At 55.7% G+C, this 57,671-nt stretch carries 49 protein-coding genes and 7 tRNA genes (2 of these 56 only partly in view); 20 read left to right on the forward strand and 36 right to left on the reverse strand.

Annotated elements, in window-relative coordinates; genetic code table 11:
- The 10 genes from rihA to miaB form a co-directional block, all read right to left on the reverse strand.
- On the reverse strand, positions 1 to 567 hold the 5' portion of the coding sequence (gene rihA, locus P346_RS06915) for a pyrimidine-specific ribonucleoside hydrolase RihA (RefSeq protein WP_032661104.1). It extends 375 nt beyond the left edge of the window; the window shows 567 of its 942 coding nt (coding positions 1–567); its start codon is at positions 565 to 567; its stop codon lies beyond the left edge, outside the window.
- A gap of 120 nt (positions 568 to 687) precedes the next feature.
- Positions 688 to 1,413 carry an amino acid ABC transporter ATP-binding protein gene (locus P346_RS06910; protein ID WP_029740140.1) on the reverse strand — a complete coding sequence of 242 codons (726 nt, stop codon included), beginning with the start codon at positions 1,411 to 1,413 and terminating at the stop codon, positions 688 to 690.
- A complete protein-coding gene (gene gltK / locus P346_RS06905) occupies positions 1,413 to 2,087 on the reverse strand; it encodes a glutamate/aspartate ABC transporter permease GltK (protein ID WP_023334900.1) in 675 nt (224 codons plus the stop codon). Before gltK ends, P346_RS06910 begins: the two co-directional genes overlap by 1 nt.
- The gene (locus P346_RS06900) at positions 2,087 to 2,827 is read right to left on the reverse strand and encodes an amino acid ABC transporter permease (RefSeq protein ID WP_023310756.1); all 741 of its coding nucleotides are present in this window, start codon (positions 2,825 to 2,827) and stop codon (positions 2,087 to 2,089) included. The genes gltK and P346_RS06900 overlap by 1 nt, the downstream gene beginning before the upstream one ends.
- Positions 2,828 to 2,982: 155 nt before the next feature.
- Entirely contained in the window at positions 2,983 to 3,888 is a 906-nt protein-coding gene (locus tag P346_RS06895) for an amino acid ABC transporter substrate-binding protein (protein ID WP_023334902.1), read from the reverse strand.
- A 409-nt stretch (positions 3,889 to 4,297) separates the two neighbouring features.
- Positions 4,298 to 5,836 (reverse strand): apolipoprotein N-acyltransferase, encoded by a 1,539-nt coding sequence (lnt, locus tag P346_RS06890; RefSeq protein WP_032661107.1) that lies wholly within the window; start codon positions 5,834 to 5,836, stop codon positions 4,298 to 4,300.
- Between the two features lie 5 nt (positions 5,837 to 5,841).
- Positions 5,842 to 6,720, reverse strand: coding sequence for a CNNM family magnesium/cobalt transport protein CorC (corC, locus tag P346_RS06885; RefSeq protein ID WP_021242574.1), 879 nt, complete (start codon positions 6,718 to 6,720; stop codon positions 5,842 to 5,844).
- Positions 6,721 to 6,809: 89 nt separating this feature from the next.
- Entirely contained in the window at positions 6,810 to 7,277 is a 468-nt protein-coding gene (gene ybeY, locus P346_RS06880) for an rRNA maturation RNase YbeY (protein ID WP_032661108.1), read from the reverse strand.
- On the reverse strand, positions 7,274 to 8,320 hold the full coding sequence (locus tag P346_RS06875; protein ID WP_008501053.1) for a PhoH family protein: 1,047 nt from the start codon (positions 8,318 to 8,320) through the stop codon (positions 7,274 to 7,276). The genes ybeY and P346_RS06875 overlap by 4 nt, the downstream gene beginning before the upstream one ends.
- Before the next feature lie 163 nt (positions 8,321 to 8,483).
- On the reverse strand, positions 8,484 to 9,908 hold the full coding sequence (miaB, locus tag P346_RS06870; RefSeq protein WP_032641703.1) for a tRNA (N6-isopentenyl adenosine(37)-C2)-methylthiotransferase MiaB: 1,425 nt from the start codon (positions 9,906 to 9,908) through the stop codon (positions 8,484 to 8,486).
- 135 nt (positions 9,909 to 10,043) lie between these two features.
- On the opposite strand from miaB, the gene ubiF reads away from it, so the two are divergent.
- A complete protein-coding gene (ubiF, locus tag P346_RS06865) occupies positions 10,044 to 11,219 on the forward strand; it encodes a 3-demethoxyubiquinol 3-hydroxylase (protein WP_032661111.1) in 1,176 nt (391 codons plus the stop codon).
- 109 nt (positions 11,220 to 11,328) lie between these two features.
- Here the strand turns inward: ubiF and P346_RS06860 are convergent.
- From P346_RS06860 to nagB, 12 genes are all read right to left on the reverse strand, one after another.
- Positions 11,329 to 11,403 (reverse strand) — tRNA-Gln (locus P346_RS06860).
- Between the two features lie 36 nt (positions 11,404 to 11,439).
- Positions 11,440 to 11,514, reverse strand: a tRNA-Gln gene (locus P346_RS06855).
- A gap of 40 nt (positions 11,515 to 11,554) precedes the next feature.
- A tRNA-Met gene (locus P346_RS06850) sits at positions 11,555 to 11,631 on the reverse strand.
- Between the two features lie 17 nt (positions 11,632 to 11,648).
- Positions 11,649 to 11,723: transfer RNA gene (locus tag P346_RS06845), tRNA-Gln, on the reverse strand.
- A gap of 32 nt (positions 11,724 to 11,755) precedes the next feature.
- A tRNA-Gln gene (locus P346_RS06840) sits at positions 11,756 to 11,830 on the reverse strand.
- A gap of 23 nt (positions 11,831 to 11,853) precedes the next feature.
- Positions 11,854 to 11,938: transfer RNA gene (locus P346_RS06835), tRNA-Leu, on the reverse strand.
- Between the two features lie 8 nt (positions 11,939 to 11,946).
- Positions 11,947 to 12,023, reverse strand: a tRNA-Met gene (locus P346_RS06830).
- A 226-nt stretch (positions 12,024 to 12,249) separates the two neighbouring features.
- Positions 12,250 to 13,914 carry an asparagine synthase B gene (asnB, locus tag P346_RS06825; protein WP_032661112.1) on the reverse strand — a complete coding sequence of 555 codons (1,665 nt, stop codon included), beginning with the start codon at positions 13,912 to 13,914 and terminating at the stop codon, positions 12,250 to 12,252.
- 249 nt (positions 13,915 to 14,163) lie between these two features.
- Positions 14,164 to 14,916, reverse strand: coding sequence for a ribonucleotide monophosphatase NagD (gene nagD, locus P346_RS06820; protein ID WP_023310763.1), 753 nt, complete (start codon positions 14,914 to 14,916; stop codon positions 14,164 to 14,166).
- A gap of 45 nt (positions 14,917 to 14,961) precedes the next feature.
- Positions 14,962 to 16,182 carry a DNA-binding transcriptional regulator NagC gene (gene nagC, locus P346_RS06815; RefSeq protein ID WP_021242995.1) on the reverse strand — a complete coding sequence of 407 codons (1,221 nt, stop codon included), beginning with the start codon at positions 16,180 to 16,182 and terminating at the stop codon, positions 14,962 to 14,964.
- Between the two features lie 8 nt (positions 16,183 to 16,190).
- Positions 16,191 to 17,339, reverse strand: a complete 1,149-nt coding sequence (nagA, locus tag P346_RS06810) for an N-acetylglucosamine-6-phosphate deacetylase (protein ID WP_032661114.1) — start codon at positions 17,337 to 17,339, stop codon at positions 16,191 to 16,193.
- A gap of 55 nt (positions 17,340 to 17,394) precedes the next feature.
- The gene (gene nagB / locus P346_RS06805) at positions 17,395 to 18,195 is read right to left on the reverse strand and encodes a glucosamine-6-phosphate deaminase (protein ID WP_023310765.1); all 801 of its coding nucleotides are present in this window, start codon (positions 18,193 to 18,195) and stop codon (positions 17,395 to 17,397) included.
- Between the two features lie 328 nt (positions 18,196 to 18,523).
- On the opposite strand from nagB, the gene nagE reads away from it, so the two are divergent.
- The 4 genes from nagE (at position 18,524) to chiQ (ending at position 24,612) form a co-directional block, all read left to right on the forward strand.
- Positions 18,524 to 20,545 (forward strand): N-acetylglucosamine-specific PTS transporter subunit IIBC, encoded by a 2,022-nt coding sequence (nagE, locus tag P346_RS06800; RefSeq protein WP_024907027.1) that lies wholly within the window; start codon positions 18,524 to 18,526, stop codon positions 20,543 to 20,545.
- 180 nt (positions 20,546 to 20,725) lie between these two features.
- Positions 20,726 to 22,393, forward strand: a complete 1,668-nt coding sequence (glnS, locus tag P346_RS06795) for a glutamine--tRNA ligase (protein ID WP_032661116.1) — start codon at positions 20,726 to 20,728, stop codon at positions 22,391 to 22,393.
- Positions 22,394 to 22,839: 446 nt separating this feature from the next.
- A complete protein-coding gene (gene chiP / locus P346_RS06790) occupies positions 22,840 to 24,237 on the forward strand; it encodes a chitoporin ChiP (protein ID WP_032661118.1) in 1,398 nt (465 codons plus the stop codon).
- 48 nt (positions 24,238 to 24,285) lie between these two features.
- Entirely contained in the window at positions 24,286 to 24,612 is a 327-nt protein-coding gene (gene chiQ / locus P346_RS06785) for a ChiQ/YbfN family lipoprotein (protein ID WP_032661388.1), read from the forward strand.
- A gap of 140 nt (positions 24,613 to 24,752) precedes the next feature.
- Here the strand turns inward: chiQ and fur are convergent, their stop codons facing one another.
- From fur to ybfF, 4 genes are all read right to left on the reverse strand, one after another.
- The gene (gene fur, locus P346_RS06780; protein ID WP_023310771.1) at positions 24,753 to 25,199 is read right to left on the reverse strand and encodes a ferric iron uptake transcriptional regulator; all 447 of its coding nucleotides are present in this window, start codon (positions 25,197 to 25,199) and stop codon (positions 24,753 to 24,755) included.
- Positions 25,200 to 25,489: 290 nt separating this feature from the next.
- Positions 25,490 to 26,020, reverse strand: a complete 531-nt coding sequence (gene fldA / locus P346_RS06775) for a flavodoxin FldA (RefSeq protein ID WP_008501067.1) — start codon at positions 26,018 to 26,020, stop codon at positions 25,490 to 25,492.
- 155 nt (positions 26,021 to 26,175) lie between these two features.
- Entirely contained in the window at positions 26,176 to 26,463 is a 288-nt protein-coding gene (gene ybfE, locus P346_RS06770; RefSeq protein WP_023334913.1) for a LexA regulated protein, read from the reverse strand.
- A 128-nt stretch (positions 26,464 to 26,591) separates the two neighbouring features.
- Positions 26,592 to 27,365, reverse strand: coding sequence for an esterase (gene ybfF / locus P346_RS06765; RefSeq protein WP_032661120.1), 774 nt, complete (start codon positions 27,363 to 27,365; stop codon positions 26,592 to 26,594).
- Positions 27,366 to 27,548: 183 nt separating this feature from the next.
- On the opposite strand from ybfF, the gene seqA reads away from it, so the two are divergent.
- Together seqA and pgm are read left to right on the forward strand one after the other, a co-directional pair.
- The gene (gene seqA / locus P346_RS06760) at positions 27,549 to 28,097 is read left to right on the forward strand and encodes a replication initiation negative regulator SeqA (protein ID WP_008501070.1); all 549 of its coding nucleotides are present in this window, start codon (positions 27,549 to 27,551) and stop codon (positions 28,095 to 28,097) included.
- 24 nt (positions 28,098 to 28,121) lie between these two features.
- Positions 28,122 to 29,762 (forward strand): phosphoglucomutase (alpha-D-glucose-1,6-bisphosphate-dependent), encoded by a 1,641-nt coding sequence (gene pgm, locus P346_RS06755; protein WP_032661122.1) that lies wholly within the window; start codon positions 28,122 to 28,124, stop codon positions 29,760 to 29,762.
- A 145-nt stretch (positions 29,763 to 29,907) separates the two neighbouring features.
- Here the strand turns inward: pgm and potE are convergent, their stop codons facing one another.
- From potE to kdpF, 9 genes are all read right to left on the reverse strand, one after another.
- Complete coding sequence (gene potE / locus P346_RS06750) at positions 29,908 to 31,221, reverse strand: putrescine-ornithine antiporter (protein WP_014831099.1); 1,314 nt, start codon at positions 31,219 to 31,221, stop codon at positions 29,908 to 29,910.
- On the reverse strand, positions 31,218 to 33,416 hold the full coding sequence (gene speF, locus P346_RS06745; protein WP_032661123.1) for an ornithine decarboxylase SpeF: 2,199 nt from the start codon (positions 33,414 to 33,416) through the stop codon (positions 31,218 to 31,220). Before speF ends, potE begins: the two co-directional genes overlap by 4 nt.
- A gap of 254 nt (positions 33,417 to 33,670) precedes the next feature.
- Entirely contained in the window at positions 33,671 to 33,775 is a 105-nt protein-coding gene (gene speFL / locus P346_RS22975; RefSeq protein ID WP_003858645.1) for a leader peptide SpeFL, read from the reverse strand.
- Positions 33,776 to 34,053: 278 nt separating this feature from the next.
- Positions 34,054 to 34,731 carry a two-component system response regulator KdpE gene (kdpE, locus tag P346_RS06740; protein WP_024908812.1) on the reverse strand — a complete coding sequence of 226 codons (678 nt, stop codon included), beginning with the start codon at positions 34,729 to 34,731 and terminating at the stop codon, positions 34,054 to 34,056.
- Positions 34,728 to 37,415 carry a two-component system sensor histidine kinase KdpD gene (gene kdpD / locus P346_RS06735; RefSeq protein WP_032661125.1) on the reverse strand — a complete coding sequence of 896 codons (2,688 nt, stop codon included), beginning with the start codon at positions 37,413 to 37,415 and terminating at the stop codon, positions 34,728 to 34,730. The genes kdpE and kdpD overlap by 4 nt, the downstream gene beginning before the upstream one ends.
- Complete coding sequence (gene kdpC, locus P346_RS06730; protein WP_032661126.1) at positions 37,416 to 37,991, reverse strand: potassium-transporting ATPase subunit KdpC; 576 nt, start codon at positions 37,989 to 37,991, stop codon at positions 37,416 to 37,418.
- A gap of 12 nt (positions 37,992 to 38,003) precedes the next feature.
- Complete coding sequence (gene kdpB / locus P346_RS06725) at positions 38,004 to 40,052, reverse strand: potassium-transporting ATPase subunit KdpB (protein WP_023310779.1); 2,049 nt, start codon at positions 40,050 to 40,052, stop codon at positions 38,004 to 38,006.
- A gap of 18 nt (positions 40,053 to 40,070) precedes the next feature.
- The gene (gene kdpA, locus P346_RS06720; RefSeq protein ID WP_032661128.1) at positions 40,071 to 41,750 is read right to left on the reverse strand and encodes a potassium-transporting ATPase subunit KdpA; all 1,680 of its coding nucleotides are present in this window, start codon (positions 41,748 to 41,750) and stop codon (positions 40,071 to 40,073) included.
- On the reverse strand, positions 41,750 to 41,839 hold the full coding sequence (gene kdpF, locus P346_RS22665; protein WP_014069365.1) for a K(+)-transporting ATPase subunit F: 90 nt from the start codon (positions 41,837 to 41,839) through the stop codon (positions 41,750 to 41,752). The genes kdpA and kdpF overlap by 1 nt, the downstream gene beginning before the upstream one ends.
- 308 nt (positions 41,840 to 42,147) lie before the next feature.
- Between kdpF and P346_RS06715 the strand changes: the two genes are divergently transcribed.
- The 7 genes from P346_RS06715 (at position 42,148) to nei (ending at position 48,253) form a co-directional block, all read left to right on the forward strand.
- Positions 42,148 to 42,354, forward strand: coding sequence for a YbfA family protein (locus tag P346_RS06715; RefSeq protein WP_023310781.1), 207 nt, complete (start codon positions 42,148 to 42,150; stop codon positions 42,352 to 42,354).
- 597 nt (positions 42,355 to 42,951) lie between these two features.
- Positions 42,952 to 44,364 (forward strand): deoxyribodipyrimidine photo-lyase, encoded by a 1,413-nt coding sequence (gene phrB, locus P346_RS06710; protein ID WP_032661131.1) that lies wholly within the window; start codon positions 42,952 to 42,954, stop codon positions 44,362 to 44,364.
- Positions 44,365 to 44,374: 10 nt separating this feature from the next.
- Positions 44,375 to 45,118, forward strand: coding sequence for a type 2 GTP cyclohydrolase I (locus tag P346_RS06705; RefSeq protein WP_023310783.1), 744 nt, complete (start codon positions 44,375 to 44,377; stop codon positions 45,116 to 45,118).
- A gap of 14 nt (positions 45,119 to 45,132) precedes the next feature.
- Positions 45,133 to 45,789: a 5-oxoprolinase subunit PxpB gene (pxpB, locus tag P346_RS06700; protein ID WP_032661133.1), complete on the forward strand. Its 657-nt coding sequence runs from the start codon at positions 45,133 to 45,135 to the stop codon at positions 45,787 to 45,789.
- A complete protein-coding gene (gene pxpC, locus P346_RS06695) occupies positions 45,783 to 46,715 on the forward strand; it encodes a 5-oxoprolinase subunit PxpC (protein WP_032661136.1) in 933 nt (310 codons plus the stop codon). Before pxpB ends, pxpC begins: the two co-directional genes overlap by 7 nt.
- Positions 46,702 to 47,442: a 5-oxoprolinase subunit PxpA gene (pxpA, locus tag P346_RS06690; protein ID WP_032661138.1), complete on the forward strand. Its 741-nt coding sequence runs from the start codon at positions 46,702 to 46,704 to the stop codon at positions 47,440 to 47,442. Before pxpC ends, pxpA begins: the two co-directional genes overlap by 14 nt.
- 19 nt (positions 47,443 to 47,461) lie before the next feature.
- A complete protein-coding gene (gene nei / locus P346_RS06685) occupies positions 47,462 to 48,253 on the forward strand; it encodes an endonuclease VIII (RefSeq protein ID WP_032661141.1) in 792 nt (263 codons plus the stop codon).
- Between the two features lie 152 nt (positions 48,254 to 48,405).
- On the opposite strand, the gene P346_RS06680 is transcribed toward nei, so the two are convergent.
- On the reverse strand, positions 48,406 to 49,689 hold the full coding sequence (locus P346_RS06680; RefSeq protein ID WP_023334930.1) for a citrate synthase: 1,284 nt from the start codon (positions 49,687 to 49,689) through the stop codon (positions 48,406 to 48,408).
- A gap of 639 nt (positions 49,690 to 50,328) precedes the next feature.
- Between P346_RS06680 and sdhC the strand changes: the two genes are divergently transcribed.
- The 6 genes from sdhC to odhB form a co-directional block, all read left to right on the forward strand.
- Entirely contained in the window at positions 50,329 to 50,733 is a 405-nt protein-coding gene (sdhC, locus tag P346_RS06675; protein WP_020684965.1) for a succinate dehydrogenase cytochrome b556 subunit, read from the forward strand.
- Positions 50,727 to 51,074, forward strand: coding sequence for a succinate dehydrogenase membrane anchor subunit (gene sdhD / locus P346_RS06670; protein ID WP_008501088.1), 348 nt, complete (start codon positions 50,727 to 50,729; stop codon positions 51,072 to 51,074). The genes sdhC and sdhD overlap by 7 nt, the downstream gene beginning before the upstream one ends.
- Complete coding sequence (gene sdhA, locus P346_RS06665) at positions 51,074 to 52,840, forward strand: succinate dehydrogenase flavoprotein subunit (RefSeq protein WP_023310789.1); 1,767 nt, start codon at positions 51,074 to 51,076, stop codon at positions 52,838 to 52,840. Before sdhD ends, sdhA begins: the two co-directional genes overlap by 1 nt.
- Before the next feature lie 15 nt (positions 52,841 to 52,855).
- Positions 52,856 to 53,572 carry a succinate dehydrogenase iron-sulfur subunit SdhB gene (gene sdhB, locus P346_RS06660; RefSeq protein ID WP_008501090.1) on the forward strand — a complete coding sequence of 239 codons (717 nt, stop codon included), beginning with the start codon at positions 52,856 to 52,858 and terminating at the stop codon, positions 53,570 to 53,572.
- Between the two features lie 238 nt (positions 53,573 to 53,810).
- On the forward strand, positions 53,811 to 56,618 hold the full coding sequence (sucA, locus tag P346_RS06655; protein WP_029741595.1) for a 2-oxoglutarate dehydrogenase E1 component: 2,808 nt from the start codon (positions 53,811 to 53,813) through the stop codon (positions 56,616 to 56,618).
- 14 nt (positions 56,619 to 56,632) lie between these two features.
- Positions 56,633 to 57,671, forward strand: the 5' portion of a protein-coding gene (gene odhB, locus P346_RS06650; RefSeq protein WP_008501093.1) for a 2-oxoglutarate dehydrogenase complex dihydrolipoyllysine-residue succinyltransferase. The gene runs 182 nt beyond the window's last position; only the first 1,039 of its 1,221 coding nucleotides appear in the window; the start codon lies at positions 56,633 to 56,635; its stop codon lies off the right edge, out of view.

Raw genomic sequence — 57,671 nt, forward strand, 5'->3', positions numbered from 1 at the left:
CAGTCCCGCCATTACAATCGGCAAGCCGGACTGGAAGACAATCTCAGCGGCTTCCGGGTCGACAAAGATGTTGAACTCCGCCGCAGGCGTCCAGTTACCGAGCCCCATGGCGCCACCCATAATCACAATAAGCGCAATTTTATTGTGCAGCTCGGGATGGCTGTTCAGCAGCAGCGCAACGTTGGTTTGCGGTCCGGTAGCCACCAGCGTTACCGGTTCTTCGCTTTCGCGCAGCACCTTCGCCATCAGCTCGACGGCGGTACAGTTTTGCGGCGCGAAGCCCGGCTCCGGCAGTGCCGGACCGTCCAGCCCGCTTTCACCATGAACGTTGTCGGCAATAATCAGCTCGCGCATCAGCGGCTTCACGGCCCCGCCGGCGACAGGTATATCGGTGCGTTTGAGCAGCGTGAGCATGCGCAGCACGTTGCGCAGGGTTTTTTCAGGCGTCTGGTTTCCCGCGGACGAGGTGACGGCTTTTACGTCGAGTTCAGGGGAGGCAAGTGCAAGGACGAGCGCGATCGCGTCATCATGACCCGGATCGCAATCGAGAATAATAGGCAGTGCCATAGCGTTCTCCATACGTAGCGTTATTTTGTGACAAGGTTAACGCTGCAATGTGACGCCGACGAGAGGAAGTGAGTGAAAGCGTGAAGCAGTGCGCAATCGACAGATTGCGCACCGAGAAGATTAGTGCAGGATTTTCGCGAGGAAATCCTTCGCACGTTCGGATTTCGGGTTAGCGAAGAACTCTTCTTTCGGTGAGTCTTCGACAATTTTCCCTTCGTCCATAAAGATCACGCGGTTGGCCACTTTACGGGCGAAGCCCATTTCGTGGGTCACCACCATCATGGTCATCCCTTCGTGCGCGAGTTCGACCATCACGTCCAGTACTTCGTTGATCATTTCTGGATCGAGCGCCGACGTTGGCTCATCAAACAGCATTGCCACCGGATCCATACACAGCGCGCGGGCGATCGCCACACGCTGCTGTTGGCCGCCAGAAAGCTGTGCCGGGAACTTATCGGCATGCGCCGAAAGCCCAACGCGTTCCAGGAGTTTAAGACCTTTCTCGCGCGACGCTTTTTTATCACGCTTAAGCACTTTTACCTGAGCCAGCGTCAGGTTCTCAATAATGGAGAGGTGAGGGAACAGCTCAAAGTGCTGGAACACCATGCCAACGTGAGAGCGAAGCTGAGCGAGGTTGGTTTTCTTATCGTTGACCCTGGTGCCGTTGACGACGATCTCACCCTGCTGCACCGGCTCCAGTCCGTTGACGGTTTTGATCAGCGTCGATTTACCGGAGCCGGACGGCCCGCACACCACCACCACGTCGCCTTTTTTGACTTCGGTAGAGCAGTCGGTCAGCACCTGAAAGTGCCCATACCATTTAGAAACATTTTTCAGGGAAATCATTATACCGTCCTTTTCTTCAGCCAGCTGACCAACAGCGACGCGCTTAAACTAATCACAAAATAGACCGCACCCGCGAAGAGCACCATTTCGACCTGCGTACCATCACGTTCACCGATGGTTGACGCGGTACGGAAGAAGTCTGCCAGACTCAGAACGTAGACCAGCGAGGTATCCTGGAACAGCACGATACCCTGGGTCAGCAGGAGCGGAACCATGGCGCGAAACGCCTGCGGCAGAATAATGAGCTGCATGGACTGCCAGTGCGTCATCCCCAGCGCCAGCGCGGCGCTGGATTGCCCGCGGGAGATACTCTGAATGCCCGCGCGGATAATCTCCGAGTAGTAAGCGGCCTCGAACATTGAGAACGCCACCATGGCGGAGATCAGACGGATATCGGTTTTCGGCGACAGCCCCAGCACGTTCTGCAGGAAGCCGGGCACAATCAGGTAAAACCACAGCAGCACCATCACCAGCGGGATGGAGCGGAACACGTTAACGTAGGCGGTCGCAAACCAGGCGAACGGCTTAAAGCTCGACAGGCGCATGACGGCCAGCAGGGTACCCCAGACGATACCAATGATGATGGCAATAACGGTGATTTTTAAGGTAATCACCAGGCCATCAAGCAGGTAAGGCATGGATGGAACGATAGAACTCCAGTCAAATTCGTACATTATTTGCCCCCCAGATTACCCGGCAGGCGGATTTTGCGTTCAACCAGGTTCATCACCAGCATGATGAAAGCGTTAATCAGAACATACGCGAGCGTGATCGCGGTGAAGGATTCCCACGCGTGGGCGGAGTAATCCAGCAGTTTGCCCGCCTGCGCGGCCATATCGACCAGGCCGATGGTTGAGGCGATGGCCGAGTTTTTCACCAGGTTCATCATCTCAGAGGTCATCGGTGGAACGATAACGCGGTAGGCGTTAGGCAGCAGCACGTAGCGGTAGGTTTGGGGCAGCGTCAGGCCCATCGCCAGGCCAGCGTTTTTTTGTCCGCGCGGCAATGACTGAATGGCGGCACGCACCTGCTCGCAAACGCGCGCAGCGGTAAACAGCCCCAGACACATCATGGAGGAGACAAAGAACTGCACGTTCGGATCCAGTTCCGACTTGAACCACATGCCAATATTTTCCGGCAGCAGTTCCGGGATGACCAGATACCAGGTAAAGAATTGCACGATCAGCGGAACGTTACGGAACAGTTCCACATACAGGGTGCCAAGCGTTGAAAGAAAACGGTTTGGGACGGTGCGCAGAATACCGAACAAAGAACCGACAAGAAACGCGATGATCCACGCCGTTATCGATAATGCCACGGTGACCTGAAAGCCGCTCCACAGCCAGCCAAGATAGGTTGTGTTGCCGAACGGGGCTTGTTGCAGGAATATGCCCCAGTTCCAGTCTATTGACATAATAAACTCCAGAAAAAAAAGGGTAGCAGCGCTACCCTCGAAGATTGGTGAGAAGCTCATTTTTCGCGCTGAGTGGGGAACGACCACTCAACGTATAGTCTGTCCATGCTTCCCGACAATCGAGAGGGCAGGAGATCCCGCCCCTGTTGTTCTAATTAGTTAAGAGCCTTGTCATTTGGAGATTTGAACAGCGCTTTCATGTCTTCAGACAGTTCAAAATTCATGTTCAGGTTTTTTGGTGGAATTGGGTTCTTGAACCACTTGTCGAACCATTTTTCGGCTTCGCCGGAGGTCTGCACCTGAGCGATGGTGTCATCGATCAGCTTTTTGAACTGCGGATCGTCTTTACGCAGCATACAGCCGTAGGCTTCTTTGGACTGCGCGGTACCGACGATATCCCAGTTGTCTGGTTTTTTCGCTTTCGCACGTTCGCCCGCCAGCAGGGCGTCATCCATCATAAACGCGACGGCACGACCGCTTTCCAGGGTACGGAAGGAGTCGCCATGGTCTTTCGCGCTGATGATGCGCATATCCATTTTCTTCTCGTCGTTCAGCTTGTGCAGCAGCACTTCTGACGTGGTACCGGAGGTCACAACAACCGCTTTGCCTTTCAGGTCAGCGAAGTCTTTGATCTCACCGCCTTTCTTCGTCAGCAGACGGGTGCCCACGACAAAGATGGTGTCAGAGAAGGCAGCCTGTTTCTGACGCTCGAGGTTGTTGGTGGTGGAGCCACACTCGAAGTCAAAGGTGCCGTTTTGCAGCAGTGGAATACGGTTCTGTGAAGTGATTGGGATCAGCTTCACCTGTAGGTCAGGTTTGTTCAGCTTTTTCTTCACAGCTTCAACGATGGCGTTGGAGTAATCCTGTGAATAGCCCACGACTTTTTGCGTGTTGTCGTAGTAAGAGAACGGGACAGAAGATTCACGGTGGCCGACCACGATCACGCCGTTTTTGGCAATCTTGTCGAGAGTGCTGCCTGCTGCAGGCGCATCTTCAGCGTGAACCACGCCTGCAGACATTCCCATAACCAGCATTGCTGTGGCCAGTTTACGTAATTGCATACCCAACTCCTTTTTTATCAGCGCCAGAGACGCTTTGATACCCATTGTGATGTTGTTATATCTCGCGCAATGCGAGTGCAGTGTTATGCAAGCTTGTTAACATTTAGTCTGGCTTAATGTAAAGATTTTGCTGCGTTATTGTTTATTTTTGCGAAGCGCGCCGCACCATTCAGAGGCAAATATCTCCCGTTGCACCGTTTCGGTGCTACCGACGATCTACGCTGGTGCGACAAAGTTGCACGTTAAGCCAAACTGCGTTTACCTGAATAAACAAAGCAATAGGCGTGCCAGAATGGGAGTCTGGAGAGAATTGTCGGGTGGCGGCTACGCCTTACCCGACCTACGGGAACGGAAATGTAAAATGTAGGCCGGGTAAGGCGTAGCCGCCACCCGGCAGGAAGAGGTGAGATTATCGACGACGCTGACGCAGGCTCATCAGCACCGCGCCAAAGCCGAACAGCGCGGTCAGTATCCACAGCGGCCAGTTGCCGGTGCGCGCGTATGGCGTCAGCCCCGTGGTTGGCGTGACTTTAGTGGTCAGTACCTCACGGGTAAACTGCGGGATCATCGCCTGAATTTCACCCTGCGGACCAATCACGGCGGTAATGCCGTTGTTGGTGCTGCGCAGCAGCGGACGCGCCAGCTCCAGGGAGCGCATACGTGCCATCTGGAAGTGCTGCCACGGGCCGATTGACTTACCAAACCACGCATCGTTGGAGATGGTCAGCAGGTAGTCAGTATCCGGGCGGAAGTTATCGCGTACCTGCTCGCCGAGAATGATTTCGTAGCAGATGGCCGCCGTCAGGGCCAGGCCGTGCGCGTGCAGCTGGGGCTGTACGTACGGGCCGCGGCTGAAAGAGGACATCGGCAGGTCAAAGAACGGGGCCAGCGGGCGCAGAATCGACTCCAGCGGGACAAATTCACCAAACGGCACCAGATGATTCTTGTTGTACCGGTCAGTGGAGTGATAGCTGTACTCGCTATCTTTCCCGAGCGTAATGATGCTGTTGTAGGTGTCGTAGCGGTTCTGCTGATTCAGACGCGCATCGACAATCCCGGTGATCAGCGTGCTGCCGCGCGCCAGCAGCAGGTCGTTCATCATGTTGAGGAACGGCTGCTGGTTAATTTCCAGATCGGGGATTGCAGATTCCGGCCAGATAATCAGCTGGGATTTACCCATCACCTCTTCGGTGGCGTTGGCGTAGATCTTCAGCGTATTCAGCAGCTCTTTCTCATCCCATTTCATAGACTGCGGGATATTCCCCTGCACCATGGAAACCTGCATGGCGCGCTCTGGCTCAGGCGTGAACCACTGGATATAGCGCAGCGGGAAGGGCAGGGCGAACAGCGCCAGCGCCACAGCCAGCGGCTTCCAGCAGCGTGTGACCAGCGCTAATACCAGCAGGCCGCTCACCACCATCAGCAGGAAGTTGATGGCCTCAACGCCCATTACCGGCGCCAGGCCTTTCAGGGGGCCGTCAATCTGGCTGTAGCCGAACTGTAGCCACGGGAAGCCCGTCAGCACCCAGCCGCGCAGGAACTCAGTTACCTGCCAGACCACCGGCGCGGCAATGGCGACGCGCAGCCAGGTGGTTTTTGGCCACAGGCGAGAAAGGATACCGGCGAACAGACCGGTATAGAGCGAGAGATACGCGGCGAGCAATACCACCAGGAAGACGTTTACCGGGCCAGGCATACCGCCAAACTGGGCGATGCTGACATAAACCCAGTTGATGCCTGAGCCAAACAGACCCAGCCCCCAGAAGTAACCGATGGCAGCGGCCTGTACCGGACGACGATTCAGGGTCAGGCCCTGAAGCCCCATCAGGGAGAGAATGGCGGCAGGCAAGATGTCGTAAGGAGAAAAAGCCAGCGTACCGCTGGCTCCAAGTAACAGCGCCAGCAGCAAACGGACGCGCTGGCGTTCAAACAGTGGGGCAAATGCCATTTACATTAATCTTCCAGTTTTGGCACCGGTGAGTCGTCCGGCGTTCTGACGTGAACCTGTATAATACGTCGGCTGTCGGCCATTGCCACTTTGAACTGGTAACCGTCGATGTCAACGGTCTCACCGCGCGCCGGGAGGTGGCCAAAGGCCTGCATCACCAGCCCGCCAATGGTATCGACCTCTTCATCGCTGAAGTGGGTACCGAAGGCGTCGTTAAAGTCCTCAATCGAGGCCAGCGCACGCACGGTCCAGGTGTGGCGGCTAAGCTGACGGAAGTCGATATCTTCTTCTTCGTCGTACTCGTCTTCGATTTCGCCCACGATCAGCTCAAGAATATCCTCGATCGTGACCAGACCGGAAACGCCACCAAATTCATCAATAACAATCGCCATGTGGTAACGCTGAGAGCGAAACTCTTTCAGCATCCGATCCACACGTTTACTTTCCGGCACAACCACGGCCTGGCGTAACACTTTTTCCATGCTGAAGGCTTCGGCATCGCTGCGCATAAACGGCAGCAGATCTTTCGCCATCAAAATCCCTTCGATGTGATCTTTGTCTTCGCTGATGACCGGGAAACGCGAGTGGGCGGATTCGATGATCACATCGAGGCACTCGTCCAGCGTCTGGTTACGTTTCAGGGTGATCATCTGCGAGCGGGGGATCATGATATCGCGAACGCGCTGGTCGGCGATGTCCATAACCCCTTCGAGCATTTCGCGCGTATCTTCGTCGATAAGGTCGTTCTGCCCGGAATCACGAATCAGCTCCAGCAGTTCATCACGGTTTTTGGGTTCGCCGTGGAAAAGCTGGTTCAGAATGAGGGAGAAAAATCCCTTTTTACTGGTTGTCGTGTCGCTACTGTGTGAATTGTCGTCGCTCATGGCGTTTGTTAAGGGTTCTCTTGTTAGTTCAACGTTTACCGCCACGCGATGTCCTTTCGTGGCGGCATGTGAGTCAGTCAGGTGACGGACTATTCTTTCTCGGCAATGTACGGATCCTCATAGCCCAGAGCAAGCATTATCTCTGTCTCGAGGGACTCCATCTCTTCCGCTTCATCATCTTCAATGTGATCGTAGCCGAGCAGATGCAGGCTGCCGTGTACCACCATATGCGCCCAGTGGGCCTCAAGCGGCTTTTGCTGCTCTTTCGCTTCCTGTTCAACCACCTGACGGCAGATGATCAGATCGCCCAGCAGCGGCATCTCAATGCCCGGCGGGGCTTCGAACGGGAAAGAGAGCACGTTGGTCGGCTTATCTTTCCCGCGATAGGTCAGGTTAAGCTCATGGCTTTCTGCTTCATCCACCAGGCGAATCGTGACTTCTGATTCTTCCTGAAACTGAGGAATAACGGCATCCAGCCATTTCTGAAACTGTGCCTCATCTGGCATGCCGGAATTGTCTTCACAGGCCTGCTGTAAATCGAGGATCACCTGACTCATTTCTGTTCTTGCTCCTGCGCTTCGCGCTTACGTTCTGCGGCCAGTTCGGCCTTACGCTTCTGATCCGCCTCTTCCCAGGCTTCATAGGCGTTAACGATACGCGCGACCACCGGGTGGCGTACCACGTCTTCACTGTGGAAGAAGTTAAAGCTGATTTCGTCGACCTCGGCCAGCACCTCAATGGCGTGGCGCAGGCCGGATTTGGTGCTGCGCGGCAGGTCGATCTGGGTGACGTCACCGGTAATGACCGCTTTCGAGTTAAAGCCGATACGCGTCAGGAACATCTTCATCTGTTCGATGGTGGTGTTCTGGCTTTCATCAAGAATGATGAACGCATCGTTCAGCGTACGACCGCGCATGTAGGCGAGCGGGGCAACTTCGATAACGTTACGCTCAATGAGCTTCTCGACCTTCTCAAAGCCCAGCATTTCGAACAGCGCATCGTATAAAGGACGCAGATACGGGTCGACCTTCTGGCTCAGATCGCCCGGCAGGAAGCCCAGCTTTTCGCCCGCTTCAACGGCCGGACGGGTCAGCAGAATTCGACGGATCTCCTGGCGTTCCAGCGCATCTACCGCAGCGGCAACGGCCAGATAGGTTTTACCCGTACCCGCCGGCCCCACCCCGAAGGTGATGTCGTGGTCGAGGATATTGGCGATGTACTGCGCCTGGTTTGGCGTACGCGGCTTAATGACGCCACGTTTGGTCTTGATATTGATTGCCTTACCGTAGTCCGGCACGCTTTCCGCGCTTTGCTCAAGCACGCGTGCCTCTTTAATGGCGAGGTGAATTTGTTCCGGTTCGATATCCTGAATTTCGCCGCGCATGGGGGATGTATCCACATACAGGCTACGCAGAATGTCCGCAGCGGCGTTGACGCAGATAGGGCGCCCGGTAAGTTTGAAATGATTATCGCGACGATTGATTTCGATACCCAGACGTCGCTCCAGTTGTTTGATGTTGTCATCAAACGGCCCGCACAGGCTCAGCAGGCGAGCGTTGTCTGCTGGCTCAAGGCTAATTTCACGCGTATCTATATTCAAACTGTTCCTCTTTAATTGGTTAACTGACCCATTGCGATAGGGCGTAATAAAACGGTCATTACCGAAATTATTCACGCCACAGAATAAAGGCGCAAGCGTTGCGGAAGATATTGGGGACGATGAGAGGAAATACAAGGCCTGCCGGAAAGGCAGGCCAGGAGGATTAAGGCTGGTAAATCCCCACGCCAGAATCGTTTTCTTTACGGGTACGAGAGATCACCGATTCCGGTGACTCGGCAATACGCAGGCCCATTTCGTCCTCGGTGCGTACCAGCTTCGCGCGCAGCGAGTTGGTCAGCACTTCGACGATCTCGACGTCCACGAATTTACCGATCATATCCGGGGTGCCTTCAAAGTTCACCACGCGGTTGTTTTCGGTACGACCGGAGAGTTCCATAATGCTCTTGCGGGAGGTGCCTTCCACCAGAATGCGCTGAACGGTGCCGAGCATACGGCGGCTCCACGCGTTGGCCTGCTGGTTAATACGCTCCTGCAGAATATACAGACGCTGCTTTTTCTCTTCTTCCGGCACATCGTCAACCATATCGGCCGCAGGTGTTCCAGGACGCGCAGAGAAGATGAAGCTGTAGCTGACGTCAAAATTCACTTCACCGATGAGCTTCATGGTGCGCTCGAAGTCATCAGCGGTTTCGCCAGGGAAGCCGACGATAAAGTCGGAGCTGATCTGGATATCCGGACGCGCTTCACGCAGCTTGCGAATGGTGGACTTGTATTCCAGCACCGTATGCGGGCGGCCCATCAGGTTCAGCACGCGGTCAGAGCCACACTGAATCGGCAGGTGCAGGAAGCTCACCAGCTCTGGCGTATCGCGATACACGTCGATGATGTCGTCGGTAAACTCCATCGGATGGCTGGTGGTAAAGCGAATGCGGTCGATACCGTCAATCGCGGCCACCAGACGCAGCAGCTCGGCAAAGCTGCCTGTGGTGCCGTCGTAGTTCTCCCCGCGCCAGGCGTTAACGTTCTGGCCCAGCAGGTTCACTTCGCGAACGCCCTGCGCGGCAAGCTGCGCGATTTCAAACAGAATATCGTCTGCCGGACGGCTGACTTCTTCACCACGGGTGTAAGGCACCACGCAGTAAGTGCAGTATTTGTTGCAGCCTTCCATGATGGAGACGAAGGCGGTCGGGCCATCGGCGCGCGGCTCTGGCAGACGGTCAAACTTTTCGATCTCCGGGAAGCTGACGTCAACGACCGGGCTGCGGTTGCCGCGAACCTGATTGATCATCTCCGGCAGGCGGTGCAGGGTCTGAGGACCAAAGACAATATCCACATACGGGGCTCTCTGGCGGATCAGCTTGCCTTCCTGCGACGCAACGCAGCCACCCACGCCGATGATTAGGTCCGGATTTTTTCGCTTGAGAAGCTTCCAGCGGCCTAACACGTGAAAGACTTTTTCCTGCGCTTTTTCACGAATCGAACAGGTGTTCAGCAGCAGTACGTCCGCTTCTTTCACATTTTCTGTCAGCTGGTATCCGTGGGTTGAATCCAGCAGATCGGCCATCTTGGATGAATCGTATTCGTTCATCTGACAGCCCCAGGTTTTTATATGGAGTTTTTTAGTCATCGACTTGCTCAGCTCAGGATTGCAAGCCGCGTATTGTAATGCTTTGGTGGGGTTGTGACCAGTATGAAGGTTATGTGTCTCAGGACCGCAAAAATCCGGTAAACTTAAGGGATTCTCCAATAAGGAAAATTGACCATGACACTCCTACACACCGAAGTTGCCGTTGTCGGCGGCGGTATGGTCGGCGGCGCGCTGGCGCTGGGGCTGGCGCAGCAGGGATTTGAGGTAACGGTAATTGAACAGGCTGCTCCGCCGGCCTTTGATCCCGCCAGCAAACCGGATGTGCGCATTTCCGCGATCAGCGCGGCGTCCGTCGATCTGCTGCGCGGGCTGGGCGTCTGGGAGGCGGTGCTGGCGATGCGCGCCCATCCTTACAGCCGTCTTGAAACCTGGGAGTGGGAAAACGCCCACGTCGCGTTTGATGCCGCTGAGCTGAAGCTGCCGCGCCTGGGTTATATGGTGGAAAACAACGTGCTTCAGCAGGCGCTCTGGCAGGCGCTGGAGGCGCACCCGAAGGTGACGCTGCGCGTTCCGGCGTCGATTAAGGCTCTACATCCCCAGGAGAGCGGGTATTCGCTGACGCTCGACAGCGGCGATGAACTGGCCGTTAAGCTTGTCGTCGGAGCGGACGGCGCTAACTCGCAGGTCCGACAGATGGCGGGAATTGGCGTTCATGCCTGGCAGTATGAGCAGTCCTGCATGCTGATTACCGTCGAGTGCGATAATGCGCCGGGAGAAAGCACCTGGCAGCACTTTACCCCGAATGGCCCGCATGCGTTTTTACCGCTGTTTGATAACTGGGCATCGCTGGTCTGGTACGACAAACCGGCACGCATTCGCCAGCTGCAGGGGCTTTCAATGGAACAATTGCAGCGGGAAATTCGCCTGCACTTCCCGAGCCGTCTGGGCAACGTTACGCCGGTCGCTGCCGGGGCGTTTCCCCTCACGCGACGTCACGCTTTGCAGTATGCCCGTGAAGGGCTGGCGCTGGTGGGCGATGCAGCACACACCATTCATCCGCTGGCCGGGCAGGGCGTGAACCTGGGGTACCGTGATGTCGATGCGTTACTGGATGTGCTGGGCAGCGCCCGCGGGCACGCGGAAAACTGGGCCAGCCATCAGGTGCTGAAGCGTTATCAGACGCGACGCATGGCGGATAACTTTATTATGCAGTCGGGGATGGATCTGTTCTACGCTGGGTTTAGCAATGACTTAGCCCCGGTGCGCATTCTGCGTAATATTGGATTGATGGCAGCGGAGCGGGCCGGTGGTCTGAAGCGTCAGGCGCTGAAATACGCCTTAGGACTTTAGTTTTCATTCCCTCTCCCCGTGGGAGAGGGGCAGGGTGAGGGCATCAGGCCGCACAATATTAACAACAAAAACAAAAAAGCCCGCAGAGCGGGCTTTTTTGTTACTTAAGTGGCTGGGGTGCAGGGATTCGAACCCCGGAATGCTGGTATCAGAAACCAGAGCCTTACCGCTTGGCGACACCCCAATTGCGTTAAACAAACTGCTTAACGACTTTTTAAATTGGCTGGGGTACGAGGATTCGAACCTCGGAATGCCGGAATCAGAATCCGGTGCCTTACCGCTTGGCGATACCCCAACAATTTGTCTTGATTACCGAAAAATCGACAATCTTAATTTGGTGGCTACGACGGGATTCGAACCTGTGACCCCATCATTATGAGTGATGTGCTCTAACCAACTGAGCTACGTAGCCAGTACTGCAATCTTCGATGGCTGGGGTACCTGGATTCGAACCAGGGAATGCCGGTATCAAAAACCGGTGCCTTACCGCTTGGCGATACCCCAATACCGCGGAGAACCGCAAAATCGAAGAAATATGGCTGGGGTACCTGGATTCGAACCAGGGAATGCCGGTATCAAAAACCGGTGCCTTACCGCTTGGCGATACCCCATCCGTGCAACGCTTACCTGGGAATGGTGCGGGAGGCGAGACTTGAACTCGCACACCTTGCGGCGCCAGAACCTAAATCTGGTGCGTCTACCAATTTCGCCACTCCCGCAAAAAAGATGGTGGCTACGACGGGATTCGAACCTGTGACCCCATCATTATGAGTGATGTGCTCTAACCAACTGAGCTACGTAGCCATCTTTTTTCGCGTTACCTTATCGGCGTTGCGGGGCGCATTATGCGTATAGACCCTTGCAGCGTCAACACCTTTTTCAACGAAAATAGCCGGAATGTGACTGTTTGGTTAGGTTGCGAACAGCGTGACCGAATATTCGGCAATTATTGGTTATTAATCAGATTTAGACGGTGAAATGTGAGGCAAAAAAATCAGGCCCCTGAGGGGCCCGATTGCGATCCGAGTGATTATTTGTAGGCTGACTGGTGAACGCCTACCGCGCGTCCTGATGGATCGTTCATGGATTTGAAAGATTCATCCCATTCAATCGCTTTGGCAGAAGAGCAGGCGACGGACGGGCCACCCGGTACGCACTCCGCGGCGCTCGGTACCGGGAACAACTCTTCAAAAATTTCACGGTACAGATAGGCCTCTTTCGAGCCCGGCGTGTTGTACGGGAAGCGGAAGCTTGCGGTTTCCAGCTGTTGATCAGAAACCTGTTTCGCCGCGACCTCTTTCAGGGTGTCGATCCAGCTATAGCCTACGCCATCAGAGAACTGCTCTTTCTGACGCCATGCCACGCTCGCCGGCAGGTAGGATTCAAAACATTCACGCAGGATATGTTTTTCCATTTTGCCGTTGCCGCACATCTTGTCCTGCGGGTTAATGCGCATCGCCACATCGAGGAATTTCTTATCCAGGAACGGCACGCGCGCTTCCACGCCCCAGGCCGACATCGCTTTGTTGGCACGCGCACAGTCGAACATGTGCAGCGCCTGCAGCTTACGCACGGTCTCTTCGTGCAGCTCTTTGGCGTTCGGCGCTTTGTGGAAGTAAAGGTAGCCGCCAAACACTTCGTCAGAACCTTCGCCGGAGAGCACCATCTTGATGCCCATCGCTTTGATCTTACGCGACATCAGGTACATCGGCGTTGAGGCGCGGATGGTGGTCACGTCATAGGTTTCAATGTGATAGATCACATCGCGGATCGCATCCAGACCTTCCTGCACGGTGAAGTGAATCTCATGGTGCACGGTGCCGAGGTGGTTGGCCACTTCCTGCGCGGCTTTCAGATCCGGTGCGCCTTCCAGGCCAACGGCAAAAGAGTGCAGCTGTGGCCACCAGGCTTCTGAGCGCTCCTGATCTTCCACGCGACGGGCCGCGAATTTCTTGGTGATCGCGGAGATCACGGAGGAGTCCAGACCGCCGGAGAGCAGCACGCCGTACGGCACGTCGGACATCAGGTGGCTTTTCACGGAATCTTCAAGGGCCTGACGCAGCTCGGCTTTATCCGTGACGTTGTCTTTTACCGCATCATAGTCGAACCAGTCACGCTGGTAATAGGAGCGGATCTCGCCGTCTTTGCTCCACAGATAGCTGCCCGCCGGGAACTCTTTAATGGTACGGCAGACCGGTACCAGGGCTTTCATTTCAGAGGCGACGTAGAAGTTGCCGTGCTCATCGTGGCCCATGTACAGCGGGATAATGCCAATGTGGTCACGGCCAATCAGGTAAGCGTCTTTTTCGCTGTCGTACAGGGCGAAGGCAAACATGCCCTGCAGATCGTCCAGGAACTCTGGGCCTTTCTCCTGATACAGTGCCAGGATGACTTCACAGTCAGAACCGGTCTGGAACGTGTAGCGGTCGCCATATTCGGCGCGCAGCGCCTGGTGGTTGTAGATTTCACCGTTGACAGCCAGCGCGTGCGTTTTTTTCTCGTTATACAGCGGCTGTGCACCGGCGTTGACGTCAACAATAGACAGACGTTCGTGAGCCAGAATCGCTTTGTCACTGGCGTATACGCCTGACCAGTCCGGGCCGCGGTGGCGCATCAGGCGGGACAGTTCGAGTGCTTTTTTACGCAGTTCGCCCGCGTCAGTTTTAATATCCAGTACGCCAAAAATTGAACACATAACCTTCTCCGTTAACCCTGTTGCTTTGTAATGTTGCTTGCTTATGAAAATGCCGCAAAGGGGCAGGGCGCGCAAGCGTTTTACGGGTGAAAACGGAAATAGTGCAATGGTGATTGCGGAATAGTGAAAAAAGAGTATGCCATCAATTCTTTTATTGATGATTATGCAATGAAACGTACTTTTTGTTAGATGGATATTTATTTCTGTAGGCCATAAATGAAAAACCACGCCCTGAGGCGTGGTTCGGTATCAGATGATGTCGATTTCATCAACGGAGGGGTAAATCCAGCTTGGCCGGAACGGCATCGAATCAATGTCATCAAGTTGAGAGACGCCGGAGAGGACCAGAATCGTCTCCAGACCCGCCTGGAAACCGGCAAGAATATCGGTGCGCAGGTTGTCGCCGACAATCACGGTTTCTTCAGAGTGGGCCTGCATCTTGTTGAGCGCGGCACGAATGATCCACGGGCTCGGTTTACCGACCACAAACGGCTGACGACCTGAGATTTTTTCGATACCGGCGCACAGCGCGCCGCAGGCCGGATAAAAACCACGGCCGTGCGTATCCGGGTTGGTCGCGATAAAGCGCGCGCCGCTGGCGACAAAGTATGCTGCCTTATGCATCATCTCCCAGTTAAAGGAGCGCGTTTCGCCGACAATCACAAAGTCCGGGTTCACGTCAGTGATGGTAAAGCCAGCTTTATACAGCTCGTGGATCAGCGCACCTTCACCCACCACATAGGCTTTTTTCCCTTCCTGACGCTTAAGAAAATCCGCCGTGGCCATCGCCGAGGTATAAAACACGCTGTCCGGGACGTCGACGCCCGCCGTGGCAAAGCGGTTTGCCAGATCCTGACCTGTTTGGGAAGGGTAGTTCGTGAGCAGAACCAGTGGCATTCCTTTGTCGATGATGCGGTGAAGAAACTCCGCAGCACCCGGCACGGCAACGTTGTCGTGCATCAGCACGCCGTCGATATCACAAATTACATTCTTAATGGTCATGGACAGTCCGACATCAAAAAAAGAAGGCGTTACTATAAGGTCCGATCAGCTTTCCAGCAAATGCTGCAGCAGAATTCCGTTGAGCATGGCGCGTTTGACCAGCGCGAACGCGCCGATCGCCGAGCGATGGTCAAGCTTTGAACGAACCACCGGGAGGTTCTGGCGGAATGCTTTCAGCGCCTGGGTGTTAATACAGCCTTCAATGGCGGGGAGCAGCACCTTTTCCGCTTCCACAATTTCACCGGCGATCACCACTTTTTGTGGGTTAAACAGGTTAATGGCGATGGCGATGGTTTTCCCCAGGTGACGTCCTACCTGCTCGATCACTTCGCAGGCCAGCGCGTCGCCCTTATTGGCGGCTTTGCAGATGGTGCCTATCTTGCAGTCGTCCAGCGTGACGCGGCTTTGGTAACCCTGTTCAAGGAGATGGCGAACGCGCTGTTCGATGGCCGTGTTGGCGGCAATGGTTTCAAGACAACCGAAGTTGCCACAGTGGCAACGCTCCCCGAGGGGCTCAACCTGAATGTGACCAATCTCGCCGACGTTACCGTTGCGACCAATAAAAATACGGCCGTTAGAGATAATACCCGCGCCGGTTCCGCGGTGAACGCGCACCAGAATAGAGTCTTCACAGTCCTGGCTCGCACCAAAGTAGTGCTCTGCCAGCGCCAGCGAGCGAATGTCGTGTCCCACAAAGCAGGTCACTTTAAAACGCTTTTCCAGCGCGTCGACCAGCCCCCAGTTTTCAACCTGAATGTGCGGCATATAGCGGATCACGCCGCTTTCCGGGTCGACCAGACCGGGCAGAATTACGGAGATGGCGATGAGTTCGCGGATCTTGCGCTGACAGCTTTCAATAAACTGCGCGATGGTATTGAGCAGCGCATGCTCCAGCGTCTCCTGGGTGCGCTCCGGAAGAGGGTAGTGCTCTTCCGCAATGGCTTTACTGCTCAGATCGTACAGCGTGAGCGTGGTGTCATGGCGGCCCAGACGGACGCCAATGGCCTGAAAATTGCGGGTTTCGGTAATAATGGAGATCGCGCGGCGGCCCCCGGTGGAGGCCTGCTGATCGACTTCTTTGATCAGACCGCGCTCAATGAGCTGGCGGGTAATTTTTGTCACGCTGGCGGGAGCAAGCTGGCTTTGTTCGGCTATCTGAATTCGCGAGATTGGTCCGTGCTGGTCAATCAGGCGGTACACCGCCGCACTGTTAAGTTGTTTAACGAGATCGACATTACCGATTTGAGCTTGTCCGCCAGGTGTCATACTTTTACTTACTCAGTGACGACCTCGTTACCATTAACGATGGTCTTAATAATTTTATAATCGTGTGTGAATGCCGTCAGGTTTGCAACCATACCTGGTGCAATTCCGCCGAGCTGCTTATCCACGCCCATTGCGCGAGCCGGATAAAGGGTTGCCATACGCAGGACCTCATCAAGCGCAATCCCGCAATGTTCAACCAGGTTACGCACCCCTTCAATCATGGTCAAAGAGGAACCGCTCAGCGTACCGTTTTCATCCACACACAGTCCATTGCGGTAGTATATTGTTTTACCGGCAAAAATGAACTGCTCAATATTTGCACCTGCCGGTGCGGTGGCATCCGTCACCAGACAAAGCTTGTCACCTTTCAGCCGCTTAGCGTTGCGGATGTTGGCGTAATCGACATGCATGCCGTCAGCAATAATGCCGCAGTAGACGTCTGGCTCATCCAGAATAGCCCCGACCAGACCCGGTTCACGGCCTGTGATATACGGCATGGCGTTGTAAAGGTGCGTTGCGAAGGTAATCCCCGCGCGGAAACCGGCTTTCGCTTCTTTCAGCGTCGCGTTTGAGTGGCCTGCTGAAACGATAATCCCGGCACCAGCCAGTTTGCTGATGACATCCGTACCCGTCATTTCAGGGGCCAGCGTCACTTTGACGATCACATCGGCGTTCGCACACATGTAGTCAACCAGCTCCGCATCAGGTTTACGCACGTAATCCGGGTTATGCGTTCCTTTCTTGACCATATTCAGCCATGGCCCTTCAAGGTGCAGACCCAGCGCCTGATTAGGGTGTTTGGCCAGATATTCGCGCATCACGCGGATACCCTGCTTCATGAGGTCATCACTGCTGGTGATGAGCGTTGGCAGATAGCTGGTGCAGCCCGATTTCTCGTTGGCTTTCTGCATGATCTCCAGCGTTTCGACCGTCACCGCATCCGCGGTGTCATTGAATTGCACACCGCCGCAGCCGTTGAGCTGTACGTCGATGAAACCGGGGGAGATTACTGCTCCATTGAGTGAGCGCTGTTCAATCTCCGGCGGCAGTTCTGCCAGCGGGCAAACACGTTCAATCAGGCCATCAGCGATAACAATCGCATGGTCATCCAGAATTTCATGGCCGGTATAAATCCGACCGTGGGTTAAAGCGTACATAACGACCCCCGGTTAAAAAAAGCGGCCGCCTCTTGATGAAGAGGCGGTTATTCAATTACAGACCTTTGATGTTCTCAGCTTCTAACTCGTTAAAGTATTTCAGCGTTTTAACCTTCAGCTCCATCGTGGACGGTTCGTCGCAGACGATGACTGATTTCGGATGCAGCTGCAGGCAGCTGATGGTCCACATATGGTTAACGTTGCCTTCAACGGCAGCCTGGAGCGCTTGCGCTTTCACGCCGCCCAGCACCAGAATCATCACTTCTTCGGCATCCAGCAGGGTGCCTACGCCTACGGTCAGGGCGTATTTTGGAACCTGGTTAACATCGCCGTCAAAGAAGCGGGAGTTTGCCACGCGCGTGTCATGGGTCAGCGTTTTAATACGGGTGCGGGAAGCCAGAGATGATGCCGGTTCGTTAAACGCGATATGACCATCATTGCCTACACCACCCATGAACAGGTGGATCTTACCGTAAGAACGGATTTTTTCTTCATACTGACGGCATTCTGCGTCAATATCAGGCGCGTTTCCATTCAGCAGGTTAATATTTTCAGATGGAATATCAACGTGATCAAAGAAATTACGGTGCATAAAGCTATGGTAGCTTTCCGGGTGGTCTTTCGGTAAGCCAACGTATTCATCCATATTGAAGGTCACAACATGTTTGAAGCTAACCTGGCCTGCTTTATGCATCTCAACCAGCGCCTTATAGGCGGTCAGCGGCGTGCCGCCTGTCGGAAGTCCAAGAACGAAAGGACGATCGGCAGTCGGTTTAAACGCGTTAATACGGTTAACGATATGGCGAGCGGCCCATTTACCGACTTGTTCAGCAGTTGCCAGGGGAATCAGTCTCATTGTTCACCTCAAGAGTTAAAGTAGAAGAGTGGGCGGATGGCTATCGGAACCTGATACTTAAGCGTAACCTGGAAACTTTCAGGCCGGATCAATCCGTCTTGATTTTTTGAATGATAAAATAAGTTTTCGCTGTTAGCCAGTATGAGGGAGGGTAAATAACGATATTTGGTGACAAAAATCACAAAAAGTACGCGTTTAATTTGCGATACGAATTAATTTTTCACACACTCACAATGCCAGTGAAGCATCAACGGTATCTATCGTTCGTGACACAATAAAAAACAGAGCTGAGAACATGCCTTAAACGGGGTCTCATAGGGGGAAGAAAGTGAGTATTCTAGGTTATTTACAAAAGGTTGGTCGCGCACTGATGGTGCCGGTCGCCACGCTGCCTGCCGCAGCCATCCTGATGGGTGTCGGCTACTGGATCGACCCCAACGGCTGGGGTAATACCAGCGCGCTGGCGGCGTTCTTTATCAAGTCAGGTTCCGCCATTATCGACAACATGTCCGTGTTGTTCGCGATTGGTGTGGCTTACGGTATGTCCAAAGACAAAGACGGTGCCGCTGCGCTGACCGGTTTTGTCGGTTTCCTCGTGTTAACCACCCTCTGCTCGCCTGCAGCGGTGGCCATGATCCAAAAAATTCCGGCGGACCAGGTTCCGGCGGCGTTCGGTAAGATCAGCAACCAGTTTGTCGGTATCCTTGTGGGTATCATCTCCGCCGAACTGTATAACCGCTTCAGCAGCGTAGAGCTGCCGAAAGCGCTTTCCTTCTTTAGCGGTCGCCGCCTGGTTCCTATCCTGACCTCGTTTGTGATGATCGTTGTTGCGTTCATCATGATGTACGTCTGGCCGATGATCTTCGACGGTCTGGTGAACTTCGGTGAGCACATCCAGAAACTGGGTTCTGTCGGTGCGGGCGTGTACGCGTTCTTCAACCGTCTGCTGATCCCGGTTGGTCTGCACCACGCGCTGAACTCCGTATTCTGGTTCGACGTTGCCGGTATTAACGATATCCCTAACTTCCTGGGTGGCGCACAGTCCATCGAAGCAGGTAAAGCGGTTGTCGGTATCACCGGTCGTTACCAGGCGGGCTTCTTCCCGATCATGATGTTTGGTCTGCCGGGTGCTGCGCTGGCTATCTACCACTGCGCGCGTCCAGAGAATAAAGCGAAAGTGCTGGGTATCATGATGGCGGGGGCGTTCGCGGCCTTCTTCACCGGTATCACCGAGCCGCTGGAGTTCTCCTTCATGTTCGTAGCGCCGGTTCTGTATGTGATCCACGCCGTGCTGACCGGTATCTCCGTGTTCATCGCTGCCAGCATGCACTGGATTGCCGGTTTCGGCTTCAGCGCCGGTCTGGTGGATATGGTGCTGTCGTCCCGTAACCCGCTGGCGACCCACTGGTGGATGCTGATCCCGCAAGGTCTGGTGTTCTTCGCGATCTACTACATGGTGTTCCGTTTCACTATTACCAAATTCAACCTGATGACCCCGGGTCGTGAACTGGCCGTGGCCGGTAGCGAAGCGGATGGTCAGGATGTGAACGTGAGCGGTGCTCAGGATCAGGACGTGTCAGGCCTGGCGCGTCAGTACATCGCCGCTGTTGGCGGTTCTGACAACCTGACCGGTATCGACGCCTGTATCACTCGTCTGCGTCTGAACGTCAAAGACTCTTCCCTGGTGAACGAAGCGCTGGCTAAACGCCTGGGTGCTTCCGGCGTTATTCGCCTGAACAAAACCAGCGTGCAGATTATCGTTGGCTTCGTGGCAGAGAAAATTGCTAACGCCATGAAAACTACCGGTCCGGTAGCCGCAGCAGAAGCTTCTGCCGCACCTGCCGCCGCGCCAGCGGCTGCAAAACCGCAGGCGGTACCAAACGCCAAAACGGTAGCCGCGCTGGTTTCACCGGTAACCGGTGAAGTCGTTGCGATTGAGCAGGTGCCTGACGAAGCCTTCGCCAGCAAAGCGGTTGGTGACGGTGTGGCGGTGAAACCAACGGAAAAAACCGTTGTATCTCCGGCGGCCGGTACCATCGTGAAAATCTTCAATACCAACCACGCGTTCTGCCTCGAAACCGAAAATGGCGCGGAGATCGTTGTCCACATGGGTATCGATACCGTTGCGCTGAACGGTCAGGGCTTTACTCGCCTGGTGGAAGAGGGCGCTGAAGTGGTGGCCGGGCAGCCGATTCTGGAAATGGATCTGGACTTCCTGAACGCCAACGCGCGCTCCATGATAAGTCCGGTCGTTTGCAGCAACATCGACGACTTCAGTGGCCTGGTCATTCAGGCGAAAGGTCAGGTTGTTGCGGGTCAAACGCCGCTGTATGAGATTAAAGGCAAGTAATCGCTCCTGAGTAGAGTCATGCCTTAAGCGGCGGGGGATATCCTCCGCCGCTTTTTTTTTGCAGCAAACGCCCCCATTATTTTCATCAGATACGTATTTTCCGTAACTAAGGGTTGTCACTACGTCCGGCTTATAAGATCATACGCCGTTATACGTTGTTTACGCTTTGAGGAATCCACGATGAGTGAGGCAGAAGCCCGCCCGAGTAACTTTATTCGTCAGATCATCGATGAAGATCTGGCCAGTGGTAAGCACACCACAATTCATACCCGCTTCCCGCCGGAGCCGAACGGCTACCTGCATATCGGGCATGCGAAGTCCATCTGCCTGAACTTTGGCATTGCGCAAGACTACCAGGGACAGTGCAACCTGCGTTTCGATGACACCAACCCAGTAAAAGAAGACATCGAATACGTTGAGTCCATCAAGAATGACGTGCAATGGCTGGGCTTCAACTGGTCTGGCGATATCTGCTACTCCTCTGACTATTTTGATCAGCTGTACGCCTACGCGGTTGAGCTGATCAATAAAGGTCTGGCGTATGTTGACGAACTGTCTGCTGATGAAATCCGTGAATATCGCGGTACGCTGACCGCGCCGGGCAAAAACAGTCCGTTCCGCGATCGCAGCGTGGAAGAGAACCTGGCGCTGTTTGAAAAAATGCGTGCCGGTGGCTTCGAAGAAGGCAAAGCGTGCCTGCGTGCCAAAATCGACATGGCGTCTCCGTTCATCGTGATGCGCGATCCGGTGCTGTACCGCATCAAGTTCGCAGAACACCACCAGACCGGCAACAAGTGGTGCATCTACCCGATGTACGACTTTACCCACTGCATCAGCGATGCGCTGGAAGGCATTACGCACTCCCTGTGTACGCTGGAGTTCCAGGACAACCGTCGTCTGTACGACTGGGTTCTGGATAACATCACCATTCCTGTGCATCCGCGCCAGTACGAGTTCTCTCGCCTGAATCTGGAATACACCGTGATGTCCAAGCGTAAGCTGAACCTGCTGGTGACCGACAAGCACGTTGAGGGCTGGGATGACCCACGTATGCCAACCATCTCGGGTCTGCGCCGTCGTGGTTACACTGCTGCCTCTATTCGTGAGTTCTGCAAACGCATCGGCGTGACCAAGCAGGACAACACCATCGAGATGGCCTCCCTTGAATCCTGCATTCGCGAAGATCTCAACGAAAACGCCCCGCGCGCGATGGCCGTTATCGACCCGGTGAAGCTGGTTATCGAAAACTATCCGCAGGGTGAAAGCGAGCTGGTCTCCATGCCTAACCATCCGAACAAACCGGAAATGGGTAGCCGTGACGTGCCGTTCAGCGGTGACATCTGGATTGACCGCGCTGACTTCCGCGAAGAAGCCAACAAGCAGTACAAGCGTCTGGTGCTGGGTAAAGAGGTGCGTCTGCGTAATGCCTACGTCATCAAAGCCGAGCGCGTAGAGAAAGATGCGGAAGGGAATATCACCACCATCTTCTGTTCATATGACGCTGAAACGCTGAGCAAAGATCCGGCGGATGGCCGCAAGGTGAAAGGCGTGATTCACTGGGTAAGCGCTTCACACGCGCTGCCGGTAGAAATCCGTCTGTACGATCGTCTGTTCAGCGTACCTAACCCGGGTGCTGCGGAAGATTTCCTGGCGACCATCAACCCGGAATCTCTGGTGATCAAGCAGGGTTATGCGGAGCCTTCTCTGAAAGCCGCTGAAGCGGGCAAAGCGTTCCAGTTCGAACGAGAAGGTTACTTCTGCCTCGACAGCCGTTACAGCACGGCGGAAAAACCGGTATTCAACCGTACCGTAGGTCTGCGTGATACCTGGACGAAGATCGGCGAATAATATTGCTGGTCTGGTCAATGAGAGACAAACGCCGCACTATGCGGCGTTTTTTTATTTAACGATCAGGGTATTAAGCCAGAGCCTAAAGAGGCGCCATGAAAATATCAGGTCAATGAGGTGCTACTTATTTTTTTTAAAAAAGTTTGTATCATTACGGAAATCAAAAAGGTTATAAAAAAGGGAAGATGTTCTACGTCTACCCACTGAAATAACTAAAAATTCCGCGCCATTCCTCGCCTCCCTGCAAATGTTACAAAGCACTACTAATTATGTGCACTTCGTCATAATCCTGACTTTTGTCCGCTAAAAAGCATTGATAATTCGCGTCGCGAAAAATAACCTAACGACGGTAGTTAATTCGAGGGTATTTAAAACTACCCCTGACCATTTGGTCTTTTTTATTTACGCCGCTTCAGGCGTTTTAATTCGTCAAAGAGGAATAATCTATGCGTACGTTCAGTGGCAAACGTAGTGCGCTGGCGCTGGCTATTGCCGGTGTGACAGCAATGTCGGGCCTGGTGGTGACACCAGAGGCGAAAGCGGCGGGCTTCATCGACGATTCTACCCTCACGGGCGGTATTTATTACTGGCAGCGTGAACGTGACCGTAAAGACGTCACCGAAGACAAATACAAAACCAATCTTTCTCACTCCACCTGGAACGCCAACCTGGACTTCCAGTCAGGCTATGCCGCGGATATGTTCGGTCTGGATATTGCTGCGTTCACCGCGATTGAAATGGCGGAAAACGGTGACAGCGCCCACCCGAACGAAATCGCCTTCTCCTCCAGCAACAAAGCCTATAAAGAAGACTGGTCCGGGGATAAGAGCGGTATCAGCCTTTACAAAGCCGCTGCAAAATTTAAATACGGTCCGGTATGGGCGCGCGGTGGTTATATTCAGCCAACTGGCCAGACCCTGTTAGCACCGCACTGGAGCTTTATGCCGGGTACCTATCAGGGTGCGGAAGCCGGGGCGAACTTTGACTACGGTGATGCGGGTGCGTTGAGCTTCTCCTATATGTGGACCAACGAGTACAAAGCACCGTGGCACATCGAGATGGACAAGTTCTACCAGAACGATAAAAAAACCAAAGTCGATTACCTGCACTCGCTGGGCGCGAAGTACGACTTCAAAAACGATCTGGTGCTTGAAGCGGCATTTGGCCAGGCACAGGGCTATATCGATCAGTATTTTGCCAAGGCCAGCTACAAATTTGATGTCGCGGGTAGCCCGCTGAGCACCAGCTACCAGTTCTACGGTACGCGCGACAAGGTCAGCAACGGTGGCGTCAACGACATTTATGACGGCACCGCGTGGCTGCAGGCGTTAACCTTCGGCTACAAGGTCGGTCAGGTTGATTTGCGTCTGGAAGGCACATGGGTGAAGGCGGAAGGGCAGCAGGGCTACTTCCTGCAGCGTATGACCCCGACCTACGCCTCCTCCAACGGTCGTCTTGATATCTGGTGGGATAACCGCTCAGACTTCAACGCCGACGGCGAGAAAGCGGTCTTCTTCGGCGCAATGTATGATCTGAAAAACTGGAACCTGCCTGGCTGGGCGGTGGGCGCTTCTTACGCTTACGCCTGGGATGCAAAACCTGCCGATATGGCCACGCCGGACGCATACTACGATCCCAACTATCGTCTGAAAGAGTCTTCCTACAGCCTCGATGCTATCTATACCCTGCAGGATGGCCGCGCGAAAGGCACGATGTTCAAACTGCACTTCACTCAGTATGACAACCACTCCGATATCCCGAGCTATGCGGGCGGTTACGGCAACATCTTCCAGGATGAACGTGACGTGAAATTCATGGTTATCGCCCCATTCACCATCTTCTGATGAACGCACCGGCGGGCTGAGTCCCGCCGGTATGGAGACTTGCACATGATGAAAAAAATCGTAATCGTCGCGTTGCTGGCATCAGGGCTGGTGGCGTGTGCTCAGACACAGGCGCCGAAAGAGGACACCCGTCTGAAGGAGGCGTATAGCGCCTGTATTAATACTGCGGAAGGATCGCCGGAGAAGATTGAAGCCTGTCAGAGCGTGCTGAACGTGCTGAAGAAAGAGAAAGCGCATGAGCAGTTCGCGACGCAGGAGAACGTCCGCGTGATGGATTACCAGGCCTGCATTCAGGCGCGTAAAACCGGTAACGATCAGGAAGTGGCGAAGCGTTGCGATAAGATCTGGAACGAGATACGCAATAACAATAAATAAGTGCTTTACGCCCGGTGGCGCTGCGCTTACCGGGCCTACAAAGGTGTCATAGCCCGTAGGCCCGGTAAGCGCAGCGCCAGCGGGCTTTTTCCAGGCAAAAAAAAGCCAACCTTGCGGCTGGCTCAGAGTATGAATACTGATTATTTCGCGTCGTGCGCGTGGTCGTCTTCGCGGCAGTCGCCTTCAGCGCAGTGACCGTAGAGGTACAGGCTGTGGTTCGTCAGGCGGATGCCATGACGCGCCGCGATTTCACGCTGGCGTGATTCAATGGAATCATCGCTAAATTCAATGACCTTGCCGCAATCGAGGCAGATCAGATGATCGTGGTGCTGCTGCTGGGTCAGTTCGAAAACAGATTTACCGCCTTCGAAATTATGACGGGTAACAATGCCCGCGTCATCAAACTGGTTCAGCACGCGATAGACGGTAGCCAGCCCAATCTCTTCACCCATGTCGATAAGACGTTTATAGAGGTCTTCCGCACTGACATGGTGATTGTCTGGACCCTGAAGCACTTCAAGGATTTTTAACCGAGGAAGCGTTACTTTCAGGCCAGCCTTCTTTAATGCGGTATTGTTGTCAGTCATGCGGAATCTGTCCTGTTGCTAAACGATTCACTTCTGTAGGAAGTGACAGAAAATGCACCCGGGATAATGCGTCTCATTATAGAACTGCCATGGCTAAATGAAAACTGCAAGTCTCAGGCAAAATATGCTTATAAAAATGGGGTATCACCAACAAACTTGCTCAATCGAAAACCACATTTTATCAGGGAGACATTGTACAGGTCTGGACGAAAAAGTTAAAAGATTGTAGCGATTAATTTAATCGGTTTGACCTGGGGCATGGGCGCAACCGCAGTTGCGCCGCGATAAAATCAGGCGTTCAGAATATCGTCAAGGTGCAGTTCCTCTCGGATCTGCTTAACCCATTTCTCTACGCGCTCTGCGGTCAGCTCTGGCTGACGGTCTTCGTCGATGGCCAGACCCACGAAATGATCGTCATCGGCCAGGCCTTTAGACGCTTCAAAGTGGTAACCGGCGGTCGGCCAGTGGCCTACGATAACCGCGCCGTTCGGCTCAATGATATCGCGGATGGTGCCCAGCGCGTCACAGAAGTATTCGGCGTAGTCTTCCTGATCGCCACAGCCAAACAGGGCGACCAGCTTACCGTTGAAGTCCACTTCTTCCAGCGTCGGGAAGAAATCATCCCAGTCGCACTGGGCTTCACCGTAGTACCAGGTTGGGATACCCAGCAGTAGAATGTCATAGCCTTCCAGATCTTCTTTGCTGCTCTTGGCGATGTCATGCACATCAGCAACGTCTTTACCGAGCTGTTTTTGAATGTTTTTTGCGATATTTTCGGTATTGCCGGTATCACTGCCAAAGAAAATGCCGATGATTGCCATGAGTAAAATAACCTCTTGAAACTTAATAGTATGGTGGCGCAATTCGGCCACGGATAAGGGCAATAATAGCAGAACAGGCAACCCTGCGGAAACAGCTATCGCGCAGGACTGCACTCTGTGCTACATGAAAAGGGCGATAAAGGGGATTTTCAGACTTATGCCTGGCTGCGTAACGTCTCAAGCTGGGCGATCAACATCTCTTCAATGAGCTCGCTGCGGCTGATATTTCGCGCGTCAGCCAGCTCGTTAAGCGCATCGACGGCGTCGGCGTTAAGCTTCAGTTCGACACGCTTAAGCCCACGATTTTTATCGCGTTTAAGCTGGTTGCGTTTATTGATACGCAGCTGTTCATCGCGCGAAAGCGGATTCGTCTTGGGTCGTCCCGGGCGACGCTCATTCGCGAACAGATCTAGTGTCGTACGGTCCGTTTGTTCTTTGGCCATGATTCTGAGACTTCGGGGGAAACACGCCGCCCTGCTAATGCCCGGGCGATAAGCGCGCCATCATACATCACCAAAAACGGCACGCCAACGACTGGAAGCCCGCAGCCTTCCAGTCGCTTTCTTTTTAATCAATTTGCAGTATCAGCGAGATAGCGGCGAATGGCGCGCAGTACGGCATCCGGTTTTTCAGCATGCACCCAGTGCCCGGCACCGGCAATCACGTGGGCGCGAGCCTGCGGGAATTGGGCCAGCAGCGTGTCGCGGTACGCGTCGGTTACGTAAGGAGAGTTTCCGCCGCGAATAAAAAGGGTAGGGTGTGGCCAGGCGTGGACGGTTTCCCAGCCCACGATGTTGTTGTACTGGTTCCAGAGCACCGGCACGTTAAAACGCCATTGCCCGTCAACAAACGACTTCAGCAGGAACTGCACGACGCCTTCTTCATCAAGATGCTCACGCATGACTGCGGCCGCCTGTTGGCGCGTCGCGACACCCGCTTCTGTGACCGCATTGATGGCGGCAAAAATCTCGTCGTGACGGCGAACGTCGTAATCCACGGGCGCGACGTCAATCACCACCAGGCCGCTAATACGGTCCGGGGCCAGTGCCGTCAGGGCCATCACCGCTTTGCCACCCATTGAATGCCCGATGAGGGTCACCTTTTGCAGGTCGTGGGCATCCAGCGTATCCAGCAGATCCTGCGCCATCGCCGCGTAGGTCATCTCGTCGGAACGCCCGGAAAGACCGTGATTGCGCATATCGACCTGCAAAATATCGTGGTCGGAAACCAGATCGCGCGCCAGCACGCCCAGGTTATCCAGGCTGCCAAAAAGCCCGTGAACCAGTACGATGGGAGAATTATTGTTCGGCGATTGTGCAGTTTGCGCTCGGGTATTCAATTTCATGGCAAAGTTCTTTTTTTACGTATGTCAGGTTAGGGTATCATGTTGACCATTCTGCCGCCCGGCTGCAAGGTTCCAGTTTAATCTGACTTTTGCTGCCAACCTGGTTTGACGCTATCCGCTGTTGGGATTTGACCTTATAATCCCAATGACTTGTATTCAGATAAGATATCGCACTGGATTAAGATGAAAACAATCGAAGTTGATGACGAACTCTATCAGTATATTGCCAGCCAGACGCGGCATATCGGGGAGAGCGCGTCCGACATTTTACGGCGCATGCTTAAAATTTCCGCCGCTTCACAGCCTGCTACCCCAGTCACCAAAGATGTCGTGTCTCAGCCGAGCGTAGTTGCGCAAGCAAAACCTGCCGTGACGCCGGCAAAAGATAAAGTGCGCGCGATGCGCGAGCTGCTGCTCTCCGATGAATACGCGGAGCAGAAAAAGGCGGTTAACCGCTTTATGCTGGTGCTGTCTACACTTTATTCACTGGATAACAAAGCGTTTGCTGAAGCGACCGAGTCGCTTCACGGCCGTACTCGCGTCTATTTCGCGGGCGACGAGCAGACGCTGCTGCAAAATGGCAATCAAACCAAACCCAAACATGTTCCTGGCACCCCGTACTGGGTGATCACCAATACCAATACGGGCCGCAAGTGCAGCATGATTGAACACATCATGCAGTCCATGCAGTTCCCGGCGGAATTGATTGAAAAGGTTTGCGGTACAATTTAACCCTTGCATCAGAAGGACCCGGTAATGGCAAATCACAGCCGTGCAGGCCAACCTGCACAACAAAGCGATTTGATTAACGTCGCTCAGCTGACCGCGCAGTATTACGTGCTGAAACCGGTCGTGGGCAACGCAGAACACGCAGTGAAGTTTGGTACATCTGGTCACCGCGGCAGCGCGGCGCGCCACAGCTTTAACGAACCGCACATTCTGGCCATTGCCCAGGCCATCGCGGAAGAGCGCGCTAAAAACGGCGTTACCGGTCCGTGCTATGTGGGGAAAGATACACATGCCCTGTCTGAACCGGCGTTCATTTCTGTGGTGGAAGTGCTGGCGGCAAACGGCGTCGATGTGATTGTTCAGGAGAACAATGGCTTCACCCCAACGCCTGCGGTCTCTAACGCCATCCTGGTGCACAACAAAAAAGGTGGCGCGCTGGCGGACGGTATCGTTATCACGCCATCCCACAACCCGCCGGAAGACGGTGGTATCAAATACAACCCGCCTAACGGTGGCCCGGCAGACACTAACGTCACCAAAGTGGTGGAAGATCGTGCTAACGCGCTGCTGGCTGACGGTCTGAAAGGCGTGAAGCGTATTTCTCTGGATGCTGCCATGGCGTCCGGTCACGTGAAAGAGCAGGATCTGGTTCAGCCGTTCGTGGAAGGGCTGGCGGATATCGTCGATATGGCGGCCATCCAGAAAGCCGGCCTGAAGCTGGGCGTGGATCCGCTGGGCGGCTCCGGTATTGAATACTGGAAACGTATCGCCGAGCATTACAAGCTGGATCTGACCATCGTTAACGATCACGTCGATCAGACCTTCCGCTTTATGCACCTGGACAAAGACGGCGCGATCCGTATGGACTGCTCCTCCGAGTGCGCGATGGCGGGCCTGCTGGCGCTGCGTGATAAATTCGATCTGGCGTTTGCTAACGACCCGGATTATGACCGTCACGGTATCGTCACGCCTGCCGGGCTGATGAACCCGAACCACTATCTGGCTGTTGCAATTAACTATCTGTTCCAGCACCGTCCGCAGTGGGGCAAAGAGGTTGCTGTCGGTAAGACGCTGGTTTCCTCCGCGATGATCGACCGCGTGGTCGAGGCGCTGGGCCGCAAGCTGGTGGAAGTGCCGGTGGGCTTCAAATGGTTCGTTGACGGTCTGCACGACGGCAGCTTCGGTTTTGGTGGTGAAGAGAGCGCAGGCGCATCTTTCCTGCGTTTCGACGGCACGCCATGGTCAACCGATAAAGACGGCATCATCATGTGCCTGCTGGCGGCGGAAATCACCGCGGTCACCGGTAAGAACCCGCAGGAACACTACAACGACCTGGCGGCACGCTTTGGTGCGCCAAGCTATAACCGTATTCAGGCTGGCGCGACGTCAGCCCAGAAAGCGGCCCTGTCCAGGCTCTCTCCGGAGATGGTCAGCGCAAGCACCCTGGCGGGCGATCCGATCACTGCCCGTCTGACGGCGGCACCGGGCAATGGCGCATCCATTGGTGGTCTGAAAGTGATGACCGACAACGGCTGGTTCGCCGCGCGTCCGTCCGGTACGGAAGATGCGTACAAAATCTATTGCGAAAGCTTCCTCGGCGCTGAGCACCGTCAGCAGATTGAGAAAGAAGCGGTAGAGATTGTCAGCGAAGTGCTGAAAAACGCGTAAGTGATGATGTTCGTGTGCGGGATGATGACCTCACCCCGGCCCTCTCCCACAGGAGAGGGAGAAAACATTAAAAACGGCAACCCTTGGGTTGCCGTTTTGTTTTGACCTCGTAGGCCCGGTAAGCGCTAGCGCCACCGGGCTTTTTTTAGCTATGCTTATTCTTCAATTCAAACCGCGGTGACACCAGACCGTACAGCGTCCAGCCCATAAAGGTCACCATTGCCCCGTAGAGCATCGCTTCCTGGCCGGATGAGTAGAGCGCATAAAAGCTGTAGATTGCCCCAATCAGCGCCACGATATTGGCCGCACGCGCTTTGCGGGGATCCACCTTCGCCACCTTCTGAATAATCACCAGCGCCGCCATCGACAGAATATACGGAATGATGTTTGTCACCACCGCCAGGTTGACCAGCACGTTGAACTGGCTGTTCAGCGACGGGCTAATGGTCATCAGCGACAATCCACTCTGGAAGATAACAATCGCCAGCATGCCCTGCACCGGCGCATCCGCTTTGGTCACGCGGGAGAAGATTTTTGGGAAGTAACCTTCATCAGCCGAGGATTTAAACACCTGTGCGATGGTGAACTGCCAGCCGAGGAGCGAACCGCAGCAGGACATGACCATCAGACCCATGATCACCTTCCCGACTTCTGGGGTGAACATCTGCGCGAAGGCCAGCCCAAACGGCGCCGTAGAGTTTGCCAGATCCATGTTTGGCACTATCCCGGCAATCACGTTAGTCGAGACGATATAGATCACCGCGGCGCCCAGCGTGCCGCCGAGGACCGCAATCGGCACGTTCTTTTCCGGGTTCTCTACCACTTCCGCGTTCGCGCAGGCGGATTCCAGGCCGAGGAAGGCCCAGAGCGTCATGGCGATAGAAGAGCCGACCGCGGTAAAGAACGGCACATGGTGCGGGTTCCAGGAATTCGCGTACAGCGTCGGGCTGAACCAGAACCAGCCGATGATGCACAGGCCCACAACCGGGATAATCACGCCCCAGACGGTGATGCTGGAGAGCTGTCCGGTGATACGCGCGCCGCCAAAGTTAGCCACGGTACAGATCCACAGCACCCCGATGGTCGCCAGCCCAATTTGCACCGGACTGAGCGTCGCGCCAAACAGCTCCGTACCGTAGCCCACGGCGGAAATGGCAATCGCCACGTTGGCGATCAGCAGCGACACGCCGTAGGTATAGTTGGCCATAAAGTTGCCCGACTTGCCAAAGGCGTATTCGGCATAGCCGCCCATGCCGCCTGACTTACGGCTGAACATCCCGCACTTGGCGAACGCCCACGCCAGCGCCATTGAACCGACTGCCGTCACCAGCCAGGAGATGATAGAGATGGTACCCACCTCTGCCAGTTTGGTGGGCAGCATGATAATCCCGGAGCCCATCATGTTTACCATGGTGAGGATAGTCAGCTGCACCACGCCCATCTTATTGGACTTACTCATAATTTCTCTCCTTTTAGCAGCGCGGGCTGAGCGGCGGGTTGTTTGATGACGTTGCAGCGAACCTGTTTGCGACCCTCACACTCTTCGACGTACACACCCTGCAATTCCGGCGCGAAGCCCGGCAGAAGGTTGATGCCTTCTTCCAGCGCGGCAAAGTAGCGCAGCACGGAACCGCCCCAGACTTCCCCAGGGACCACGCACAATACTCCCGGTGGATAAGGAAGGGCGCCTTCGGCGGCGATGCGGCCCTCCGCGTCGCGCAGGGAGACCAGTTCAACTTCTCCGCGTAGATAGGCGTAGTTCGCGTCCTGCGGGTTCATCATCACGCGCGGGAAGTGAGACTTGCGGAACATCTCTTTCTGCAGCTGCTTCACGTTGTGGCGGGCGTACAGGTCATGCATTTCCTGGCAGATCTGGCGTAGGGTATAATCCGCGTAACGTTCCGGATGTTGTTTGTAGAGAGAAGGCAGGACGTCTTTCAGCGGAACATCGCTCTCGAGCAGTTTTTCGAAGCGCACCAGCTGCGCTACCAGCTGCTGCAGTTTGCCCATATCTTCCGCAGGCGTGAGCAGGAACAGGATCGAGTTGAGATCGCATTTCTCCGGCACGATGCCGTTTTCGCGCAGGAAGTTGGCGAGGATAGTGGCGGGCACGCCGAAGTCGTCATACTCCCCGGTGCGGGCGTTGATGCCCGGCGTGGTCAGCAGGAGCTTGCACGGGTCGATAAAATACTGATGCTCAGCGTAGCCTTCAAAAGCGTGCCAGTTTTCACCCGGTACGAAGTGGAAGAAGCGCAGATCGGTCGCAATCTCCGCCGTGTCCCAGCTTTCCCACGGGCGGCCATCCACCGTTTCCGGCACGAAGGGGCGCAGATACCGGCAGTTCTCCAGAATCAGCTTGCGCGCTTCGATACCGTTCACCACGCAGTCCATCCACATGTTGCGGCCGCTCTGGCCTTCATGCATCCGGGCGTTGATGTCCAGTGCGGCAAACAGCGGATAGAACGGGCTGGTGGAGGCGTGCATCATAAAGGCATTATTCAGACGCTTATGCGGGACATAGCGCTGTTGCCCTTTGATATGGCTGTCTTTCTTATGGATTTGCGAAGTCTGCGAGAAGCCGGCCTGCTGTTTATGCACGGACTGGGTGACCAGGATCCCCGGATCGTTCTCGTTCAGCTCCAGCAGCAGCGGAGAGCAGTCGGCCATCATCGGAATAAACTGCTCGTAACCCACCCAGGCCGAGTCAAACAGGATGTAATCACACAGGTGCCCAATCTTATCCACCACCTGACGGGCGTTATAGATGGTGCCATCGTAGGTACCCAGCTGGATCACCGCCAGGCGGAACGGACGCGCATCGCGCGCGCGGCCCGGCGCCACCTCTGCCACCAGCTCGCGCAGATAACTTTCTTCAAAGCAGTGGGCGTCAATGCCGCCAATAAAGCCGTACGGGTTGCGCGCGGTCTCCAGATAGACCGGCGTTGCGCCAGCCTGGAGGAGGGCACCGTGATGGTTAGATTTGTGGTTATTACGGTCGAACAGCACCAGGTCGCCCGGGGTGAGCAGGGCGTTTAGCACCACTTTGTTGGATGACGAGGTGCCATTCAGCACGAAATAGGTCTTATCGGCATTAAAGACCTTTGCCGCATGCTGCTGGGCGATGCACGGCGCGCCTTCGTGGATCAGCAGATCGCCCATCGCCACGTCGGCGTTGCACAGGTCGGAGCGGAAAAGCGTCTCACCAAAGAAATCGACAAACTGATTACCGGCAGGATGACGGCGGAAGAACTGGCCACCCTGATGCCCCGGGCAGTCAAACGCGCTGTTGCCCTGCTTCACATAGTCGACAAGCGCGCGGAAAAACGGCGGGCGCAGCTGGGTTTCATACTTCTGGGCTGCCGCCTCCAGCTGGCGTCCATAAAAGTCGTTGCTGGTGTCTGAATACTCAAATACGCCATGAATGCGCGATAAATAGTCTGCCGGAATGAACTCTTCTTTGTGCGTCGCGACAAATACAGGAATGCCAAAACCGGTGGCTTCTATTTCGTCCAGGATACCGCTGGCAATATCCGTGACCGCCAGAACAATGGCGGCAACATCAATATAATCAGAGGCACGGACATCCACCAGTTCACGCTGGGTAGTAAAGCAATCTGGACATGCACGGCTGGCTGCGATTTTTAAACTTTTCATCTTTCTCTCTTTATTTTAGGTAATAAGCGTCCCTCGATTTCTTGCAAGTAAGAAATCGATAATTTTCCGGAAAAAAAGCAAAGGGTGGCCGCTGATTAAAATCAGTGAATTGCTTTTTTGATGATTGAAATTCAGTCCGCCCGGTGCGGATGAGTCTGAATCAAGATGAATGAGCGCACGAGATTACAGGCAATAGCCTGTAAAATAAGGTGTTTCAGGATAACCTGTAAGCGAGTGCGCCAGAAGTCGAAGGACTACCGGGCATTAAAGAGATGAAAGTCAAAGCAGTTTCGGTGGGCAAACATCATGATATGTGTTGTCCGCCTTATATGGGGCATTAAGCGATTGTTGTTTTCCATGTTTCATTTTCCTTTCAGTAATTGAAAGCATGGTCATTTTATCCAGAGAAAGGCGATTAACCGTGAGGTAGATCACCGTTAACCGATCAAATCAGAAATAAATATTCGTTTTAGATGAATATCGCAGATCAAAATTCTGATTTGTTGGTGTTACGTTAACAGGTTGTGTTGCCAATGTTTTAAATGAGCAAGAATAACCCGCAAAAATAATGTGTGGGTTATTTATGAAATATTTTCTGAGAGATTTAGTTTGTATTTAAAATAAAATGAATAGTTATTCAAAGCATAAACCGATAACCGATACCGGTTTCAGTTAATAAATGGCGAGGGCGAGCGGGGTCAACTTCGAGTTTCTGACGAAGATGTCCCATATATATGCGTAAATAATGACTATGTTCCACCGCGTTGGGCCCCCACACCTGACTTAGCAGCTGGCGTTGGGTGAGAACCTTGCCGTGGTTGTTGAGCAGAACGGCGAGCAGGCGAAATTCTATTGGCGTGAGGTGAATTTCCTCATCGCCGCGCACAATGCGCCGCGCGGCCAGGTCAACCCGGATATCCCCAAACGTGTAGGTTGGGTCAGCAGGCGTGGTTGCGCTGTGGCGACGCAGCGCCACGCGAAGGCGAGCCTGTAGCTCGCCGATACCAAAAGGTTTAATCAGATAGTCATCTGCACCGGCATCCAGCGCCGCGATTTTATCCGTCTCTTCCGTACGGGCGGAGAGCACGAGGATCGGCATCTGGCTCCACTGACGCACTTCCCGGATAAAGTCGATGCCGTCGCCGTCCGGCAGACCAAGATCGAGGATCACCAGGTCCGGCTTGCGGGTGGCGGCTTCAATTAAACCCCGCTGAAGCGTACCCGCATCATGAACGCGCAGACCGTCCCCTTCCAGCGCAGCGCGCAGAAAACGGCTAATGGCGATCTCATCTTCAACAATCAGAACGTTGATCACAAATCCTCTGGTAATTCATTAAGTTCTGGCGGGGTTTCCAGAGGAAGTGTAACACAAAACCGCGCGCCGCCTTCGGGACGATTCTCTGCGGAGATGGACCCACCGTGGACGTCAATGATTGCCTGACAAATGGCCAGCCCCAGCCCGACGCCCGGAATGGCCGACTCCTTATTGCCGCGCGCGAATTTTTCGAAAATAGCCAACTCCTGCCCGGCGGGAATGCCCGGTCCGGTATCCCAGACGTCAAGGCGAAGCGTGCCGTCGTCCACCGTCGCATCCACCCCAATTTGCGCGCTGGCGCCCGCATATTTGCCGGCATTTTCCAGCAGGTTGATCAGCACCCGTTCAAACAGCGGACCATCAACGTGAATTAAGGTCAGGGGCTCGGGCATGTTCAGCGCAATATGCCGCCCGCCCAGGCCGGGTTCGAGCATTTTCAGGGCGCTGCCCACCACCTCTTCAAGCGTGAGCCACTCTTTTTTGAGGTTAAAACCGCCTGACTGGATACGCGCCATATCGAGCAGGTTATTCACCAGGCGCGTGGTATTCAGCACATGCTGGCGGATTTCGCTGGCCTGAAGGGCGTGTTTAGAGCCTTCCGCCGCCAGGTCCAGCGTCAGGATTTCTGACTGACCAAACAGGACGGTGAGCGGAGTTCGCAGATCGTGAGAGAGCGCCGCCAGCAGCGAGTTACGAATGCTTTCACGCTCGCTCGCCAGCCGGGCCTGTTCTTCGCTGGCGGTGAGGGCCAACCGCTCCAGCGCGCTGGCAACCAGCAGCGTAAAGGTCTCCAGCAGCCGCTGCTGTTCGGGGATCATCAGCTGGCGTAGGTTTGAGGGCTCAACAATCACCAGCCCCTGATTTTTATCGGCACTGCGCAGCGGCAGAATTTGATAGGGCACGCCGGGCAGGGTGTCGGTCCCTGCGCCCGCAGGTAACCCTTTATCAAAGCTCCAGCGCGCGATGGCTTCGTCCCAGGGCGTCATGCCTGAGGCCGACGTCAGCGGGCGCAGTCTGCCGTGTTCGTCCGGGAGTAAAATCAGGTTGCTGGCATGAAACGTCGAGCGAATAAACTGCTCGCTGGTCTGCACGATATCCAGCGGCGTGCGGCCCACCGCCAGCGATTTCGACATCTCATAGAGATGGCGCGTGCGCTGTTCGCGATAGCGGGCAATACGCGCCTGGTAGCGCACGCCCGCCGTCAGATTCCCGATCACCAGCCCGACGGTGAGCATTACCGCGAAGGTGAGAATGTACTGTACGTCCGACACCGCGAGCGTCCCGCGCGGGGCAATAAAGAACAGATCGAAGCTGATGACGTTGATGACCGTCGCCAGTACCGACGGCCAGCGCCCGTAAAAGAGCGCCACCACCACTACGCCAAGCAGGTAGATCATCACCAGGTTGGCGGCATCAAACGCGATCAGCCACTGGCTGGCAATCACGGTAATCAGGGCGCAGAGCACGACGGCGACAAGGCAGCCGCGCAGCTGAATGCGCCATTTATCGCTGAAGGCACGGCTGTCCGGCGCACGGCTGGGTAGCTGCGTGGGCTTATCATCCAGCGCCACGATCACCAGGTCCAGATCCGGTGCGCGGTGGGCCAGCTTGTCGGCAAAGGATTCGCGGCTAAACCAGCGGCGATGCTGGCGACGGCCAATCACGATTTTTCCCAGATTGTGCTCACGGGCGTAGCGCAAAATGGCTTTATCTTCCTGTGGGTCGGAAAGGGTGGCGGTTTCGGCACCCAGCTCCTGCGCCAGGCGAAGCGAACTCAATATCGCGCGACGCTGGTTTTCGGGCAGAGCGTGCAGCTGCGGCGTTTCGACATACACCGCATGCCAGACGCTGCCAAATTTAGCCGCCAGGCGAGCGGCGGTGCGGACAAGCTTTTCATTGCCGCTGCCGTGCCCCACGCACAGCAGAATGGCGTCTCGCGTGTGCCAGACGCGTTCCTGGCCCTGCAGGTCGCGCCAGGCGCGCATCTGATCGTCGACGCGATCGGCAGTACGACGCAGGGCCAGCTCGCGCAGGGCAATCAGGTTACCTTTACGGAAGAAATGTTCGATGGCGCGCTCGGCCTGGCCGGCGATATAGACTTTGCCTTCATGCAGGCGCTGGCGCAAATCGTCAGGGGGCAGGTCAACCAGCACCACTTCATCGGCGGAATCAAAGAAGGGATCGGGCACCGTCTCGCGCACCTGAATGCCGGTGACGCCGCTGACCACGTCGTTCAGGCTTTCGAGATGCTGAACGTTAACCGTCGTGAAAACATCGATGCCGGCTTCGAGCAGCTCTTCTACATCCTGCCAGCGTTTTGGATGGCGTGAGCCTGGCGCATTGCTGTGCGCCAGTTCGTCCATCAGGATAAGGGCGGGACGGCGGGCGAGGGCGGCATCGAGATCGAATTCGGTGACTAGCCGACCGCGGTGGCTGATGCGACGGGGCGGCTGGGTAGCCAGCCCCTTCAGCAGCGATGCCGTCTCTTTACGTCCGTGGGTTTCAACCACGCCAATTAAAATATCGAGCCCCTGCGCCCGAAGCCGCTGGGCTTCCGTCAGCATGGCGAAGGTTTTCCCGACGCCTGCGCAGGCGCCAAAGAAAATTTTCAGTTTGCCGCGATGGGCTTCGGCCGTCTGTTCAAGCAGCCTGTCCGGATCCGGGCGCATGGGCTCGTCGGTCATTTAGTTTTTCCTTAGCGCGTCCAGCGCCAGATTCAGCTCAACAATATTCACCACGGGCATGCCGATAAAGCTGACCAGCGGCTTTTGCGTGTGCTCTGCAACCAGCTGGCTAACCTGTTCGACGGTCAGCTGACGGGCCGCGGCGACGCGCGGGATCTGCCATGCCGCTGCTGCCGGCGTCAGGCTGTAGTCCAGCCCGCTGGCCGAGGCGGTCACCAGCTCGACGGGTACCTCACGGCTGGCCTGCGGATTAGCGGCGCGCAGGGCTGCCACGCGCTCAGCAACGGCTTTGTCCAGCTCAGGGTTGCTGCCCGCCAGGTTGCTGCCGCCGGATGCCATCGGATTATACGGGCTTTCGGCAGTGGCGGAAGGGCGTCCCTGGAAGTAACGGGCATCCGTAAAGTTCTGGCCAATCAGGCGCGAACCGCGGTTTTCACCGCTTTGCATAATCAGCGAGCCGTTGGCCCGATCCTTAAACCACCACTGGCCCAGCGCGGTGGTCACCAGCGGGTACAGCCCGCCGGTAATGAGAGACAGCAGAATAAACAGAAGTATAGCGGGGCGTAACATCGTCATTTGATTCACCTTTTAAACCAGGCCGAACAGCGTCAACAGCAGGTCGATAACCTTGATACCGATGAAGGGCACCACCAGCCCGCCCAAGCCGTAAATCCACAGGTTGCGGCGCAGCATGGCGGCGGCGGTGAGCGGCTTATAGCTCACGCCTTTCAGCGCCAGCGGGATCAGGAAGACAATAATCAGGGCGTTAAAGATCACTGCGCTCAAAATGGCCGATGCCGGAGAGTGCAGGTGCATCACGTTCAACGCGTTTAATTGCGGGTAGGTCGCAGCAAACGCCGCCGGAATGATGGCGAAATATTTCGCCACGTCGTTGGCGATACTGAACGTGGTCAGCGACCCGCGCGTCATCAGCATCTGCTTACCAATGTGCACCACTTCAATCAGCTTGGTCGGGTTAGAGTCGAGGTCGACCATGTTGCCCGCCTCTTTTGCCGCCTGGGTACCGGAGTTCATTGCCACCGCCACGTCGGCCTGCGCCAGGGCAGGGGCGTCGTTGGTACCGTCGCCCGTCATCGCCACCAGGCGGCCTTCCGCCTGATACTGACGAATCAGAGCCAGTTTCGCTTCCGGTGTGGCTTCAGAAAGAAAGTCATCCACGCCCGCTTCGGCGGCAATCGCCGCGGCGGTAAGACGGTTATCCCCGGTGATCATCACCGTTTTGATCCCCATTTTACGCAGCTGGGCAAAGCGCTCCTTGATGCCGCCTTTGACGATATCCTTCAGGGCAATCACCCCCAGCACGTGTGCCCCTTCGGCCACCACCAGCGGCGTCGCCCCCTGACGGGCAACGCTTTCGACCAGGCTGTCCACTTCCGGTGGGAAGTGGCCGTTGTTGGCCTCAATGTGGCGACGTATGGCGTCAACAGAGCCTTTACGGATCATGCGATCCTGAATGTTAATGCCGCTCATGCGGGTTTGCGCCGTGAAGGGCACGAAAGTGGCATGCAGGCTCTGAACGTCGCGCTGGCGCAGGTTAAAACGCTGCTTGGCGAGGATCACGATACTGCGGCCTTCCGGAGTTTCATCGGCAAGCGACGAGAGCTGTGCGGCATCCGCCAGCGTTTTTTCGTCCACGCCCGGGGCGGGCAGGAAATCTGACGCCTGGCGGTTACCGAGGGTAATGGTCCCGGTTTTATCCAGCAGTAAGACGTCCACGTCACCGGCAGCTTCAACCGCACGCCCGCTGGTGGCGATGACGTTGGCACCGAGCATACGGCTCATGCCGGCCACGCCGATGGCTGACAGCAGGCCACCAATGGTGGTTGGGATCAGGCAGACCAGCAGCGCCACCAGCACCGTGATGGTGACCGCGGTGCCGCCATAGGCGGAGAACGGCCACAGCGTCGCGGTTGCCAGCAGGAAGACGATGGTCAGGGCCACCAGCAGGATAGTCAGGGCAATCTCGTTCGGCGTTTTACGACGCTGCGCGCCTTCCACCATGGCGATCATCCGGTCGAGGAAGGTTTCCCCCGGGTTAACGCTACACTGGATCACCAGCCAGTCGGAGAGAATGCGCGTCCCGCCTGTCACGGAGGCGAAATCGCCGCCGGATTCGCGGATCACCGGCGCGGACTCCCCGGTAATGGCGCTTTCATCCACCGAGGCGCCCCCTTCGATGACTTCACCGTCGCAAGGGATAATGTCCCCGGCTTCCACCAGCACCACATCGCCTTTGCGCAGTTCATCCGCCGGAACGTGGTCCATCTGCGCGCCGTATTTTGGTTCACGTAGCTTGCGCGCGAAGGCGGTTTTCTTCACCCCTTTCAGGCTGTTGGCCTGGGCTTTACTCCGGCCTTCCGCCAGCGCTTCCGCAAAGTTGGCGAACAGCACGGTAAACCACAGCCACAGGCTGATGGCACCGGTAAACATCGCATTCCCCGGCATGTGGCCCGTACCCATGGCAATCGCCAGGGCGGTGGTCAGGACGCTTCCCGCCCAGACAATAAACATCACCGGGTTGTGCCACTGCACGCGCGGGCTCAGCTTTTTCACCGCATCCATGAGCGCCTGGCGAACTAATGACGGTTCGAACAGGGCCAGTTGTTTACGACTCATGACAATTTCTCCGCAAAATCAGCGTAAAGAGAGGTATTCCGCGACCGGGCCTAACGCGAGGGCGGGGATAAAGGTCAGGGCGCCGACCAGCAACACGGTGCCCGTCAGCAGGCCGATAAACAGCGCGCCGTGGGTCGGTAATGTCCCGGTGGTGGTCGGTTGAATTTTTTTATTCACCAGCGATCCGGCAATCGCCATGACCGGCACAATGATCCCGAAGCGGCCCACAAACATGCAGAACGCCAGCAGACAGTTCCAGAACGGTGAGTTGGCGCTTAGGCCCGCAAAGGCGCTGCCGTTGTTGTTGGCGGCAGAGGAGACGGCATACAGCACTTCGCTAAAACCGTGAATGCCGGGGTTAAAGATGCCGCTGCGTCCGGCCTCGGTCATCAGCGCCAGCGCGGTGCCGAGCAGCACAAGCGCAGGGGTGACCAGAATCGCCAGCGCGGTTAATTTCATCTCGCGAACGTCGATTTTTTTACCGAGGTATTCCGGGGTGCGGCCAATCATCAAACCGGCAATAAATACCGCCAGCAGCACGAACAGCAGCATGCCGTACAGACCCGAGCCCACGCCGCCAAAGACGACTTCGCCAATCTGCATCAGCCACATCGGGATCATGCCACCCAGCGCCGTAAAGGAATCGTGCATGGCGTTGACCGCCCCGCAGGAGGCCGCCGTGGTGACCACCGCATAGAGGCTGCTGGCGAGAATGCCAAAGCGGCTCTCTTTACCTTCCATGTTGATTGCGCTATCGGCACCCAGCGAGAGGAAGTGCGGATTACCCTGCCACTCGGCCCACATCACCAGCGCAGCGCAGACCACAAAGATCAGCGACATGGTCCAGAGCAGGGTGCGGCCCTGACGGCGATCGTTGACCACGTCACCAAAGGCAAAGCAGATCGCGGCGGGGATCAGGAAAATCGCCAGCATCTGCACAAAATCGGTCAATGCGGTAGGGTTTTCAAACGGATGCGACGAGTTGGCGTTGAAGAAGCCACCCCCGTTCGTCCCGAGCATTTTGATGGCTTCCTGTGACGCTACTGGCCCCATCGGCAGGAGCTGTTTTGCGCCTTCGAGCGAGGTATAGGGCGCGTAAGGCATCAGGTTTTGCAGGGTGCCCTGTTGGATAAAGAACAGCGCGATCAGCAGCGCAATCGGCAGCAGGATCCACAGCGTAATGCGGGTCAGATCCACCCACGCGTTACCCAGGGTATTGATTTTCTGACGCGCAAACGCACGCGTCAGCGCGAAGATCACCGCGATACCGCTGGCGGCCGAGAGGAAGTTCTGCACGGTTAGCCCGACCATCTGGCTGAAATAGCTCAGCGTGGTTTCACCAGCGTAGGACTGCCAGTTGGTGTTAGTGACAAAGCTCACCGCCGTGTTCAGCGCAAGATGCCAGGAGAGGCCCGGTAACTGTTGCGGATTCAGCGGCAGGATGCCCTGCAGCATCAGCATGGCAAAAAGCGCAACGAGCCCAACGATATTCAGCAGCAGAATGGCGATAAGATACTGACGCCAGTTCATCTCCCGGTCGTCTATTCCCAGTACGCGCCAGATCCCTTTTTCAACGCTTCCCGTGCCGGGCAGGGGGACGTTGTTGATCAATCGTGCCAGTCCTGTTCCCAGTGGTCTTGCCAGAACGAACAGTACCACTAAGAAGCTGGCAATAAGCAGAAACGCCTGAGCAGCCATCAGAAGGCCTCCGCATTAATCAGGGCATAGACCAGATAACCCAATAACAGGAACACCAGCACGATGCCGGCAATAAGACCTGCACTCACAATCCACCTCCGGGTGACTTTCGTTGTTGTACTAACGGTAGGATTTCCGGCGCAAAGATTTCGCAAAAATGGGGAGGGCGGGTGTAAAAAAAGTATAAAAATGGCAAAGCCCACAATTTAACTATTGATAAGTAAATCGTTAACTTTTTTGTAACTTAATTACGGCGTGAATGTAAATATTCACTAAATGGATAAAAATAAGTGGTCGGATGAGTAGTAAAATTACAAACAAAGCGATATTATTTTAGCCAGGTCACAGATTTTGAATTTTCCGGATGACGTTTCCGGCCAACTATAGGGGAGAAAATATGGATCTTTATAAAGAGTATCCGGCTCATATCGTGTTCTTGCGCCGCGCTTTCGCCGTAGTGGCTGGCGTGCTGGCTCTGCCGGTGATGCTGTTCTGGAAAGATCGTGCACGTTTTTACAGCTATCTGCACCGCGTCTGGGCGAAAACCAGCGAGAAGCCGGTGTGGATGGATCAGGCCGAGAAAGCGACCTGCGATTTCTACTGATACGAAGACTACACATAGCAATAAAAAAACCGCCACATAACGTTGGCGGTTTTTTTGTCCCTCGGGATTCGCGGTCCGTTGGGTGGTCTTGCAGCCCCTACCCGGGATTTTTATCATACCCTCCTGTAAGCAGATGGCAATCCCTCGAAGCCTTTATAAATTCCTAATTTTATTCGAGTATCTTACCTTCGCAGCGGATGTTAATTATGATGCTGCGTCCCTTTCCGCCATCTCGCAAATGGGCATCGGTCCTGGGAAAGGTGTATTTACAGCCGTAAAGCAGCCCGCCTACCCGGGCTTGTGTCCACCGACTTATCACCGGTGGTGAACGGTGGAGCGGTTAGCAGCAGGGACCGCATAATGAAACGCTATTTTTGCATCGCGTTCATTGTCGCCAGCGTACTCGTTGTAAAGAGCGATGAGCCGAATGGGTTTGTCGCGTTAACCACGATAGCGCAGGACAAGTAGCGCTAAGGCCGCCTCGGGCGGCCTTTTTTATTTCATCCCGTCTACACTTCATGGCAAAGTAGTTCAATGCATGCTTTTTCCTTTTACGGCATGCCCTTACGGACATAATGGATAATTGCCTGGAGTTTTATGCCCACCCATCTGGTTTGGTTTCGCGCGGACCTGCGCGTACATGACAACATCGCACTCGCGGCGGCCTGTCGCGACAAAGACGCTAACGTACTGGCTCTGTTTATAGCCACGCCCGAGCAGTGGCGGCAGCACGATATGGCTCCCCGCCAGGCGGCCTTGCTGCGTGCGTATCTGACCGACCTGCAGCACTCGCTCGCCGGAAAAGGCATACCGCTTCTCTATAAAGAGGTGGGTGATTTTGCCGCACAGCTGCAGACGGTGCGGGAGATCTGTAAGCAGCACAAGGTCACGCATCTTTTTTACAACTATCAGTACGAATTCAACGAGCAGCAGCGCGACCGTCAGCTGGAGAAGATGCTGGAAGGGGTGGTCTGCGAAGGGTTTGATGACAGCGTGATGCTGGCACCGGGCAGCGTGATGACCGGCAACCACGAGATGTATAAAGTTTTTACGCCGTTCAAAAATGCCTTTATCAAACGTCTGAAAGAGGCGCTGCCGGAGTGCGTTGCCGCGCCTGCCGTGCGAGGCGAAGCCATAAAAGAGCTGCCTGAGCTGACGTTTGATTACCCTCAGCAGCCGTTTGATGAAACGCTGTTCCCCGGCGACGAGAAAGCGGCTATCGCCCAACTGCGCCAGTTCTGCAAGCAGGACGCGGGCTATTACGACGCGCGTCGGGATTTTCCCGCCATCGAGGGCACCAGCCGCCTGTCGTCCTGTCTGGCGCTGGGCGCGATCTCACCGCGCCAGTGTTTGCATCGTCTGCTGGCGGAGCAGCCGCAGGCGCTGGAGGGCGGCGCAGGGTCTGTCTGGCTGAATGAACTTATCTGGCGCGAGTTCTACCGCCATCTGATGACCTTTCATCCGGGTTTGTGTAAGCATCGGCCCTTCATTGGCTGGACCGATAATGTAAAGTGGCAATCGAATGATAAGCAGCTGAAAGCCTGGCAAAGCGGGCAGACGGGCTATCCGATAGTCGATGCCGCCATGCGTCAGCTTAATGAGACGGGGTGGATGCACAACCGCCTGCGGATGATTACTGCCAGCTTTCTGGTGAAGGATCTGCTTATCGACTGGCGTATCGGAGAGCGCTATTTTATCTCTCAGCTGATCGATGGCGATCTCGCGGCGAATAACGGCGGCTGGCAGTGGGCGGCCTCCACCGGCACCGATGCCGCACCCTATTTCCGGATTTTTAATCCGACCACTCAGGGACAAAAATTTGATGCGGACGGCGAGTTTATCCGCCGCTGGGTGCCTGAGCTTAACGATATACCTGCTAAAGCGATCCACGAACCGTGGGCATGGGCGGATAAACAGCGCGTAAAGCTGGATTACCCTCGTCCGGTTGTCGACCATAAACAGGCGCGTGTCGCCACGCTGGCGGCGTACGAAGCGGCCCGCAAAGCATAAGAGAGTGATGATGAAAAACAGCGAACTGGAAAGCCTGATTAACGAAAAACTGAACAGTACCTCCTTCAGCGATTACGGCCCGAACGGGCTCCAGGTTGAGGGGCGCGAGACGGTGCAAAAAATAATTACCGGCGTAACGGCAAGCCAGGCGCTGCTGGACGAGGCCGTTCGTCAGAACGCCGACGCGGTGATCGTCCATCACGGTTACTTCTGGAAAAACGAATCGCCGATTATTCGCGGGATGAAGCGCAATCGCCTGAAAACGCTGCTGGCAAATGACATCAACCTGTACGGCTACCACCTGCCGCTGGATGCGCACCCGGAGCTCGGCAACAACGTCCAGCTGGCGCAGCTACTGGGGATTACCGTGATGGGCGAAATTGAGCCGCTGGTGCCGTGGGGCGAGCTGGCGATGCCGGTTCCGGGGCTGGAGCTGGCCTCGTGGATTGAAGCGCGCCTGGGCCGTCGTCCGCTGTGGAGTGGTGATACCGGTCCGGATACGGTGAAGCGTGTCGCATGGTGTACTGGCGGCGGTCAGGGCTTTATCGACAGCGCCGCGCGTTTCGGCGTCGATGCTTTTATCACCGGCGAGGTTTCCGAGCAGACCATTCATTCGGCGCGTGAACAGGGGCTGCATTTTTACGCGGCTGGCCATCACGCCACCGAGCGCGGCGGCATACGCGCCCTCAGCGAGTGGCTGACGGAAAATACCGATCTGGATGTGACCTTTATTGATATTCCTAACCCAGCCTGACGAGAGGTAGTTAAGTGCAGCGAGCGCGTTGTTATCTTCTGGGTGAAACCGCCGTGGTTCTGGAGCTTGAACCACCGGTGATGCTTGCCACGCAAAAGCGTATCTGGCGGCTGACCCAGCGTCTGGCCGAACTACCGGAGGTGGTTGAAGCCATTCCGGGGATGAATAACATCACCGTGGTGCTGTGTAGCCCGCATACGCTGGCGCTGGATGCCATTGAGCGTTTGCAGCGCTGGTGGGAAGAGAGCGAGGCGCTGGAGCCGGAGTCCCGCGCCATTGAGATCCCGGTCGTTTATGGCGGTACGGGTGGGCCGGATCTCGGCGTGGTGGCAGACCACTGCGGATTAACCGAAAAGCAGGTTGTTGAGCTGCACAGCTCGGTTGACTACGTGGTCTGGTTCCTGGGGTTTCAGCCCGGATTCCCGTATCTGGGCGGATTATCCCCTCAGCTGCATACGCCACGCCGTGCCGAGCCGCGCGTGAGCGTGCCGGCGGGGACGGTGGCTATCGGCGGTGAGCAGACCGGCGTTTATCCGCTGACATCGCCTGGCGGCTGGCAGCTTATTGGGTATACCGCCACACCGTTATTTGACCCGGGGCTGGAGACGCCAATACTCCTGCGTCCCGGCGATACCCTTCGCTTTATCCCGCAGAAGGAGGGGGTATGTTAACGCTTATTCGCGCCGGGCTTTATACCTCCGTACAGGATGCGGGCCGCTTTGGCATGCGCCAGTCTGGCGTGAGCTATTGTGGCGCGCTGGACAGGCCTGCGCTGGAGATTGCTAACGTGCTGGTGGGCAACCCCGGCAATACGGCCGCGCTCGAAATTACGCTCGGCCAGTGCGTCATTGAGTTTAGTCAGGAGACCTGGTTTGCCTTAACCGGCGCGGGGTGTGACGCGACTCTGGACGGCAAAGCGGTGTGGACCGGGTGGCGGCTGCGGGCGAAAGCCGGTCAGCGCCTGACGCTCAAACGTCCGCTGCACGGCGTGCGTAGCTATCTCGCGGTGGCGGGCGGCATCGACGTGCCGGAGGTGCTGGGCTCGTCCAGTACCGATCAGAAAGCCGGGATCGGCGGTCACGAAGGACGTTTGCTGCGCGACGGCGATCGGCTGGCAATCAAACCCTCCACGCGCCATTTCTCGACCACGCAGGGCGTAAAACAGCTGCTGTGGGGAAACCAGATCCGCGCCTTACCGGGGCCGGAATATCATGAGTTTGACGAGGCTTCTAAAGAGTCCTTCTGGCGCGCGCCGTGGAAGATCAGCCCGCAGAGTAACCGCATGGGCTACCGCCTGCAGGGTCAGCCGCTGACCCGCACGACGGACCGGGAACTGCTCTCTCACGGTTTATTGCCGGGGGTTATTCAGGTGCCTGGGAACGGTCAGCCCATCGTGTTAATGAACGACGCGCAAACTACCGGCGGATACCCGCGCATTGCCTGCATCATTGAAGCCGATCGCTACCATCTGGCGCAAATTCCCCTCGGCCAGCCGATTCACTTCGTGCAGTGTTCGCTGGAGGAGGCGCTGAAGGCGCGGCAGGATCAGCAGCGTTATCTCGAACAGCTGGCGTGGAGGCTTGATGGTAAAGATTGATTTGAACGCCGATCTGGGGGAGGGAAGCCGCGCTGATGCGGAATTGATGACGCTGGTCACCTCGGTAAATATCGCCTGTGGCTTTCACGCGGGCGATGCGCAAACCATGCTGGAGAGCGTGCGTAATGCCATTAAAAACGGCGTCGCGATTGGGGCTCACCCCAGTTTTCCCGATCGGGAAAACTTTGGCCGTACGGCGATGGATCTGCCCCCTGAGACGGTCTACGCGCAGGTGCTCTACCAGATCGGCGCGCTAGAGGCGATAGTGCGCGCTGAGAACGGCGTGATGCGCCACGTGAAGCCGCACGGCATGCTCTATAACCAGGCGGCGAAAGATCCGGCGCTGGCGGAGGCGATTGCCCGCGCGGTGCGGGACTGTAATCCGCAGCTGATTCTGGTAGGCCTTGCGGGCAGCGAGCTTATTCGCGCCGGAGAACGGCTGGGCCTGACCACGCGTCAGGAAGTGTTTGCCGATCGGGGATACCAGCCGGACGGCAGCCTGGTGCCGAGGACGCAGGCCGGGGCGCTGATTACCGATGAAGGCAAGGCGCTGGCGCAGACGCTGGAGATGGTGCGTGCCGGGCGGGTGACCGCCGTGGATGGAACACCGGCAAACGTTCAGGCCGATACGGTATGTTTACACGGCGACGGCGAGCATGCGCTCCAGTTCGCGCGCCGCTTGCGGGCAGCGTTCTCTGAAGAGGGTATCCTCGTCAGCGCCGAATAATGACGATAAGGACACAAAAATGCCTGAAGGTCCGGAGATCCGCCGCGCGGCGGATAGCCTGGAGGCGGCGATAAAGGGCAAACCCCTGACGGATGTCTGGTTTGCTTTTCCTCAACTGAAACCGTTTGAATCACAGCTGGTGGGCCAGACGGTGACCCATATTGAAACGCGCGGCAAGGCCTTGCTCACGCACTTTTCCCATAACCTGACGTTATATAGCCATAACCAGCTTTACGGCGTCTGGCGGGTTGTGGAGGCGGACGAGCAGCCGCAAACCACCCGCGTGCTGCGCGTCCGGCTGCAAACGGCGGATAAGGCGATCCTGCTCTATAGCGCGTCGGATATCGAAATGTTAACGCCGGAGCAACTGCTGACGCACCCGTTTCTGCAGCGGGTCGGGCCGGACGTGCTGGACATGCGCCTGACGGCGAGCGACGTGAAGGCCCGGCTGTTATCACCTAAATTCCGTAACCGACAGTTTTCCGGTTTGTTCCTCGACCAGGCTTTTCTGGCCGGGCTGGGTAACTACCTGCGGGTAGAGATCCTCTGGGAAGTCGGGCTGGCGGCGCAGCATAAAGCGTCTGAGCTGAATGACGAACAGCTGGAGGCGCTATCCCACGCGCTGCTGGACATTCCGCGGCTCTCGTACAACACGCGTGGCGTGGTGAATGAGAACACGCATCACGGGGCGCTGTTCCGGTTCAAGGTGTTTCATCGGGCGGGGAAAAAGTGTGAGCGATGCGGCGGGATTATTGACAGGATTATGCTTTCTTCGAGACCCTTTTACTGGTGCCCGCACTGTCAAAAATAAAAAAGCCGGGTGGCGGCTACGCCTTACCCGGCCTACATTTTTGCCAGCAATAAAAGTAAAACGGTAACCCAGGGGTTACCGTTTTTAAGGTTTTCACCCTCTCCCTGTGGGAGAGGGCCGGGGTGAGGGCATCAGGCCGCACCCAACGTCTTTTAGCGTTTGATATCAGACTTAAAATCACGCTGCTCGTAGCCGGTATACAGCTGACGAGGACGGGCGATTTTCATGCCTTCGCTGTGCATTTCGTTCCAGTGCGCAATCCAGCCTACGGTACGGGCCATGGCGAAGATTACGGTGAACATGGAAGACGGAATGCCCATCGCTTTCAGAATAATGCCAGAGTAGAAATCGACGTTCGGGTAGAGTTTCTTCTCGATGAAGTACGGGTCGTTCAGCGCGATGTGTTCCAGCTCCATCGCCACTTCCAGCAGATCATCTTTGGTACCCAGCTCTTTCAGCACTTCGTGGCAGGTCTCACGCATGACGGTAGCGCGCGGGTCGTAGTTTTTGTAAACACGGTGACCGAAGCCCATCAGGCGGAAAGAGTCATTCTTGTCTTTCGCGCGACGCACGAACTCAGGAATGTGCTCAACGGTGCTGATCTCTTCCAGCATCTTCAGTGCCGCTTCGTTCGCGCCACCGTGCGCCGGTCCCCACAGGGAGGCGATGCCCGCAGCGATACAGGCGAACGGGTTCGCGCCCGAAGAGCCCGCGGTACGGACGGTAGAGGTAGATGCGTTTTGTTCGTGGTCAGCGTGCAGGATCAGAATACGGTCCATCGCGCGTTCCAGCACCGGGTTCACTTCGTACTCTTCGCACGGCGTGGAGAACATCATGCGCAGGAAGTTACCCGCGTAGGAGAGGTCGTTGCGCGGATACACAAACGGCTGGCCGATGGAGTATTTGTAGCACATCGCCGCCATGGTAGGCATTTTGGACAGCAGGCGGAACGCCGCGATATCACGGTGACGCGGGTTATTCACGTCAAGGGAGTCGTGGTAGAACGCCGCCAGCGCACCGGTGATACCGCACATCACCGCCATCGGGTGAGAGTCACGGCGGAACGCATGGAACAGACGGGTAATCTGCTCATGGATCATGGTGTGACGGGTCACGGTGGTTTTGAATTCATCGTACTGCGCCTGCGTCGGTTTTTCGCCGTTCAGCAGGATGTAGCACACTTCCAGATAGTTGGATTCGGTGGCTAACTGATCGATGGGGAAGCCGCGATGGAGCAGGATACCTTCGTCACCGTCAATGTAGGTGATTTTGGATTCGCAAGATGCGGTAGAGGTAAATCCAGGGTCAAAGGTGAACACACCTTTAGAACCCAGCGTACGGATATCAATAACATCCTGACCGAGCGTGCCTTTTAGCACATCCAGTTCAATAGCAGTGTCACCATTTAGGGTGAGCGTTGCCTTTGTATCAGCCATTTACGGTCTCCTTAGCGCCTTATGCTTAAGACTGCGCTTTACCGGATTTGCTTTCAGCTGTTAATCACCGTTACCAGATTGTTATTTGGCTTACCGCTCAGCTCACGAGGACAAACCAGGGTACAGAGCTATGGCGCCTTGCAGGTAAACGAATGAAATATCAGTGAAACAACAGCAAATCAGCGTTTTTGCAGTCCGAATTATTCAAACCTGTATATCACTAATAACTGTCCTGATAACTTCGGTCAATACCATCACACTGTTACATAACTATTTGTCAGGTGAAAGAGAGACCTCATAACTTTTGCGCATTATATGCCTTTTCTGATGACGTTTGTAACAATATTGTTTAACATTTGTCAAATCAGATGATTAAAAATTAAAAAGATGTTGTTATCGTGACCCTGATCACTGTTCCAGAGAAAACCCGACAAACTGTATGTAGGTTAATTGTAATGATTTTGTGAACGGCCTATACTGCCGCCAGGTCTCCGGAACACCCTGCAATCCCGAGCCACCCAGCGTTGTAACGTGTCGTTTAAGCATCTGGAAGCAGTGTTTTGCATGACGCGCAGTTATAGAAAAGGAACGCTGCTTGACCCGCATCGCAGTCCGGAGGAAGGAAACAATAAGAACAGCATGTGGGCGTTATTCATGATAAGAAATGTGAAAAAACAAAGACCTGTCAATCTGGATCTCAAAACGATCCGGTTCCCTGTAACAGCAATAGCGTCCATTCTGCACCGTGTTTCTGGTGTGATTACGTTTGTGGCGGTCGGTATTTTGCTGTGGTTACTGGGCACCAGCCTCTCTTCCCCTGAAGGATTCCTCCAGGCCTCTGCCATCATGAACAGCTTCTTCGTGAAATTCATCATGTGGGGCATTCTGACCGCGCTGGCGTACCACGTTGTTGTGGGTGTCCGCCATATGCTGATGGACTTTGGCTACCTGGAAGAGACTTTCGAAGCCGGGAAACGCTCCGCTAACATTTCATTTGTGATTACTGTCGTGCTTTCACTTCTCGCAGGAGTTCTCGTATGGTAAGCAACGCCTCCGCATTAGGACGCAACGGCGTACATGACTTCATTCTGGTCCGTGCTACCGCCATCGTTCTCACTCTTTACATCATCTATATGATCGGTTTCTTCGCGACCAGCGGCACGCTGACGTGGGAAATCTGGAGTGGGTTCTTCGGATCCGCCTTCACCAAAGTGTTCACCCTGCTGGCTCTGTTCTCCATCCTTATTCATGCGTGGATTGGCATGTGGCAGGTGTTGACCGATTACGTTAAACCGCTGGCGATTCGCCTCCCGCTGCAGCTGGCCATTGTCGTTGCACTGGTGGTTTACGTTATTTATGGATTCGTTGTGGTGTGGGGTGTGTAATGAAACTGCCAGTCAGAGAATTTGATGCTGTTGTAATTGGTGCCGGTGGCGCAGGTATGCGTGCCGCACTGCAAATTTCCCAGAGCGGCCAGACCTGTGCGCTGCTCTCTAAAGTTTTCCCGACCCGTTCCCACACTGTGTCTGCGCAGGGCGGTATCACCGTTGCGCTGGGTAACTCCCATGAAGATAACTGGGAATGGCACATGTACGACACGGTAAAAGGTTCCGACTACATCGGCGACCAGGATGCCATCGAATATATGTGTAAAACCGGCCCGGAAGCGATTCTGGAGCTGGACCACATGGGGCTGCCGTTCTCCCGTCTGGAAAATGGCACTATCTATCAGCGTCCGTTTGGCGGCCAGTCGAAAAACTTCGGCGGCGAGCAGGCGGCACGCACCGCGGCGGCGGCTGACCGTACCGGTCACGCACTGCTGCACACTCTGTATCAGCAGAACCTGAAAAACCACACCACCATCTTCTCCGAGTGGTACGCGCTGGATCTGGTGAAAAACGCCGATGGCGCAATCGTCGGCTGTACCGCGCTGTGCATCGAAACCGGTGAAGTGGTTTACTTCAAAGCCCGCGCTACCGTACTGGCTACCGGCGGTGCAGGCCGTATCTATCAGTCCACCACCAACGCCCACATCAACACCGGTGACGGTGTCGGTATGGCTATCCGCGCGGGCGTGCCGGTGCAGGATATGGAGATGTGGCAGTTCCACCCAACCGGTATCGCCGGTGCGGGCGTTCTGGTAACAGAAGGCTGCCGCGGTGAAGGTGGCTACCTGCTGAACAAACACGGCGAGCGCTTCATGGAGCGTTATGCCCCGAATGCGAAAGACCTGGCGGGTCGTGACGTGGTGGCGCGTTCCATCATGATCGAAATCCGTGAAGGCCGCGGCTGTGACGGCCCATGGGGTCCACACGCCAAGCTGAAGCTCGACCATCTGGGTAAAGAGGTTCTGGAATCCCGTCTGCCGGGCATCCTGGAACTGTCCCGCACCTTCGCACACGTCGACCCGGTGAAAGAGCCTATTCCGGTTATCCCAACCTGCCACTACATGATGGGCGGTATTCCGACCAAAGTGACCGGTCAGGCGCTGACCGTGAACGAGCAGGGCGAAGACGTGGTTATTCCTGGCCTGTTCGCGGTAGGCGAAATTGCCTGCGTATCTGTACACGGTGCAAACCGTCTGGGCGGCAACTCCCTGCTGGACCTGGTGGTGTTTGGTCGTGCAGTGGGTCTGCATCTGCAGGAGTCCATTGCCGAGCAGGGCGCGCTGCGTGACGCGACCGACGACGAAATTGATGCCTCTCTTGAGCGCCTCAACCGCTGGAACGGTAACCGTAACGGCGAAGATCCGGTGGAAATCCGTAAAGCGCTGCAGGAATGTATGCAGCACAACTTCTCGGTATTCCGTGAAGGCGACGCGATGGCTAAAGGTCTTGAGCAGCTGAAAGCGATCCGCGAGCGTCTGAAAAATGCCCGTCTGGACGACACCTCCAGCGAGTTCAACACCCAGCGCGTCGAGTGCCTGGAGCTGGATAACCTGATGGAAACCGCGTTCGCGACGGCGATGTCGGCAAACTTCCGTACCGAAAGCCGTGGCGCGCATAGCCGCTTCGACTTCCCGGATCGTGATGACGAAAACTGGCTGTGCCATTCCCTGTATCTGCCAGAGTCGGAATCCATGACGCGTCGTAGCGTCAACATGGAACCGAAACTGCGTCCGGCGTTCCCGCCGAAGATTCGTACTTACTAATGCGGAGACAGGATAATGAAACTCGAATTCTCAGTTTATCGTTATAACCCGGATGTTGATGACGCTCCGCGTATGCAGGACTACACCCTGGAAGCGGAAGAAGGTCGCGACATGATGCTGCTGGATGCGTTAATCCAGCTGAAAGAAAAAGATCCTACGCTGTCGTTCCGCCGCTCCTGCCGTGAAGGGGTTTGTGGCTCTGACGGTGTGAACATGAACGGTAAAAATGGCCTGGCCTGCATCACGCCAATTTCAGCGCTGCAGCGTCCGGGTCAGAAAATTGTTATCCGTCCTCTGCCAGGCCTTCCGGTCGTGCGTGATTTGGTGGTAGACATGGGGCAATTCTATGCACAATATGAGAAGATTAAACCTTACTTATTGAATAATGGGCAAAATCCACCCGCTCGCGAGCACTTACAGTCTCCTGAGCAGCGTGAAAAACTCGATGGGTTGTACGAGTGTATTCTCTGCGCATGCTGTTCAACGTCCTGCCCGTCGTTCTGGTGGAACCCGGACAAGTTTATCGGCCCGGCCGGTCTGCTGGCTGCCTATCGCTTCCTGATCGATAGCCGCGACACCGAAACCGACAGCCGTCTGGAAGGACTGAGTGACGCTTTCAGCGTATTCCGCTGCCATAGCATCATGAACTGCGTCAGTGTGTGTCCGAAGGGGCTGAACCCGACGCGCGCCATCGGCCATATTAAGTCGATGCTGCTGCAGCGCAGTGCGTAAGTAGAAACGCCGGATGGCGCTGCGCTTATCCGGCCTACGTAACAGTAGGCCCGGTAAGCGTAGCGCCACCGGGCAAATTGCAGAAACCTTTAAAAACTGCCCTGAAGTCTAGACAGTTTCTAAAGGTTCCTTCGCGGGCCAAATGAAAAGAGCTCGCAGGTGAACCCCGGCACGTACACGTGGTGTGCGTGGTAGTTTCTACGGCGAAAGTAAGCATAAAAATGCTTAAGGGATCACGATGCAGAACGGCGCAATGAAAGCCTGGCTGGACTCTTCTTTCCTTTCTGGTGCAAACCAGAGCTGGATTGAACAGCTCTATGAAGACTTCTTAACCGATCCTGACTCAGTGGACGCAAACTGGCGTTCCATGTTCCAGCAGTTGCCTGGCACAGGGGTCAAACCGGATCAATTCCATTCCAAAACACGTGATTATTTCCGTCGTCTGGCGAAGGATGCCTCACGTTACTCTTCTGCGATTTCCGACCCTGACACCAATGCGAAGCAGGTTAAAGTCCTGCAGCTTATCAACGCTTATCGCTTCCGCGGTCACCAGCATGCGAATCTCGATCCGCTGGGACTGTGGAAACAAGACCGTGTGGCCGATCTCGATCCGGCATATCACGATCTGACCGAGGCCGATTTCCAGGAAAGCTTTAACGTAGGTTCCTTTGCCATCGGCAAAGACACGATGAAGCTGGGCGATCTGATTGACGCGCTCAAGCAAACCTACTGCGGCTCCATCGGCGCGGAATACATGCACATTACCTCTACCGAAGAGAAACGCTGGATCCAGCAGCGCATCGAATCCGTAGCGGGCCACGCGACCTTCTCGGCTGACGAGAAAAAACGCTTCCTGAACGAACTGACCGCAGCGGAAGGGCTTGAGCGCTATCTGGGCGCGAAATTCCCGGGCGCAAAACGCTTCTCGCTGGAAGGCGGCGATGCGCTGGTGCCGATGCTGAAAGAGCTGATTCGTCACGCAGGCAAGAGCGGCACCCGTGAAGTGGTTCTGGGCATGGCGCACCGTGGTCGTCTGAACGTGCTGGTCAACGTGCTGGGTAAAAAACCGCAGGACCTGTTCGACGAATTCGCGGGCAAACATAAAGAACACCTCGGCACCGGCGACGTGAAGTACCACATGGGCTTCTCGTCGGATATCGAAACCGAAGGCGGTCTGGTTCACCTGGCGCTGGCGTTTAACCCGTCACACCTGGAAATCGTTAGCCCGGTGGTTATCGGTTCCGTGCGTGCGCGTCTGGATCGTCTGGACGAGCCGAGCAGCAATAAAGTTCTGCCAATTACCATCCACGGCGATGCGGCGGTAACAGGGCAGGGCGTGGTTCAGGAAACCCTGAACATGTCGAAAGCGCGTGGTTACGAAGTGGGCGGTACCGTTCGCATCGTGATCAATAACCAGGTGGGCTTCACCACCTCTAACCCGCTTGACGCGCGTTCTACCCCGTACTGCACCGACATCGGTAAGATGGTGCAGGCGCCGATCTTCCATGTTAACGCGGATGACCCGGAAGCCGTTGCTTTCGTCACCCGTCTGGCGCTGGACTTCCGTAATACCTTTAAACGCGATGTGTTCATTGACCTCTTCTGCTACCGCCGTCACGGCCACAACGAAGCGGACGAGCCAAGTGCAACCCAGCCGTTGATGTATCAGAAAATCAAAAAACACCCGACCCCGCGCAAAATCTATGCTGACAAGCTGGAGAGCGACAAAGTGACGACGTTGGAAGATGCGACCGAAATGGTCAACCTCTACCGCGACGCGCTGGATGCGGGTGAATGCGTGGTCAAAGAGCTGCGCCCGATGAACATGCACTCCTTTACCTGGTCGCCGTACCTCAACCACGAGTGGGATGAGAGCTACCCGAACAAGGTTGAGATGAAGCGCCTGCAGGAGCTGGCTAAACGCATCAGCACCGTACCGGACGCTATCGAGATGCAGTCTCGCGTGCAGAAAATCTACGCTGACCGTCAGTCTATGGCGGCAGGCGAGAAGCTGTTCGACTGGGGCGGCGCGGAAACGCTGGCTTACGCAACGCTGGTTGATGAAGGCATTCCTGTTCGTCTGTCCGGTGAAGATGCGGGCCGTGGGACCTTCTTCCACCGTCACGCGGTTGTTCACAACCAGTCCAACGGTTCAACCTACACCCCGCTGCAGCACGTGCACAACGGTCAGGGCCAGTTCAAGGTCTGGGACTCCGTGCTGTCTGAAGAAGCGGTGCTGGCCTTCGAATACGGTTATGCCACCGCTGAACCACGCACCCTGACCATCTGGGAAGCGCAGTTTGGTGACTTCGCCAACGGTGCGCAGGTGGTTATCGACCAGTTCATCTCCTCCGGCGAGCAGAAGTGGGGCCGCATGTGTGGCCTGGTAATGCTGCTGCCGCACGGTTATGAAGGTCAGGGGCCGGAGCACTCCTCCGCGCGTCTGGAACGTTATCTGCAGCTCTGCGCCGAGCAGAACATGCAGGTCTGCGTGCCGTCCACCCCGGCTCAGGTGTACCACATGCTGCGTCGTCAGGCGCTGCGCGGTATGCGCCGTCCGCTGGTGGTCATGTCGCCGAAATCCCTGCTGCGTCACCCGCTGGCGGTGTCGAGCCTGGAAGAACTGGCGAACGGAACCTTCCTGCCAGCCATCGGTGAAATTGACGAGCTGGATCCGCAGGGCGTGAAGCGCGTGGTGATGTGTTCTGGTAAGGTTTATTACGACCTGCTGGAACAGCGCCGCAAGAACGATCAGAAAGATGTCGCCATCGTGCGTATCGAACAGCTTTATCCGTTCCCGCATCAGGCGATGCAGGAAGTGCTGAAACAATATGCTCACGTACATGATTTTGTCTGGTGCCAGGAAGAGCCGCTTAACCAGGGCGCATGGTACTGCAGCCAGCATCATTTCCGTGAAGTGATTCCATTTGGGTCAGCCCTGCGCTATGCAGGTCGCCCGGCCTCCGCCTCTCCGGCGGTAGGGTATATGTCCGTTCACCAGAAGCAGCAACAAGATCTGGTCAATGACGCGCTGAACGTCGATTAATTAAAGGATACAAAATGAGTAGCGTAGATATTCTTGTTCCCGACCTGCCTGAATCCGTAGCAGATGCGACCGTCGCTACCTGGCACAAAAAACCAGGCGATGCCGTTAAGCGCGATGAAGTGCTGGTAGAAATCGAAACTGACAAAGTGGTACTGGAAGTACCGGCTTCGGCGGATGGCGTTCTGGACGCGGTGCTGGAAGATGAAGGTACCACCGTAACCTCTCGTCAGATCCTGGGTCGCCTGCGTGAAGGCAACAGCGCGGGCAAAGAGTCCAGCGCGAAATCTGAAGAGAAAGCCTCTACGCCGGCTCAGCGCCAGCAGGCTTCTCTGGAAGAACAGTCTAACGATGCCCTCAGCCCGGCGATCCGTCGCCTGCTGGCTGAACACAGCCTCGACCCGGCAGCCATCAAAGGCACCGGTGTGGGCGGACGTCTGACCCGCGAAGACATCGATAAGCACCTGGCGAAAGCGCCTGCTCAGGCAGAAGCGAAAGCCCCTGCGGCAGCACCAGCAGCGCAGCCTGCTCTGGGTGCCCGCAGCGAAAAACGCGTGCCGATGACCCGCCTGCGCAAGCGCGTGGCCGAGCGTCTGCTGGAAGCGAAAAACTCCACCGCGATGCTGACCACCTTCAACGAAGTGAACATGAAGCCAATCATGGACCTGCGCAAGCAGTACGGTGACGCGTTTGAAAAACGTCACGGTATCCGTCTGGGCTTTATGTCCTTCTACGTGAAAGCGGTAGTTGAAGCGCTGAAACGCTACCCGGAAGTGAACGCGTCTATTGATGGCGATGACGTGGTTTACCACAACTATTTCGACGTCAGCATGGCGGTTTCTACTCCACGCGGCCTGGTAACGCCGGTTCTGCGTGATGTGGATACCCTGGGTATGGCTGACATCGAGAAAAACATTAAAGAGCTGGCTGTTAAAGGCCGCGACGGCAAGCTGACCGTAGACGACCTGACCGGCGGTAACTTCACCATTACCAACGGCGGCGTATTCGGCTCGCTGATGTCTACCCCGATCATTAACCCGCCGCAGAGCGCGATCC

The organism is Enterobacter sp. DC1, from assembly GCF_000568075.1.
GTDB lineage: Bacteria > Pseudomonadota > Gammaproteobacteria > Enterobacterales > Enterobacteriaceae > Enterobacter > Enterobacter asburiae.

Excerpts from the sequence above, each read along its gene's own strand:
- kdpA (WP_032661128.1), bottom strand. The coding sequence starts at position 41,750 with ATGGCTGCTCAGGCGTTTCTGCTTATTGCCAGCTTCTTAGTGGTACTG.
- P346_RS06680 (WP_023334930.1), bottom strand. The coding sequence starts at position 49,689 with ATGGCTGATACAAAGGCAACGCTCACCCTAAATGGTGACACTGCTATT.
- ybfE (WP_023334913.1), bottom strand. The coding sequence starts at position 26,463 with ATGGCCAAAGAACAAACGGACCGTACGACACTAGATCTGTTCGCGAAT.
- potE (WP_014831099.1), bottom strand. The coding sequence starts at position 31,221 with ATGAGTAAGTCCAATAAGATGGGCGTGGTGCAGCTGACTATCCTCACC.
- lnt (WP_032661107.1), bottom strand. The coding sequence starts at position 5,836 with ATGGCATTTGCCCCACTGTTTGAACGCCAGCGCGTCCGTTTGCTGCTG.
- glnS (WP_032661116.1), top strand. The coding sequence starts at position 20,726 with ATGAGTGAGGCAGAAGCCCGCCCGAGTAACTTTATTCGTCAGATCATC.
- P346_RS06715 (WP_023310781.1), top strand. The coding sequence starts at position 42,148 with ATGGATCTTTATAAAGAGTATCCGGCTCATATCGTGTTCTTGCGCCGC.
- P346_RS06910 (WP_029740140.1), bottom strand. The coding sequence starts at position 1,413 with ATGATTTCCCTGAAAAATGTTTCTAAATGGTATGGGCACTTTCAGGTG.
- nagB (WP_023310765.1), bottom strand. The coding sequence starts at position 18,195 with ATGAGACTGATTCCCCTGGCAACTGCTGAACAAGTCGGTAAATGGGCC.
- gltK (WP_023334900.1), bottom strand. The coding sequence starts at position 2,087 with ATGTACGAATTTGACTGGAGTTCTATCGTTCCATCCATGCCTTACCTG.
- nei (WP_032661141.1), top strand. The coding sequence starts at position 47,462 with ATGCCTGAAGGTCCGGAGATCCGCCGCGCGGCGGATAGCCTGGAGGCG.
- nagC (WP_021242995.1), bottom strand. The coding sequence starts at position 16,182 with ATGACACCTGGCGGACAAGCTCAAATCGGTAATGTCGATCTCGTTAAA.
- sdhB (WP_008501090.1), top strand. The coding sequence starts at position 52,856 with ATGAAACTCGAATTCTCAGTTTATCGTTATAACCCGGATGTTGATGAC.
- pxpA (WP_032661138.1), top strand. The coding sequence starts at position 46,702 with ATGGTAAAGATTGATTTGAACGCCGATCTGGGGGAGGGAAGCCGCGCT.
- P346_RS06900 (WP_023310756.1), bottom strand. The coding sequence starts at position 2,827 with ATGTCAATAGACTGGAACTGGGGCATATTCCTGCAACAAGCCCCGTTC.
- corC (WP_021242574.1), bottom strand. The coding sequence starts at position 6,720 with ATGAGCGACGACAATTCACACAGTAGCGACACGACAACCAGTAAAAAG.
- speF (WP_032661123.1), bottom strand. The coding sequence starts at position 33,416 with ATGAAAAGTTTAAAAATCGCAGCCAGCCGTGCATGTCCAGATTGCTTT.
- seqA (WP_008501070.1), top strand. The coding sequence starts at position 27,549 with ATGAAAACAATCGAAGTTGATGACGAACTCTATCAGTATATTGCCAGC.
- pgm (WP_032661122.1), top strand. The coding sequence starts at position 28,122 with ATGGCAAATCACAGCCGTGCAGGCCAACCTGCACAACAAAGCGATTTG.
- nagA (WP_032661114.1), bottom strand. The coding sequence starts at position 17,339 with ATGTACGCTTTAACCCACGGTCGGATTTATACCGGCCATGAAATTCTG.
- P346_RS06895 (WP_023334902.1), bottom strand. The coding sequence starts at position 3,888 with ATGCAATTACGTAAACTGGCCACAGCAATGCTGGTTATGGGAATGTCT.
- P346_RS06705 (WP_023310783.1), top strand. The coding sequence starts at position 44,375 with ATGAAAAACAGCGAACTGGAAAGCCTGATTAACGAAAAACTGAACAGT.
- sdhD (WP_008501088.1), top strand. The coding sequence starts at position 50,727 with ATGGTAAGCAACGCCTCCGCATTAGGACGCAACGGCGTACATGACTTC.
- kdpD (WP_032661125.1), bottom strand. The coding sequence starts at position 37,415 with ATGACCGACGAGCCCATGCGCCCGGATCCGGACAGGCTGCTTGAACAG.
- chiQ (WP_032661388.1), top strand. The coding sequence starts at position 24,286 with ATGAAAAAAATCGTAATCGTCGCGTTGCTGGCATCAGGGCTGGTGGCG.
- pxpC (WP_032661136.1), top strand. The coding sequence starts at position 45,783 with ATGTTAACGCTTATTCGCGCCGGGCTTTATACCTCCGTACAGGATGCG.
- speFL (WP_003858645.1), bottom strand. The coding sequence starts at position 33,775 with ATGGAAAACAACAATCGCTTAATGCCCCATATAAGGCGGACAACACAT.
- nagD (WP_023310763.1), bottom strand. The coding sequence starts at position 14,916 with ATGACCATTAAGAATGTAATTTGTGATATCGACGGCGTGCTGATGCAC.
- kdpB (WP_023310779.1), bottom strand. The coding sequence starts at position 40,052 with ATGAGTCGTAAACAACTGGCCCTGTTCGAACCGTCATTAGTTCGCCAG.
- sdhC (WP_020684965.1), top strand. The coding sequence starts at position 50,329 with ATGTGGGCGTTATTCATGATAAGAAATGTGAAAAAACAAAGACCTGTC.
- ubiF (WP_032661111.1), top strand. The coding sequence starts at position 10,044 with ATGACACTCCTACACACCGAAGTTGCCGTTGTCGGCGGCGGTATGGTC.
- ybeY (WP_032661108.1), bottom strand. The coding sequence starts at position 7,277 with ATGAGTCAGGTGATCCTCGATTTACAGCAGGCCTGTGAAGACAATTCC.
- phrB (WP_032661131.1), top strand. The coding sequence starts at position 42,952 with ATGCCCACCCATCTGGTTTGGTTTCGCGCGGACCTGCGCGTACATGAC.
- fur (WP_023310771.1), bottom strand. The coding sequence starts at position 25,199 with ATGACTGACAACAATACCGCATTAAAGAAGGCTGGCCTGAAAGTAACG.
- fldA (WP_008501067.1), bottom strand. The coding sequence starts at position 26,020 with ATGGCAATCATCGGCATTTTCTTTGGCAGTGATACCGGCAATACCGAA.
- sdhA (WP_023310789.1), top strand. The coding sequence starts at position 51,074 with ATGAAACTGCCAGTCAGAGAATTTGATGCTGTTGTAATTGGTGCCGGT.
- ybfF (WP_032661120.1), bottom strand. The coding sequence starts at position 27,365 with ATGAAATTGAATACCCGAGCGCAAACTGCACAATCGCCGAACAATAAT.
- sucA (WP_029741595.1), top strand. The coding sequence starts at position 53,811 with ATGCAGAACGGCGCAATGAAAGCCTGGCTGGACTCTTCTTTCCTTTCT.
- asnB (WP_032661112.1), bottom strand. The coding sequence starts at position 13,914 with ATGTGTTCAATTTTTGGCGTACTGGATATTAAAACTGACGCGGGCGAA.
- miaB (WP_032641703.1), bottom strand. The coding sequence starts at position 9,908 with ATGACTAAAAAACTCCATATAAAAACCTGGGGCTGTCAGATGAACGAA.
- chiP (WP_032661118.1), top strand. The coding sequence starts at position 22,840 with ATGCGTACGTTCAGTGGCAAACGTAGTGCGCTGGCGCTGGCTATTGCC.
- kdpC (WP_032661126.1), bottom strand. The coding sequence starts at position 37,991 with ATGACGATGTTACGCCCCGCTATACTTCTGTTTATTCTGCTGTCTCTC.